The following is a 49,528-nucleotide window of genomic DNA, read 5'->3' as shown; positions in this document are numbered from 1 at the left end:
TAAATATCTTTTGAAACTAGCAAATTATAAAAAAACATTAGACATTTTTTAAGTGTAATGAAATTATTTGTTAATTTGAAAAGATATAAAATTATCTATTTAATTTTAAGTCTTAAAGAGTAATTTTTAAACCAAAAGTTGTATAAAAAAACGAAACACCGCAGTTCTATCAAAACGTCCAGGGCGAAGCAAAGCAGGTTCTAGAGTATCAGATCTATTAGTTGCAGCTACTACAATTACTCCTCTATTTTGGTTAAAATCGTCCATTTCAGTAAGTAATTGGTTAAGTGTTTGGTCTTTTTCGGAATTTCCTCCTTCTCCTGAATTACTTCTTTTTCCTCCTAAAGCATCTATTTCATCGATAAAAACGATACAAGGAGCATTATTTTGTGCTTCTTTAAATAATTTTCTTACACGTGCAGCTCCAAGTCCAACATACATTTCAACAAATTCGGATCCAGATGCTGAATAAAATGGCACTCCTGCTTCTCCTGCAAGAGCTTTTGCAAGTAAGGTTTTTCCTGTTCCCGGAGGACCTTCTAATAAAACTCCTTTAGGAATTCTTGCTCCTAAAGTGATATATTTTTTAGGATTTTTTAAGAAATCAACTAATTCTTTCATTTCTTCTTTAGGTTCTTGGTTTCCTGCAACGTCTTGGAAAGTTAATTTTCTTTTTTGTTTCATAGAGGAAGTTTTGTTGTTTTTAGAATCAGCTCTTTTTTGTGATAAGAAATTATTAAAAATATAAAACATCCATAAAGCTGATGAAAAAATACTTAAAATACCAAAAGTATTAGATAAACCATTGATTAAATATTCTTGGGAATTAGTCATTAAATGATTTTTAGGTTTTTTATTTTCAAAAACTTCTTCGCCGTGTTCTTTATAGATTTTTTTACTTTCTTCTAGTAATTTATCTTGCAAAGTGCGATACATAATATCATCCATATAAGCATAAGCAACATCTTTATTTTTATAATAGACTTCTATTTTATGAATAGTACTTTGTTTAAAGGAACTATGTTCTAAATTAATAATTTTAATTTTTTCGATATCTTCGTAATTATCTTTAGTCACTTTGTCAATTAAAACAAATGGCATATATTCTTTTTTATTGTCGTTATTAAACCATTGGTGATTAATTTCTTTAATTGATAAAAATAAAACTAATGCTAAAATGACAGTAATACAACTCCATTTAATGATTTTATTTATTATTTTATTCATAAAAAGCCTCGTAATCTTTTGTTTTTCAAGTATTTTTTAAAATAATATATTAAAACAAACATAACTATTGTAAATGCTACCAAAGCACATGACACTTTGATTAATAAACTTAAATTAAATGCAGGATTAGTTTTGGTTGGTAAAAGTTGATTTTTATTGGCATCTTGTAAAACTCTTTGAAAACCTTGTTCTAGATTATCAGCAGTTAAATAGGAATGATTTTGTCTCATAGCTGCTAAAGCACTTTCAGAAACTAAAGCTTTTAATTGAGCAGGGCTGAATTTATTATCATAACATTTTTGACTTAAATCTTTTAAAATTTGGGGTTTTAGTTTGCCATTTTGATCTTTTATATCATTGTGTAATTCTTGATCTTTGACAAAAAAGTCTAAAAATTCTTCTATCTCTTCAGTTTTAGGCAAATCTAATTTAAGTTTCCTTTCTAATCTTTCAGGTCTTAACAAAGCTTTATCTAGTATATCAGGGCGGTTAGTTGCTCCAATAACTACAATTGGTTTAGAAGGGTCTCTATCTTTGGAATTAAAACCAACTAGTTCTGTTAATAATTGATTAAGGGTTTTATTATAAACCTCATCGTTATTTGACCTTTTGGCTCCTACTGCATCTATTTCATCAATAAAAATAATACATGGTTGGTTAGATTCTTTTGCTTCTTGGAATAATTCCATTACTTCATTTACACCTGTTCCTACATATTGGTCTTTTTGGAATTCAGAACCACTCCTATATAAGAATTTTACTCCTGCTTCTTTAGATAATTCTTTAGTTAAAAAAGTTTTTCCGGTTCCAGGTGGACCGTAGAATAAATAACCTTTAGGAACTTTAATTCCCATATCTTGGTATTGTCTAGGATTTTTAAAAAAATGGAATAATTCTTTAAGTTCTTTTTTAGTTTCTTTAGCTCCTTTAACATTGGATAAAAATTCTTTAGTGTCATCTTGTAAAGAAATAAAATCTTTAAAATAAAGTGGAATAGAATCTGTGATAATGGAATTCAATTCGTTATTTAAATTTTTCATTTCTTTGTGTAGTGTAGCTAAATTATCTTTTAGAAATACTTGTTCTAATAATTTTATTTTATTTTCATCTGTTTGAGATAAGGTAGTATTTGTGGTTTGTATTTGTTCGTTGTATTTTTTTTTAATTTGTATTTTATTATCAAATTTAAATAAATGTTTTAATAAAGCTTTAAAATCAAGTTCTTTATTAATTGTTTCTAGATTCCAGCGGTTTTGTAAATTATTCTTATCTTCTTGTGATAATTGAGAATATTTATTTTGATAATTAGTTTGGATTTCTTCTTGTTTTATAAATATGCGCTGTACTAACTTATCTAATGATCCTATTTTTTCCTTATTTAGATTAGTAATTTTAGTTTCTAAAAGATAAAAATTTTGTTCTAAAAAAACAGTTATATCTTGTTTTAAATTTGAGTATTGGTTATATAATGATAAATTAGTATCTTTGTTTTGAACATTTAGGACAAATTGTTCGCTAATTTGTTCAAAGCGTTTTTGTAGATCATAAGAATGTCTATTAAAATCTAATAATTTTAAATTAAGGCTATCTAGATCTTTTAATATTTGATCTAATTTTTTTACTTCATTTTGGAGAGGAAATAAATTGCTTTTTGTAGTATTGTTGTCATTAGGATTTGTGTTTGTGTTTTGGTCAATTATAGGGTTTTTCTCCGAATGTATTTTTTTATTTAAGCTATCTATGAATCTGTTTTGTAATGCTTTTTTTAAATCATTTTTATCCCAAGTATAACGATGTTGCCAATCAACTACTTTATTATCTTGCTTACTTTCTAATTTGTAATGTCTTTTTGCTATTTGATTTCCGTTGGTATCATAAGTTATATCATAAGTATCATTATGGTGCCAATTAATGTTGGGGTTTTTTTCTGTATGTCCTTGTAAAAACTTTCTTTTAGATAATACGTTACCCTTATTATCATAAGTTATATCATAAGTATCAGTATGTTTCCAATTAATTATTCCATTTGTGTTAAGTGCTCTTGAAAGAAGTTTTTTATTATTATCAACCATTAAAGCTTGCTTTTTAATTTTTAAAATAATGTTGTTTTCTTTTTTGATGGCTTCGATCATATTACTATTTTTTTTGTTGTAGATTTCTTGCCATTCACCTAAAATTGCTTCTAATTGTTCTTTGTCAGCTTTGGCTGTATTATAATTTGATCCCAAAACTAAAAACCCTAAAAAAATTAAAAAACAAATTTTAGATAATTTAGATAATTTGAAATAGTTCTCGAAGTTTTTGTCTAAATTATTCATTTGGGTACTATATGCCTTTCTATTGTTATTATTGTTGTGATTTAAAAAATAATTAAAATTTAAAAATTATTCTTTTTTTAAAAAAATAAAAAATAATGATTGATGTGTAAAAATTAATTTTGTTATGATGCTATTTAATGATTCTAATGATTCTCGAAAGTTCTTAAAGAAGAATCATTTTTAAAGCATCTTAGAAATATATTTTAAAAAAACAAAAAAGTTAAATATTGAAATGAAAAATAATTGTTATTTGGAATGCATTTTTTCTACATCATTTTATTCCCTTTTTTAAATTTTGCAACATTATTTTAAAAAAATAAAATATTGCTATTAATATCATTTTATCACAAAAAAAAAAAAAACAAGTTTTTTGCTCACTAATCTGTAGATCATGAGTGTTTTCCTTGCAATTTTGTATATAAAAAAAAGACCAACTTTTTAGAGTTGATCTTATTTAATGTAGCAAATATTTGATTTTTTGAAAGTTTTAGAACAATTATGGGCGTTTATTATGGCAATTTATTTGTTGTTATAAATAGATAAAGTTTTTCTTACAGGATTAAAGTATAAATTAAACTTTTCTTTGCAGTTAAATTGGTTTTGGCAAATGTTTAATATTAAATTACCTAAAAAATTCTCTTTGTCTTGAATTAATAATTTTTGAGGACCGTTATATTCCATAATTATAATCTTATTTATTTTATCTAAGGTAATTACCATATTTTGGTTAAAAATAGTATTGTTATCTTGTCTTATTTGGGTTTGATCAAAAATATCTATCTTATTTAAAGTTTGGCTTTGCCATTTATTAAAAGGATTTTGCAATAATTTAATCCAGTGCGAATCTAAAGGTTCTTGAAAATGGTTATTTCTTTTTTGAAGCAAATCAAGTTCTTTTTGGATTTGAGTAAAGTTTTGGAACACCTCATAAATTTGTAATAGTTGGTTTTTTGAGCTCTTGGGTTAAAATATTTTGCATACGTAATAATTCTTTTGATAATATCTAAATCCGTTAATGCCATCAAAAATGTATTTGTTGTGAGTCATTAAAGTAGGTTTGTGGATTATAGATACAAATTCTATTTCCTTATTTAAAGTTTTATCCCACGTTTTTTCCTTGATTTTGTTTGGGTGAGTTTTTTTATAGTTTTTGAGAGTTTGGATTTGAGGTGTGCTAATAGCTACTGTTTTGCTTGCAATTTTATGATTTAGTCTTTGATTTCTAAATTGCAAATAAACTAACCCAATTAATAATGTTATTGATGTTATAGAAATGCAAAAAATACAAAATAATTTGAATTGGGGGTTTTTGTGGTAAAATAGTAGTTTTTTTTGATTTTGAAAATGATTAATGAAGTTTGGCTCCTTTGTGATTAAAAATATTTAAATATATCCAAAATAGGAATAATTTAAATGATAGGAATAATGAAATGATGAAATATATTAAAAAATAATGACAATAATGACAAAATACAAAAAAGTTATTTTAAAAGTTGTATAATATCTTTATAAAGGTAAAAAAGAAAACCAAATATGGTAAAGATAAAATCAAGCCAAAATTTATGTCTAAAAGATTAAAATAAAAGCTGAAATGCAAAAACGGCATTAAAAACTAACTTATATTATTTTATTTGATGAACTAAAAATAATTTATTAATAAAAATAAAACGAAAAGGCGATATTCATGTTAAAAAGACAAGCTAAAGAACAAAAAATTAGAAGAATGTTGAAAAAAGTTAATATTGATAAATTAAAAATTGTGATTTTGAAAAATTGTAGTAAAAAAACTCATTTTGAAGTTAAAAATCAGATTCTTTTTGTCAATCCTCAAGTGAAAGTTATTGTAGAACAAGTTTTGGAAGAATTGAGGAAAAAAATGGATTTGAAAAATAATTAGTCATTTACCAAATTATATATTTAATTTATCAGATTCATTTATAATTTCTAATATAGTTGTTTTTATAAGATTTTCTAATTCTTGCATATCTTTTTGAAATATGGTAGTTATATTACCATTTTGAGCTATTTTTTGAATTATTTTTTGGAGAGTTTGGAATTTGTTTCTTAACTCCATTAAATTAAAAGATTGTTTTCTTAATTGTTTTATTAAAATATTTTGTTCTGGATTAGATTCAAGTTTGGCATTTGCATTAGCCATCAAATTTTGTTTTATAAAATCTTTAATGTCTGTGATTTTGAGTTTGCCTGCATTCATATCAATTATAATTTTATTTTTTTCAAGCAAGCTTAGTTGATTTTTTAATATTTGATCTATATCATTATTAATATAGGTTTGTATTTTATCCCAAATATTTGTTGCTGTTTGTTGCCATTTATTTGTGTTATGCAATAATTGGTCTTTTAAAACTAATATAAGTTCGGTATTTGGTTTTTCTTTTTTCCAAAAAATATGCATTTTATTGTTTTGATTTTGATTTAAGGCATCTAAAAGATTATTTTGGGTTTGGTATGATTTCATTTTTTCATCATTAAAGTTTAAAAAAATAGCAAAAATTTTGTGTTGGATAGCATCAGTAATTTTTTGATTTGCATTACTTTTAGAAAGCATATGATAATTATAAGCAAAAACTTCTTGGTTCCAATCAGGGTTTATTTTTCTAAATTCGGTTTTTAAATTTTCTAAATTAGGATTGAGACCTAAATAATGTTCAATAATGTTTGTCTTGGTATCGGGTTTGATTTCAGGAAGGATGTGGGTTAATTTTGCATTAGGAACAGATTTATTTTTTTATTTAATAAAAATAATTGCAGATAACAAAATTATTAGTGCGATAATAAATGTGATAATTATTAAATACTTGTAGTATTTAGTTTGAATAGATTTCATGAAAAATAACAAAATCCTTTCTATGGAAAACTAGTTTCCTTAAATATTATACTATTATTGACTGACTATACATTATTATATTTGGAAATGTTGAAAAATTCATATTTTATCTTTTGTCAATTTACAAATTTAGTTTAGCAACTACTTTTATGTGGTAAAATATATAAGAATTAGTTTTTATTACAACTTAATCTAATTTATAAATTATTTAATAAAGTTAATTATTATTTTTAAATGTTTCCTTATTTTCCTTATAACTTATTTAATTTCTAAACTTTTTATAATCTCAGTAATTGCTACATATTCCAAGCAAGAAGGGAGTTTTATTGTGAAATGGGCTACTAAACCAAGTGATAAACAAACTTTGGGCGAAGAAATTGCCAATGCCATTTCCCATGGTTTAATGATTCCTTTAGGAGTTTTTATTCTTGTTTGTTTTTGTCTTAAAGCCTCTGTAATGTCAAATCCTAACGGTTATATTGTACTTGTTTTTAGCATATCGATGATTATTCTTTATTTGATGAGTACTTTGTATCATTCTTTATCCTTTACCAAAGCTCATAATTTTTTTCAAAAGACCGATCACATTAGTATTTATTTATTAATTTGGGGAACTTTTGCCCCTATTTTGTTACTTTTGCCAGAATTGCAAAAACCTTTATTTCCTCAATCAAATGTGCCAATTTCCAAAGGACAATGCTTTTTCGTTTGCCAATGTATTTTGGCTTTTTCAGGTATTATATGTAAAGTTTTTTGGATGAATAAAGGAAAAATCATTCATTTAATCTTTTATGCTTTGCTTGGATGGAGTGGGCTTTTGTTAGTGCCTGCAATGTGGAAAGCCAATATTTTTCATTTTGTTTTACTGGGCGGTGTTTTTTACAGTTTAGGCATCTATTTTTATGTTAAAGATAATAAAAAATATTTTCATTTTATTTGGCATCTTTTTGTTATGGCAGGAACTTGTTTTCATGCTTGGGGCATATATCGTTTGCTTGAAATTTTGCCAAACAATCAATAACAAATTGAAAAATTTCCAACAATACAAAGAAATCAAACTTGCAAACAAATAATTACAAACCCAAAAATAATTCCACTCATTAAAAGAAATTATTAATTAAAAATAAAAATAAATCAAATAACAAATAATTAAAATCCCAATCCCAAACTCAACCCAAAAAAATTAAGTCAAACAACAATTAAAATTAATATACAAACAACAAATAAATTATTACACATCAAAAAACGGAGAAAAATATATGAAAATTATGTCGGTAAATTCTGGTAGTTCTTCTTTAAAATTTCAATTATTAGAAATGCCACAACAAGAAGTAATTGTTTCAGGTTTAGTTGAAAGAATCGGTAGCAATCAGGCTGTTTTTACAATGAAGACCAAAGAAACAAAAGCCAAACAAGTATTAGAAGTGCTAAATCATCAAACAGCAGTAGAGTTATTGCTAGATGCTTTGATTCAAAAAAAAGTTATTAATACTTTGGAAGAAATCGAAGGAATAGGGCACCGCGTAGTTCAAGGTGGAGAAATATTTAGCGATTCTGCTGTTTTAACTGAAAAAACTCTTGCTCAAATTGAAAGTTTATGCGACCTAGCTCCCTTACATAATCCTGCAAACATCATAAGTATTAAAGCTTTTCAAAAAGTACTTCCCCAAGTTTTTCAAGTAGCTGTTTTTGATACTACTTTTCATCAAAGTATGCCTGCAGTTAATTTTTTATACGCCACTCCTTATTACTGGTACCAAAAATACCAAATTAGAAAATACGGAGCTCATGGTACATCTTATAAATACATAACTGAGCAAATGCAACAAATTTTGGGTAAAAAAAACGCCAAAATCATTATTTGTCATGCTGGCAACGGCGTTTCTTTATGTGCAGTTGATTCTGGTAAATCAGTTGATACTTCTATGGGTTTTACTCCGTTAGAAGGGGTTCCTATGGGAACTCGTAGTGGCAATATTGATCCTGCAGTAGTGAAATTTATAGCTGAAAAAGAAAACAAAACTGTTGCTTGTGTTATCGATGATTTGAATAAAAAATCAGGTTATTTAGGAGTATCAGGTATTTCTAATGACACTCGTGATATTTTGGCAAGCATTAAAGAAGGCAACCAGCAAGCCATTTTGTCACACGACATCCAAGTTAAGCGTATAGTTGATTATATTGCTAGTTATTACGTATTATTAAAAGGAGTTGATGCTTTAGTATTTACAGCTGGTATTGGCGAAAATTCTTCTTTTTTCCGTTCTGAAATTATTAAACGTTTATCAGTTTTAGGAATTAAGTTAGACGAAGAAAAAAACAAAGTTCAAGGCAAACAAGAACTTATTACAACTTTTGATTCTGCAATCAAAGCTTTTGTTGTTCCTACCAATGAAGAACTTGCTATTGCTCAAGATGTTTTGCGTTTACAACAAAATCAAACTAATCAAGATAAAGACGATCAGCAAGAATGTTTTTGCTGTTGCGGCTAATAATTAAATCACAAACCCAATCACTTTTATAGTTTTTGGGCTTTTTGGAGGAATACTCAAGTGGCCGAAGAGGCACGCTTGGAAAGCGTGTAGATCCAAAAGATGCGAGGGTTCGAATCCCTCTTCCTCCGCCAACTAAAATTAGCTATTTTTTGTTAGTTTGCAAAGTCAGTTTCATTTTGATAAAAATAATTTCCATAATTTCGTCGCTCATATTATTTTTTTAAGAACTTGTTTTTTAAGAATTTGTTTTTTAAGGGCTTGTTGTTGGGAAATGTTTTGGTAATTTGTTTTTTTTGCATTTGTTTTTTGCGTTTTTTTTGCATTTGTTTTTGGAACTTTTTATACTTATCTTTTTTTCTTTTGAGGTTTTTGGAATGCACATTTTTTATCTCAATTTATTCCCTCAAATCTTTTTTAAACATCGACACCAAAAATATTGACTGCAAAAAACTTATAAAAACACTCAATTATCATTCAAAAAACAACCCACCTAACTTTTTTACTTTACAAATTAACAAAATCAAGGTATAATATTCTATGTTATGGAATTTTAATTATTAAAATTATTTGGCGGTTATGGCGAAGTGGTTAACGCGGCGGCTTGTGGCGCCGATATGCGTGGGTTCGATTCCCACTAGCCGCCCCAGAATATATTTTACAAAATATAAAAATACAAAAATTATTATAAACATTATTTAATAATAAAATATCCAGATTATAAAGTTATATTGAGGCCCATAGCCAAGTGGTAAGGCAACGGACTTTGACTCCGTGATTCGTTGGTTCAAATCCAGCTGGGTCTGCCATTTTATAAGTGTTTATGAGTGATTAACGAACGAAAATAACAAAGTTAAACGCGGGTGTGGCGGAATGGAAGACGCACTAGACTTAGGATCTAGCGCTTAGGCGTGCAGGTTCAAATCCTGTCACCCGTACCATGCAACCTACTTGTAAATGAAGGGATATGATGTCAATGGTAGCATAACGGTCTCCAAAACCGCTCGTTCGGGTTCGAATCCTGATATCCCTGCCAAAAAAATTACCCCAATAAAAATATTTTAATAAAATAAAAAAACAATTAATTTTTTTGACAATCATTTTTTTGCTTTATTAAGATATTTTAAAACGCATTTTTTAATCATTTTTGCTCTTAAAATCTAAAAAAACCTTATTTATCTTTTTCAAACTACCCAAAAAAATAACTTTATCTCAAAAAACCACCAAAATCCATTGACAATTGTTTCTTTTTTTGATTAAATAAATGTGTAGATATAAAGTTTTATGATAAAATAAATATAAGCTATATTTAAGTTTTTTATAAAGCTAACAAATAAAGTATAAAACTTTTACAAACGCTTTTATTAGGAGGTTGGTTTTTTGAGATTTGAAGAATTGGTAACTTGGGTTTCCAATAATCCTTGGATTTTGGTTGTTGGCGCTGTTTTGTTCCCTGTATTGATATTTCTTTTAGTAAAATTAGTGATTAAAACGCTAATTTTCATTTATGTTGTTAATTTTCGTATTGCAGCTTTTTTTAGTCCTTCCAAACCGTCTAAAGAGAGCAAAAACAACGACAATAAAAACGAACAACCTCAAATTCCCAATGTTTTGATTAATAACAAAGACTTTGATTCTAATTGTTTAATTAATTTCAAATTAATGGAGATGATGGACAAAAAAGATAACAACCGTTCGCAAACCGATCTTTTAGAATTAAAGCATAAAATGCTTGAAACTTATTTTAATCAAAAGATCTTTGAATTAGAAATGAAACAAAAAATTAAAGAATTAGAAGAAAAACAACAGCAATCCAAAGCTGATACCATTCCTAATAATGCCCAAACTTTTAACTCACAAAAGAATTTTTGGGATGAAATCCCAGAAACTTTAAAACAAGTTTTAGAAAAATTAAATAACATCGAAGAAATGCAGTTCGAAATTTTACAAGATTACACTAAAAAAACTTATTACAGTTCTGATGATAGAGTTTTGTACGTTCATCCAGAAGACTTTTTGCACATCAATAAAGTTTTAGGACATAAAAAACAACAACAATTAAAAAATTAAATAAAAATATTAGGATGAAAGCATGTAAAAGCCCCTTTTTGCATGCTTTTTCTTTTTATCATTATGAAAAAACTACCTTTTTTAAACTAGTTTTGATTTTGCCTGCAAACAGATTACCTGATTTTTCCTTGCAACATCTTTTCAAACAATTCTAATTACCATTATTTTTTATGACATCACCACTATTAGGATCATAATTACAAACCTCTTTATCATCATTTTTGCTTTGATATTTGTATTTTACACGCCAAATTCTTATTTCTGTTTTGGGGTCATATTTATTTATATAATCAATATTTCCATTAGGGAAATATTTTGTATGTTTGATTTTATTTTGGGTTTGAGGATCATATTCTAAAACATATTCTACTTTGCCATTTTTACTATTATGGTGAGTTTCTTTTATAACATTTCCGCTTTTAGCATCATATTCATACATATATAAAATATTTGATTTGTCTTCTGCAAAACTTATTTCTTTAATTAATTTTTGCGTATGCGGATCGTATTCTTTAATATCTAAGATATTTCTGTCATTTTCAAAGACAGTATGTTTCATTTTATTGGCAGTTTGCAAATCATATTCTATGATATACCAAACACACTTTTCATCACCATTAAACGCTGTGAGTTTAATTTTTTTATTTGTTTTGCTATCATAATCCAAAATATGGTCAATGTTTCCATCCATGTTATAGATTTTTTCTTGAATAACATCCACATTATGATTAGGTTTGTTTTTTGTTGGGCTTATATTATCAATACTAATTATATTATCAATATTGTCAAAAGATTTAAAAATTAGCACCACTAACAACAATAATGTAAAAGTAGTTGTAATAGTTGCGAACCTAGTTCTTAATTTTATAATTTTCATATTTTTTAATTTATTATTGGGGAATTCTTAGATGTAATTTAATTTATCTTTCATTTAATTTATTTATTGTGAGATTAAGCATTTTTATAATACTTTAGATTATATGGTATTTTCAATAATATTATAACATTTATTTTATAATAATAATATTTTTTTAGCACTTATAATTGATTCATCAAAAAAAAATCTTGTTCTATGCTATAATTAATTTGTATAGTTGAAAATAATTCATAGTTAATAAATAAAAAAGGAAACAATGATTATTATAGTAATTATTTATGTTCAAAAATAAAACAAAAACTCCGCCACAAAGTCAAAAAACCAAATCTATCTTTTTAATTTTAAAAAAAAGTATGATTATTATTTTAGATTTTTTTCTAATCTATCTCTTTATTGCTTCTTTGGGTAATGCTTTTTTTCCTAAATATTCATCCAAATATCTAGGCATTGCTGCTTTTCCTGTGGCTTCTGGTAGTATGAAACCTTTTTTACAAGGTCCTAAAAATGAGGATTCAGGACAAATAGGGGATTTAGTTTTTATTAGAGGTGTTTGGGATGCTTCCAAACTTATGCCTGTCGGTGCTGTTGATGGGAAACAAATCACCAAAAATCCTACAACCAAACCTTATAAAGTAGGCACAACTCATCCAAAAAACGGCGATGTTGTAATTTTTGAAAACCCTAATTATAATAATCCTAATGTTTCTGAACAAGAAAGACAAGCAGCCCAAAAACATCGTTTTATTATTCATAGAGTCGTTTATAATGATTCAAAAAACGAATTAATTGGCACTTGGGGTGATGCAAATGATACCCAACACAAATACGAACAAAAAATTCCTTATAACAAAATTGTAGGCAAATATGTTTGTAAAGACCGTTATATTTTTCCATCCATCAAAAATTTCTTTTCTGATCTGTTTGCTTATATTGGTTCTTTCTTTGCTTTTTTATTCGAAAATCCCTTATATTTGTTTTTAATAATCGTTTATTTAATGATTATGGCGTATCTCTTATATTCCTTAATTAAAGAATTAAAAGCAGCCAAATAATTACAAAAATGCAATCAAATAACACCAAATTACAAAATAATACAACAATTTTACAATAACAAACCAAAAGGTAAACAATTAATGTGGCAACAAATCATTAATAATCAAAAAACTAAACCTTATTTTAAAAAAATATTTACTTTTTTGCAAGAAGAAAAAACCAATCACAAAATTATTTATCCCAATCAAGAAGATATTTTTGCAGCTTTTAATTTAACTCCTTTTGAAAAAGTAAAAGTAGTTATTTTGGGGCAAGATCCTTATCATGGCAAAAATCAAGCTCACGGGTTGTCTTTTAGTGTAAAAACCTTCCAAAAACCACCTAGTTTATCCAATATTTTTAAAGAATTACAAAATGATTTACAAATTACTGCTCGCACCAATAATTTAACTAAATGGGCGCTAGAAGGCGTTTTGATGATTAATGCTATTTTGACTGTTGAAAAAGATAAACCTTTAAGTCACCATCAAATTGGTTGGCAAGAATTTACCAAAACTATTTTTCAAGCTTTGCAAGCTAAACCAAATATAGTCTATATTTTGTGGGGAAAATTTGCTCAAACCTACGAACAATATATTTGTCAATCCCAAAATTGCATAATTAAAAGCCCCCATCCTTCCCCTTTTTCCGCTCATAGAGGTTTTTTTGGATCTAAACCTTTTTCTCGTGCTAATACTTATTTACAAACTTGTGGAATTAAAGTTGTTGATTGGAATCTTTAACTTTTTTATAATATTTTTAATTTTATAATATTTAAACCTATTTTGTTGAAAATTTTTATTTTTGCCACCTTTTGAATTATTTTTTGTCTCTCGTTTTGTATTATTTTTATTTTGTGATTTTCATTTATTAATTTAAAAGTAAAATTACTAACTACCCCAAAAGAAAGCCAAGGTTTCATTTTTATGAATAAAACAAACCGTTTTTTTGAAAAAGTAAGCAGTTATCAAAATCAAGGAATCAACCTTCCCCAACGTCAAACCAAATTCAGCGCTGGTTATGATTTTGAAGCAGCCCAAAGCATGGAAATCCCACCGCAAACAGTCATTTTGGTTCCCACAGGAATTAAAGCATCTTTTCCTTGGAACGAAGTTTTATTAATTTATGTAAGGTCTTCTTTGCCCTTGAAAAAACAACTAACCCTTGCCAACGGCGTGGGAGTAGTCGATAGTGATTATTATAATAATTTGCAAAATGAAGGTCATATTTTTATTGCCTTGTATAATTTTTCTAAAAACCCAGTTCAAGTTTGTAAAGGCGAAAGAATTGCACAAGGAATTTTTCAACCCTTTTTTCAAATTACCCAAGAAAAAGAAAATAATTTTGCCAGAAAAGGCGGTTTTGGTAGCACAAAGTAACAAAATTGTATCCAAATCAACAAAAACATTGTTAAATGGTTTTAAATATGGTAAAATATGTTAGGAAAAAAGTTATTTATTTTTATTTTTATTATTTCAAAAACATTTCAAAAACATTTCAAAAACATTTCAAAAACATTTTAAAAACATTTTATTGTTTGTTTTTTGTTCTTGGTTTTTAATGCATTTGTTTGTTTGTTGCCGTTTTTGCTACTAGGAAAACCATTTTGCCCGTCAATTTTGATTATTTAATTATTTTTTTAATTGTTATATTTGTGATTTATAAATTTATAATTATCAAATAATTATTAAAACGCCATTTTCCTTCCCCAAACAAATTTGCAAAAAAGCTTTTATGTAATTATAAGGGATGTATAAATGCATTGCTCAAACATTTTTGACACAATTAAAAAATTTAGCAATTTAGCACAATATTTGCAAATAGAAATAAAAACTTGATGATGCATCATCATTTTGGATCAATTTTGATACACAATTCACAATTAAAAAATGTATTAAATAGTTAAAATGCAAAAGCCCAAACACAAACAAAATTATCATTTATTTATTTTTTATCATAATTTAAAACAATATTTCAAAAAATATCAATTAAAATAAAAAGGAGTTTTTAATAACAATGGCAGTAGTTACAATAAAACAATTATTAGAATCAGGAGTATATTTTGGTCATGCCACTCGCAAATGGAATCCCAAAATGAAACCCTACATTTTTACTTCTAGAAATGGCATTCACATCATCAACTTGAAAAAAACCTCAGAAGAAATTGAAAAAGCTTATCAAGAATTGCTAAACATCATTACTTCAGGCGGCAAAGCTTTATTTTTAGGCACTAAAAAACAAATTCAATCAGCGATTAGAGAAGAAGCGCAACGTTCACAACAATACTACGTGGATCATCGTTGGTTAGGTGGCACATTAACTAATTTCAAAACTATTTTAAAAAGAATCGAATTACTTCATTTGCTCCACAAACAAGAAGAAGAAGGACTTTGGAAAAAACTTCCTAAAAAAGAAGTAGTGCAATTAAAGCGTAAAAGAGACAAATTAGAAAAATTCTTAGGCGGCATCAAAGACATGAAAGACTTGCCTCAAGCTATTTTTGTTGTTGACCCAGAAAAAGAAAGCATCGCAGTTGCCGAAGCGCGCAAATTAGGAATCAAAGTTTTTGGAATTGTAGACACTAACTGCGACCCTGATTTAGTAGACTACATTATTCCTGCTAATGACGACGCTATTAGAGGAGTGAAATTAATTATTTGGTTAATGGCTAATGCTTGTGTTGAAGGCACTGGTGGCGTTGCTGAAAAAGCAGAAACTTTTGATGCTAAAAACCCATTAAAACCTCGAAATTACAATACCCCTAACAAACGTCCTTACCAAGATTCGCCAAGAAAACCATCTTACCAAAATCAAAATCAAAACCAAATATAATTAAACTTTTTTTGGTCCTTAACTAACCAATACGCAATTTTTATTTTTACAATTTATAATTAAAAGTAATTAAATCATTAAAATTTAGAATGGAGCAACAAATGAAAATTACAGCCGAAATGATTAAGGATTTACGTCAAAAAACGCATGCTGGAATGAAGGAATGTCACAAAGCTTTACAACAAACTGAAGGCAACATCGAAAAAGCCATCGTGTTTTTAAGAGAAAAAGGCATCATTAAAGCAGCTCAAAAACAAGGACGTGCAACTTCTGAAGGCATAACTAATATTGTTTTTGCTGGCAATAACGCTTTTTTATATGAAATCAATTCTGAGACTGATTTTGTTTCCAAAAACGAACATTTTCAACAATTAGTAAAAGTACTTGGAGAAATTATTTTAAAAAACCAATTATCTAACGCCAAAGACCTTTTAGCCTTTAATTACCAAAATAAAACTGTTCAAGAATTATTGTTAGAAAAAACCTCAGTTTTGGGCGAAAACATTACTCTTAAACGTGTTTTAAAAGTTACTAAAAAGCCTCAAGAATCTTTTGGAACTTACAAACACCAAGGCGGACGTATTTCTGTTTTGGTAGTTTTAAAAAACGACTGCCCTTCTGTATCAGAAGACATAGCGATGCATATAGCTGCTTCCAAACCGCAATTTTTAACTCCTGACAAAGTAGATCCTACATTTTTAGCAGAAGAAAAAAAGATTTTACATAAACAAACTGCCAAAGAATTATCCGACAAACCCGCACAAATGATAGAAAAAATTGTTGAAAATCGTTTAGGCAAAATGTTAAAAGACATGTGTTTATCAGAACAACCTTTTGTCAAAAATGCAGATCAAAAAGTAAAAGATTATCTTAAAGCCAACAACACTGATGTAGTTTCTTATGTGCGTTGGGAAATGGGCAACTAATAATTCAAAAATCTTTATTTCATACTTTATTTAACAAACTCAAATTTAGACTCTTTTAAAGATGTTGCAGATGTTTATGAAGAAAGGTTTTGTGGATGCATAAAAAAATTCTTTTAAAATTAAGTGGTGAATCCCTTAAAGGCGAATCTTCATACGGAATTGACCCTCGCACCATTAAAAAAATTGCTTGGGAAATCAAAGAAATCAAAGATTTAGGAGTCAAAATTGCCATCATTGTAGGAGCAGGTAACCTTTGGCGCGGACGCACTGGTGAAGAACTGGGTATGGATCGTTCTCAGGCAGATTATATGGGAATGCTTGGAACTATCATGAATTCTTTAGCTTTGCAAGATGCCTTAGAACAAACAAATACCATCACACGCGTGATGACTGCCTTTCCTGTTTCTTCGGTAGCCGAACCCTATATTCGCCGTAAAGCTATTCGTCATTTGGAAAAAGATAGAGTAGTTATTTTAGGTGCAGGGGCTGGTTCTCCTTACTTTTCCACCGACACTGCTGCTGCCCTAAGAGCTGCTGAACTAAACATTGATGTTATTTTAATGGCTAAAAATAATATTGAAGGTGTTTACAATAAAGATCCCAAAAAACATCAAGATGCCGTTTTAATCAAACACATGAAACACCAACAAATCTTATCTCAAAGACTGGCAGTTATGGATATTACAGCCGCTTCTCTTTGTTTAGAAAATAACATCGATATTTTAATTTTTAATATGTTAAAAAAAGGTAATATCAAAAAAGTTGTACTCAAAGAAGGCAACATAGGTACTGTTATTAGTTCAAAAGGAGAATAAATATGCAACAACTTGCCAAAGATATTCTTGCGTCGTTAGAAACTAAAATGACTCAAGCCCAAGAAGTAATGTTAAAAAACTTTTGCGATATTCGCACTGGAACTGCTAATCCTAATATTTTAGATAAAATTACTGTTAATTATTATGGAGCACCCACTTTTTTAAAAACGTTAGCCTCTATTAGCGTTTCTGAAGGCAACCAACTCAACATCAAACCTTACGATAGCACTTTAATTCCTAATATTAAAAAAGTTTTTTTGTCATCTAATCTAGGAATCACTCCTCAAACTGATGGTGTAGTTGTAAGACTTGTTTTCCCCAAACCAACCGAAGAGAGAAGAAAAGCTTTAATGAAAGAAGTAGAGCAACTAGCAGAAAAGACCAAAGTAGCTATTAGAAACGTGCGTCGCGAAGGCAATGACAAAATCAAAAAAGTGGAACTTACTAAAGATTTAGAAACTTTTTATTTAAATCAAATTCAAACATTAACTGATAAAAACATTAAACTTATTGAAAAACACACCACCACTAAAAACACTGAATTATTAAAAGCTTAAAATGATTTCGTTTTCCAAATACAACAATTTTACCCAATTTTTACCTTTCGCTTTAAAAAAATGGAGGTTTATATGATAAAAAAGAGAATAATAACAGGGGCCACCTTAGTTTTATTTTCTTTTTTCTTTTATTATTATGCCCCTTTAGAAATCAAATTTGTAGTTTTTGCCCTTTTAGCAATAAAAGCAGTGCAAGAAATATTTTTTATACTCAAACATCCCAAAGATACCCAAAAACAGACCTTTATTAAATTTGGGTTAGTTGCCACTTCTACTTTATTATTTTTTACAGTTGTTTGTTTGATTTTGTATCCAAATATTTGTCAAAATCAAAACTTAATAAAAGACGCAAAACAATTAAACTTTTTATTCCTTAATAAAGACACATTTGTATCCCTAACAAAATCAACTCCCTCGAACCTAAATTTTTTCCTTCTTTTATTCTTGCCTTTTGTGTTAGTTTTAATAATGCTAGTTTTTTTACCTTTTTTGCAAACTAAAGATGTAAGCAAAACCTTTCTTATCACTTTTTATATTGGTTTTTTGATGGCTTGTCTTTTTTCTTTGTTTTTCCTGCATTGGCATTATTTGCTTTTGTTTTTTTTAGCAGTTATGCTCACTGATTCTTCTGCTTTTTTAGCACGTTTCCCGCGTTTTTGCCCCTTTTTAGGGACAAGACCCCTAGCTTTTCACCTAAGTCCTAAAAAAACTCAAAAAGGTGCTATTTTAGGCACTTTTGGTTCTACTATAACAGTTTTGATGGTCTTTTTATTTGTTGATTGCAACTCTTGCATTAGTTCCCCCATCTATGCTTTTTTAATTTCTATTATTTCTCAAATTAGCGATTTGTTAGCTTCCAAATTTAAAAGAGATTATGGCATCAAAGACTTTGGAAGTTTCCTTCCAGGTCATGGTGGTTTTTTAGATAGGTTTGATTCTTGGCTTTTGAGTTCTTTTTTTGCTCTCATACTCTTTAATTTACCTTTTTAAACAAATCCAAACTACCATATTTATTTATATTTTTTCAACATTTAATCTTTTTGCCCTTGCCTTGTTATGATATAATTTTATTTGTAAATGTTAATATAAAATAATAACTCTTTTCGCGTTTTTCCTTTCTCTTTATCACAAATTTAAATTCAATATTTTAAAACTTTTTAACAATTTCCATTTCAAAAATATTGATTTAAAAAATTAGTTCAAATTTGTCCACCATCTATTTTTTGTAAAAAAAATATTAAAGGAGTAATTTATGAATTACAAACCAAGAACAAAAGTGATTGCAGGTAATTGGAAAATGTACAAATGCAAAGACGAAGCCCTGGAATTCATCCAAAAAGTAAGCTTGCAAGTTCCTGACCAAACCCAAGTCCAAACTTTAATTTTCCCCCAACTTACCTTATTGGATTCCTTAGCACAACTCCAAGGCACTAATTTACAAGTAGGGGCCCAAAATATGTTTTATGAATCCGAAGGCGCTTTTACTGGCGAAGTTTCACCACAAAATTTGCTTTCATTAGGTGTCAAGAACGTTTTATTAGGACACAGCGAAAGAAGAACTTTTTTTGGAGAAACCGATCAAACAGTTAATCTAAAACTTTTATCAGCTCTCAAACACAAATTAGTTCCTACTGTTTGTGTGGGCGAATCGCTTCTTACCAAGGAAAATAACCAAACCCAAGTGTTTTTAGACCAACAATTAACCAACATTTTTGCAGGTGTTCCAGAAGAAGCATTACAAAACATCATCATCGCTTATGAACCGGTTTGGGCAATTGGTACAGGCAAAAGTGCAACTCCCCAAGATGCTAACAAAGTCATTGAAAAAATCAGAGACAAAGTCACTGCAATTTATTCTTCCCAAGCATCTTGTGCCATGAGAATTATTTATGGCGGTTCAGTGTCTGTTACCAACATTAAAACCATTTTAGAACAACCCGCTATTGATGGCATTTTAGCAGGAAAATCTTCCCTCCAAACTGAGGATTTTTTATTTTTTGCTCAAATAGCAAGCAAACAAGCCTTAGCTTCCACTAAAGATATTTTTCAAAAAAATGATTGTCCTTTTTGCTGTTAATTCCAATTTACAATTAGGAAAATAAGACAAACATTTAGCAAAGGTTTTTATTTTAATTTGCTACAATTAATTAATTCATCCCCTTTTTTTCTAATTTCATTTTTGCATTTTTTCTTTCATTTTTGCATTTCATCATTTTTTGTGTTTCTCAAATACGATAGGATAATAGGAGTTTCAAATGAAACAAAAAAAAGAATCTTTATTTATTTTTGATATTGATGGCACCCTTTTAAGTTCTAAATATAAAAAAATCTTTCCCCAAACAATCAAAACCATCCAAACTTTAGCCCAAAACCCTGATAATGTTTTAGCAGTTGCCACAGGAAGAAACATTAAAAGAATAGATGTTTTAGGCAATTTGCTACCTTATTTCAAACATTTTGTCTTTTTTAACGGCGGTCTTACTAAATATTTTGATAAAGTAATTGATGATAGACCTTTTAAAAAAGAAGTAGTCAAAGAACTAATCGCAAAAGCCCATCAAGCCAAAATTCACATAGGTCTTACAGGAATGACACAAGAAATTGTACCAAGCCCACAAGACTTAATTCCGCCTTCATTAGGAGAACTTTACTGCACTAATAAAAAATCTGTAGTGGACCCTGAATTTCATCTTCACAACAATGTTTATCAAGTGTGGTTATTCGAACCCAACAAAGAAAAATTGCAAAATTTTCTTAAAGATTTGAAAGATTTGCAAGCGTATTATTGGAGAACTAATGGTGGTGTTGATTTGGTGCCTCAAAGTGTGAATAAAACTTGTGGTATTAAAAAATTAAAAGAATTTTACCCCCATCATCAATTAGTTTGTGTAGGGGACGGCTATAATGATGTTGAAATGCTTAAATTAGCTGATGTAGGCATCGGATTGGAAAACACCAATTGCCAAGAAATAAAAGATAATTGCAATCTTTTAGCTCCTCATATCGACGATGATAAATTCTATGATTTTTTAAAACTACATCATTTAGTTTAATTTTTTCTTTTGGATTTTGATTTTAAAACAGCATGCATTTTTACTTACTTTTATAATTTTTATATTTTTTTCTCTGTTTTGTGATTTTAAAACTGTTAATTTGCATTCCTTTTGACCAACAATAATATATTTTGTTTTTTGCACTTATACTTGCAAAACTACCCAGAATCCTAAATTATTTTTTAGTCCAAAAGCCAATTAACAAACCTCATTAATTACAATTTAGATGCAAATCTAAAACCAAAGAAAGGATTAAGTTAAATGTTAACTTCCGATAAAAATGTTCTTTTAAAAGCGCATCAACAAGAATACGCTATAGCTCAAGTAAATATTAATAATTTAGAATGGACCAAAGCTGCTTTACAAACTGCCGAAGAACTAAAATCACCTGTTATTTTAGGAGTATCCGAAGGAGCTGCGAAATATATGGGAGGGCTTAAAACAGTCGTTGCAATGGTAAGAGAACTAGACGCCTTTTATAAGGTTTCTGTCCCTGTTATTTTGCATTTAGATCACGGTTCTTATGAAGGTGCCAAACAAGCAATGGAGGCAGGATTCACTTCTGTTATGTTTGATGGCAGTCATTATGATTTTGCCCAAAATTTAAGTAAAACCAAAGAAATCACCGAGATATGTCACCAAAAAGGACTTTTAATAGAAGCAGAAGTTGGGGGCATCGGCGGCGAAGAAGACGGCATTATTGGTCAAGGAGAAATTGCAGATCCTCAAGAATGCAAACAAATTGCTGATTTAGGTGTTGATATGCTTGCTGCTGGAATTGGTAATGTGCACGGTAAATATCCTGATAATTGGACAGGACTTGATTTTAGTGTTTTTGCCAAAATTAGAGAACTTACCAACAAACAAACGCCCCTAGTGCTGCACGGAGGCACTGGTATTCCTGAAGACATGATTAAAAAAGCTATTTCTTTGGGAGTAGTAAAAATCAACGTCAACACTGAATTTCAATTAGTTTTTGCCCAAGCTACTAGACAATACATTGAAGAAAAAAAAGATTTAACAGACAAAGGCTTTGATCCGCGTAAGTTATTAAATCCCGGCTTTTTAGCTATTAAAGAATTAATGATACATAAATTAGCTCTTTTTGGCTCAATCAACAAAGCTTAATTATTGAATATCAATATTTCCCAATTTTAAATCTTTCCCTTAAGAAAATATAGCTACAATTATAAAAAATTTCTTTTTTACATTTTAGAGAAGAAAGGTCCAAAATATGGCAAGTTCTAATACAAATATGAACACCAACAATACCATAGTTATTGTGTTATTAGCAATTAAAACACTTGTACCTATTGTTGTGGGTATTTTAACCTTGCGCAGTTATTTTAAAGGCAAAAAAATTGAAACTAAACGTTGTTTTATTAAGTGGTTAATTAAAGATATTAAAATTAGGTTAATTGAATGCGATAATTTTAAACTAAAAGAACAGTTTTCTTTAAAAATTCAATTTATTGTGGAAAGAATTGATGATTTTGAAAAGCAACGGTTAATGGGAGGCGAAATGTTTTTAACTTTTGTAATAGGAGCTTTTACCAATCGCAAATACAACCTTATAGAAGGCGAACTTGACCAATACTTAGAAGAACTAAATGCCATTAAAGACGAATTGCCAGAATCAACAATTGAAAAAATTAAAAAACATAAACGATAAAATAATACCAATATTTAAAAATCATTATTCCTCTAAACGATGGATAAAATAAATAAAATAAAACAACAAAAAAATAAAATTAACCATTCAAACAAACTATTTACTAATTTAGATTAAAAATAACTTAAAAATAATTAATATTTCCTAAGTGAAAGGCATAAATGCATGACAAAATCCTTAACTAATATGAATATTACAAATAAAAAAGTTTTATTGCGAGCAGACCTAAATGTTCCTTTAGAAAACAGCGTTATCACAGATGACAACAGAATTAAGGCTATTTTACCTACTTTAAAATATTTAGTTCAGCAAAAAGCTAAAGTTATTATTTTTTCTCATTTGGGACGCGTTAAAACTGAAGCTGATAAAGCCCATTTTAGCTTGCAAGTGGTAGCTGAAAAAATTGCTTTTTATTTGCAACAAAAAGTAAAGTTTGTTCCAGAAACTCAAGGCAACACCTTAAATCAAGCTGTTGGCCAGATGCTTCCAGGGGATGTTTTAGTAGTCCAAAATACTCGTTTTGAAGATGTTCCTTTCAAAAAAGAAAGTAAAAACGACCCCGAATTAGGCAAATATTGGGCATCTTTAGGTGATGTTTTTGTCAATGATGCTTTTGGTACATGCCATCGCACCCACGCTTCTAATGTAGGTATTGCAACATATATCAAAGAAAAATGCTTTGGTTTTTTGGTCGAAAAAGAAATATCTTTTCTCAAAAAAATTGTCCAAACTCCTCAAAGACCTTTGGTTGCTGTTTTGGGTGGCTCCAAAGTATCTGACAAAATTGGAGTTATTCGTAGTCTTTTGCAAAAAGTTGATGTTCTTTTGATAGGTGGAGGAATGAGCTATACTTGTCTTAAAGCCAAATGTTTTAACATAGGAACTAGTTTGTTAGAAGCAGACAAAATCCCTTTAGTAAAAGAATTATTAGCTTCTCCAGAAGTCAAAAAAATCGTTTTACCTAAAGATTTTGTTTGTGGCAAAGAATTTTCGCCAACAACACAAGCAGCTGTTTATAGTTATGATAATATTTCTGATGATGTAATGGGACTTGATATCGGACCTCAAACAATTGAACTTTTCAAAACGTATTTACAAACGGCTCAAACAGTTGTTTGGAATGGTCCTGTAGGAGTGTTTGAATTTGAACAATTTTCTAAAGGAACCAAAGCTTTAGCCCAAACAATAAGCAATCTTTCGCCCAATACAACTACCATTATTGGTGGTGGCGATAGCGCTGCTGCAGTCTTTAAATTCGGTCTAGATCAAAATTTCAGCCATATTTCTACGGGTGGAGGCGCTTTTTTAGAATTTTTAGAAGGAAAACCAATGCCAGGGCTTGCATGTATGGAGAAACTGTAATCACAACTCCCCTATTTTTATTTTATTTTTTGATCATTATTATTCTTCAAATTACCAAATATTACAAACATCACAAAATAAAACAATCCACACAACCAACAAATAGATCCATCATTTACATTAAAAAAGGATAAAAAAAGAAAAAGAGGTTTAATTAATTATGAAAGTTAAAGTAGCAATTAATGGTTTTGGGCGTATCGGTAAATTAGCCTTTCGTCTTGTTTTTGGAAATCCTAAATTTGAAGTAGTAGCTATCAATGATTTAGCAACTTTAGAAACTATTTCTTATTTATTAAAATACGACAGCATTCAAAAACCTTACAAATTAGACGCTGTTAGTTTTGAAGACAACTATTTAGTAGTTGAAGGACAAAAAATTCCTGTGTTTCAAGAAAAAAATCCTCAAGTTTTACCTTGGAAAAAACTAGGAGTAGATATTGTTTTAGAATGTACAGGTTTTTTTACTAGCAAAGAAAAAGCAGCTCTTCATTTAGAAGCTGGAGCTAAAAAAGTGTTAATTAGTGCTCCTGCTACTGGGGATGTAAAAACAGTTGTTTACAATGTTAATGACCAAATACTTACTAAAGAAGATGCCATTGTAAGCGGGGCTTCTTGCACTACTAACTGTTTGGCGCCCGTTGTTAAAGTCTTAAATGACAACTTCGGCATCAACCAAGCTTTTATGACTACCGTTCATAGTTATACCAGTGACCAAAGTTTAATTGATCAAAACCATCCCAAAGGCATTTGGACACGTCGCGGTAGAGCTGCAGCCTTTAATATGGTGCCAAGTTCTACTGGAGCTGCCAAAGCTATTAGTTTAGTTATTCCTGAATTAAAAGGAAAACTAGATGGTACAGCAATTAGAGTTCCTACAATTGCAGGATCTTTAGTTGACCTTACCGCAGAACTGACTCAAGAAGCTACTCCAGAAGCCATCAATGAAGCTTTCAAAAAAGCTGCTAATGAAACCCTAGCCTACGTTACAGATCCTATTGTTTCCTCAGATGTTATTGGAACAAGTTATGGTTCTTTATATGATTCTCACACTTTGCAAGTCCTCAAAGAAAAACCTAAATTTATTAAATTAATGTCTTGGTATGACAATGAAATGAGTTATGTTAGTCAATTAGTAAGATTGCTTCACAAAGTAGCAACTTTAGTTTAATCCTTTTTGAACCTATCTTTATTACAAATAAAACTCCTTAGATCATTTTTTTGAAAGTGGTCTATTTTCTTTATTCTCTCCTTTGCAACTCTTCAAAAATATTGTTATCACTTTATTATTAATTAAATTTATTATCAATATCTTTTATTAATGATTTTCTATTGGCGATCATCCCACTATTTTTTCTCCACTTTTTTCCCTTAGTTTATATTTTTATTTGCAACATTATATTATTATAAAATATTATCAAAACCAATAATTATTCCCTTGCTAAAAATACCCTCCCTTCACCTTTATTTTATTTTTTTACCCCAATTATTACTTTGCCTGATGAAAAGTAATTTTGATATTTCTTTAGAAAGAAATTAATCTCATATGCTAAAAACCAACAACAAAGAAACAAAAGTTTTTTTCTCCCCCTTGCAAAAACACATTATTGCTTCTATTTTGTTAGGATTCACAATTGTGTTAGAATTTGCTTATGATAAGTTAGGGATTGCCAAAATGGGAGCAAATATTGGCTCTTTTATTAAAGTTTCTCTCCTTCCCTTAATTTTAATTGGTTTTTTATTAGGCAAAAAACATAGCTTTCTTTTTTGTACTCTTTATGCCTTATTTCATCTATTTAAAGCTATTTTTTTAAGTGAATCCAACAATATTTTAGCTTATATGCAAGCCCAAAAAATGCGCTCCTTACAACAAATTGCAGTTTTACTTTTGGATTATCTTTTAGTTGATTTATCTTATAGTCTTTCTTTTGTTTTTTATACCCCTAATTTAAAATATTTTGATAATTATAAAAGCATTTTACTTAATTTATTAATAGTTTTTGCCTCTGTTTTTGCTTTTAAATGTTTGGCTTCTTATTTTATTTGGTTGCCCCTTATTGCAAATAAACAAAATTATTTCCCCTTTTTAGCTCCCCTAATCAACTACCCTATTATTTGGTGTTTTTGTTATAATTTAATCCCCGTTTTTGCTACTTTTATCTTTATTTTTATTTTTTTATTTTTCTTAAATCCTAGAATTAAAACTTACCTTAACTATTATAGATAATTTTTGCCCCCCCTCCTCTTTTTTCCTCAATGTTGTCAAAGAACATTTTATTAATTCAATATAAATAATAAAATTACATACACAAAGAAAAGAGAAAAACTATGAATAATAATTTTAATCGCAATCCAAAACTTTTAAGACAAATTATCCTAACTTCTTTTTTAACTTCCTTATCTATTGTTTTATCTAAAATACTACAAATTATATTCCCAGATAAAACAACATCCTTTCCAGGGTTTCATTTTATTCATATAGATGTAAATATTCTTGTCTATGTGCGTTTTTTACCTTTAATTGTAATGTCTTTTTATGTTCCTTGGCATCTTTCTTGCCTGGGTGCTTGTTTGGCTGAAACAATTGGATATTTTGTAGGATATGGTTATGAATTTGGTTATCAGTTTGAACTGATTGCTAATTTAGCTTGTGTTTTATCGTTTGGATTATTACCTGGTTTGTTGTTAAGACCCCAAGATAATTTTTTAAAAATGTATTTAGTTGTTGTCATGTTATCAGCTTTATATCAAACATTATATTGGTATGTAATTTTAAAATGGTGGTGGACAGCCGAAATAAATATTTTTTCCCAAGATATTACCATCCAACAAATTGCAACAACTATGGTAAATAAAGGGCTCTTTATTGCTTTGCCCCTTGTCTTTGTGACTTCCCTTTTTGTAGTTATCCTTTTAAAAGAGCTGTTTAAAAGATTGCAATTTTTAGCAGATACTTACGAATTTTATAAGAAATAATCAAATTTATTAGTTTATAATTAAAATGTAGTTATTCGACAATAAAATATTTTTTCAAACTAACATAAATAAAATTAAACTTGCCACGCCGTTGCTATTTAGATATTTTTCATAAAAATTAAAAAGATAGGATTAAACCAAAGTGAAATTTCAAGATTTTGAATATCAAAGAGTGGATATTGTTAAAAACAAACAAACTATTTTGCCTATGATAGAGGCTTTTTTGGATGCTTCCTTACCAGAACAAATTAAAATTATTAACCGTCTTAATTCATTAATGGATGAAATCAATTCCATGTTTACTTTGGCAGAAATTAGGCATAGCCTAGATGTAAAAGATACTTTTTATCAACAAGAAAAACATTTTTGTGACCAAAATGTCCCTTTGCTAACCGAATTACAACATCAATTTAGCCAAACTATGGTAAAAAGTAAACATTATGACGCCTTAGTACAAGAATTTGGGCCCCTGTTATTTGACCAAACCAAACTATTTTTAAAAACATTTGACCCTAAAATTATTCCTTATTTACAAGAAGAAAATACTTTAACAACCAAATATCAAAAATTAATTTCTGATCCTTCTGTTGCTTTTGAAGGCAAACTTTATAATTTAAGCCAAATGGCTCCTTTTTTGGAATCGTCCCAAAGGCAAACTAGAAAAAATGCCCAATTAGCTGTTTCGCAATTTTTTGCTAAAAATGAGCAAGAATATGACCTTATTTATGACCAATTAGTCCAAACACGAACCAAGATGGCTCAAATATTGGGATATTCCAATTTCGTTGCCTTAGGTTATGATCTTTTAGGACGCACTGATTACGATGCTAACCAAATTGCAGATTATCGCGCCAACATTTTAAAATATGTTTTGCCGTTTTATACCATGACTCAAAAACGTAAATCCAAACGTTTAGGTATTGCTAAATTGGAAAGTTATGACAAAAATTTTAATTTTTCAAGTGGCAATCCCAAACCTCAAAGAGGAGTTGATTTTCAGTTAACCCAAGCAAAAAAAATGTATCATGCAATGTCTCTCCAAACCAAATTATTTTTTGATTTTCTCTTAGAAAAAAATCTATTAGACCTAGATAGCAAACCCAACAAAATAGGCGGTGGATACTGTACTTACCTTCCTAAATATAGCGCTCCTTTTGTTTTTGCTAATTTTAATGGCACAAGTTATGATGTAGATGTTTTGACTCACGAAATAGGACACGCCTTCCAAGTTTATCAAAGTCGTCATTTAATTCCTGAGTATCGTTGGCCTACTTTTGAAGCAGCTGAAATTAGTTCTATGGGAATGGAATTTTTAGCTTATCCGTGGGTAAAAGATTTTTTTGCCCAAGATGTAGACAAATATCAATTTCTACATTTATCTCAATCCCTTAATTTCTTACTTTATGGTGCTTTAGTGGATCATTTTCAACATGAAGTTTATCAAAATCCTCAAATGACTCCTGCTCAAAGAAAAGAGTGTTGGCGTAATTTGGAAAAAAAATATTTGTTGTTAGAAACTTATGAAGACGATCCTTTTTTAGAAAAAGGTACTTTTTGGTTCCGTCAAAGCCACATTTTTTCTACTCCTTTTTACTACATTGACTATACTTTAGCCCAAGTTTGTGCTTTAGAAATTTGGCTTTTAAGCAAGCAAGATTATTCCAATACTTGGCAAAAGTACTTAAAATTATGTCAATTAGGCGGTTCACAAACTTTTTTAAACCTTTTAAAAACTACAGGACTTACTAATCCTTTTGAACCTAATCGCTTAAAAAACATTGTTTCTTTTGTAACTTGTTATTTGCAAAAAATTGATGATACTAAATTTTAATTACACCATTTTATAACAATTTTTCACTCTTTCCACAAAAACTCAATCTTATTTTATATCTTATATTACGATTTGCGATTCGTTGCAAAAGTGGTTTTGCCTTTTTCAAACTAACCTCCCCTCGAAATAAATCAACTACCTCAAAAATGCCCCATCAAAACTACCAAACAAACAAACAAAGAAAGAAAGAAAGAAAAATTTAAAGTTATGATATCTATTCAAAATTTAACTTTTTATTACGGTTTTAATCCTATTCTCAAAGATCTTAATTTAACCATTCAAAATAATTCTTGGGTTTCTATTGTTGGTCATAATGGCTCGGGAAAATCTACTTTAGCCAAAATTTTAGCAGGGCTGCTTTCTTGTACCAAAGGACAAATTTTAATTGACAATATCGTTTTAAATGAAAAAAATTTGCCCCTTTTGCGACCTAAAATAGGTATGGTTTTCCAAAATCCTGATTATCAGTTTACAGGACTTACTGTAAGAGAAGATATTGCGTTTGGATTGGAAAATTATAATGTTTGTAGAGAAGAAATTATAGCCAAAGTTTGGCAATATGCCAAAATGGTAAAAATAGATGATTTATTGGACACAAACGTGAATCAACTTTCAGGGGGACAAAAACAACGTGTAGCAATTGCCTCCATTTTAGCGATGGAGCCCGAAATTATTATCTTTGATGAAGTAACTTCTTTTTTAGATCCTCAAGGCGCTTTGGAAGTGCAAAAAATTATTCAAACCATTAAAAATAAAATTTTGATTACCATTACTCATGATTTAGAGTTTGCTGCCAAAAGTGATGAAATTATTGTTCTTGATCAAGGAAAATTAATTACCCAAACCCCACCCCAAAACCTTTTTCAAGACCCTTTATTTTTGCAACAATATAAATTAAAACCTCCTTTATCATTAGAGCTTTACTATGAAATTTTAAAAGACAGCACCACTAAAAATATTAAAAATAATCAAATGTTAGAAAATTTAAAGGATATTTTATGGCAATACAATTTGAAAAAGTAAACTTTTATTATAAAAAACCACCCCACCCCCCCCAAAAAACTACTGCCACTTTATCTGACATTAATTTAAAAATCAATTCTCAAAATGAATTTATTGCTTTAGTGGGGAAAACCGGTTCAGGCAAATCGACCTTAGTGCAATTAATGAATGCTTTGCTTACCACAAATATAGGAAAAGTAACAGTTTGTGGCACTACCATAACTTCTAAAACAAAAAAAGAACTCTTAGTGCCCTTGCGCCAAAAAGTAGGTTTAGTTTTCCAATTCCCTGAATATCAATTATTTGAAATAACTGTTTTAAAAGATGTAATGTTTGGTGCTGAAGTTTTTTTAAATAACAAACAACAAGCCCAAAAGCAAGCTTTCAAAACTTTAGAACAAATCAACATTCCTCCCGCTTTACATCAAAAATCTCCCTTTCAAATTAGTGACGGACAACAAAGAAAAGTCGCTATTGCAGGTATTTTAGCCATACAGCCTGATATTTTAATCCTTGATGAACCTACACGCGGTCTGGATTTGGAAAGTAGCTCTGATATTATGGATTTTTTACAAATTTTGCATCAAACATTTCACAAAACTATTATCATTATTACTCATGATATGAATTTGGTTGCCCAATATGCAAAACGTGTTTTGGTTTTGTCTCAAGGAAAATTGCTTTTTGATGGCACAAAAGAAACTTTTTTTGAACACCCCCGATTTGAGCAATTTAACTTAGATATTCCTGATACTTTTAAAATTTTAAAACATTTAAATCAAACTTTAGGAATCCCCTTTCAAGCACACTATTGTTTTAGCACCCTTGCCCAATATTTAAAAGAATTTTATTGTTAAAAGGTATTATTGATGAAAAATAATGATTTTACAAATAATAATTTATCCCACCCCTCTTTATCGCGTTGTTTTTTGTACCAACTCCATCCTTCTATCAAAATTCTTGCTTTTGTGTTGCTGTTAGTTTTTATTTTAAAATTGCCCATTAATGTTGAAAATATTGCTCCAAATCAAGTTTTTATTTTTGCAAACCCCAAACGCATAACTTTATTTTATCTTTTTTGTGTGGTAGCTTTAATGAGTCTTTGTTTCTTTTTTGGAGTAACTTGGAGTTATTTTTGGCAAAGAATTAAACATTTAAGATTTGTTTTTATTATTTCTTTGGTAATAAATTTAGTTCCTTCGGAAGATACTTCTTTTAATGCTTTTATGCGAGCTCAAATTCCTATTTTAAGTTATGATGCCATCCATTCTTTTTGGTTGTTTTTAATATGTATTTTATTGTATAATTTCACTAAAAAATATATTCCCTTTAAATTATCTTATTTGTTATTTTTGCTTTTGTGCGTCTTTGTTATTCCTTCGTATTTTCCTTCCAATATACAAGAAATTTTGGGTTGCAAACCTAAAAATTATATATTGCAAACGACTTCTTTTCTAAGAATTTGTTTTATTATGACAAGATTGTTTTTAATTGTGATGTTGTTTTTTTTATTCAATAAAATAACTTCTTTTATCGAAATTCAAGATGGTCTAGATATTATTTTGTCTCCTTTAAAAAAACTCAAAATTTCTACTGAAACTTTTACTTTGATGCTTTCTTTAATTTTTATGGCTAATTCTTTTTTATTGCAAGAAACCAATAAAATTTTAAAAGCTCAGACAGCAAGAGGCATGGATTTGCACAAAAAAAATATTTTTAAAAGAATTAATCATCTTTTAGCCTTATTGGTTCCTATTTTTGTGTTGGTTTTTAAAAGGTCTTTGGTAATTTCTAATGCTATGGAAGTAAGAGGTTATGTTTTGGGAGCTCCTCGCACCAAAATGATTACTTATCGTTGGAAAATGCTTGATTTTATAACCATAACTACCATTTTTGCTCTATTGTTTATCAAATAAATTCGTATTTGTAAATGCTTTTATAAAACATTTTGTTTTTCCAATAATTACATTGAATGCCCAAAAATAAAAAAAGAAAAAGGTTGTGCCAAATGAATCAAAAGTTAGGATTAAAAGACCAAGATCAAGAAATCTTTGATCTTATTGAACAAGAAAAAATTAGACAAAAAGAAAATATCTTATTAATTGCTTCGGAAAATTTTGTTTCTCAAGCAGTATTAGATGCCCAAGGAAGCATTTTGACTAACAAATATGCAGAAGGTTATCCTCAAGCTAGATATTATAATGGTTGTAAAAATGTAGATCAAATAGAAAAAATTGCCATTCAAAGAGCAACCAAGCTGTTTGGTGCTAAATATGCAAACGTCCAACCTCATTCAGGTTCACAAGCCAATATGGGAGCATTTCAAGCCTTATTAAAACCTGGTGACAAAATTTTAGGATTATCTTTAATGGATGGAGGACATCTTACTCACGGTCATAAATTAAGTTTTTCTGGTGGTTTTTATGAAGCTCATTTTTATAATGTCAATCCCCAAACTGAAATGCTTGATTATGATGAAATTCGTAAAGTTGCCTTAAAAGTTAAACCTAAATTAATTATTGCAGGATATTCGGCTTATTCTAAAACTATTAATTTTAAAAAGTTTCGTCAAATTGCTGATGAAGTTAATGCCTATTTAATGGCAGATATTGCCCATATTGCAGGTTTAGTTGCTTGTGGGCTTCATCCTTGTCCCTTTGAAGCTAACGCCGATGTTGTTACTTCTACTATGCACAAAACGCTGAGAGGACCGCGTGGAGGTTTGATTTTAACCAATAAAGAAGAAGTATTTAAAAAAATAAATCGTGGTATTTTTCCAGGTATTCAAGGAGGACCTTGTATTCATACTATTGCAGCTAAAGCTGTTGCTTTTCAAGAAGCGATGATGCCTTCCTTTAAAGAATATCAAAAGCAAGTTATCAAAAATGCAAACACTTTTGCTAAAGCCTTCCAACAAAAAAGTTATCGCATTGTAAGTGGAGGCACTGATAATCATTTATTTTTAATTGATATTAAACATAAAAATCCTGAGTTTACAGGATCCAAAATTGCAAACATGTTAGAAAAAATAAATATTGTTGTCAACAAAAATACCATTCCTTTTGATCAAGAAAAACCTTTTGTGACAAGCGGTATTAGAATTGGCACACCTGCTATGACAACAGTAGGCTTTAGAGAAAATGATTTTATTTTAGTTGCAGATTTGATGGACAAAGCTATCAATCACTTGGACGACGAATCTTATTTAGCCCAAATTAAACAACAAGTTTTGGCTTTATTAAGTAAATTTAATAAGTAAAAAACAACATCCCTATTTTCAAACATAAAAATAATTATTTTGTAATCCTACATTTTTTCTTGCCTAATTCCATTAACAAAATATTAATAAAACATTAACAAAAGACTCCTTTTTATTAAGGGGTCCTTCCTTTTTTATGTAACAATTTTTGCCACCCCCCAAAACTTTTTTATTTTGCAACAAACATCCCATTTGTCAAAGCCACACCCATAAAAACATTAGCAAATAAACTCTGCTTTTGCTTATTTAAACCCCATTTATCTTTATATGTAATTATTGTTTTTTTATATGTTATAATAAAAATAATTAAGGTTTTTTTTAATTAATTATAAAAAAGTTACTCAAATTAGAATAAATTAGTATCTAGCATTTTTTATCGCACACACACAGACAATTTAAAAATTTTTAAAAAGTAATTTAGACAAAATAAGAAAAAAATAATTAAAAAAGATTTCAAAATATAAAAAGGAGTTATTATTTGGAAAAAGCTTTAGTATTAAGATTTTTGGCTGGAGTTTATTATATTAAAGATTTAAAAACTCAAATTATTTTGGAAGCTAAAAAAAGAGGCAAATTAAAAACCCTTGATATCAAAACTACCCAAAAAGAAAATAGTTCTGCCTCTGACTTTATTATTAAAGTAGGCGATATTGTGTTTTATGAACTTTCTTGTGATACTTATTTAATTCAATCAATTTTGCCTCGTAAAAATGAATTAAAAAGACCTAATGTTGCAAATATTGACCAGGTATTGCTAGTTTTTTCCTTAGTAAAGCCCAATTTTCAATTTTTTTTATTAGATAAGTTTTTATTAATTTTAGAACAACAAAAATTAGATGTAGTTTTGGTTTTTTCTAAAATAGATTTGTTAGAACCCGAAAACCTTACAACAATGCAACAACAATTATCTTATTACCAAAAATTTCAACCCTTTTATTATATTAACTCCAAGCAAAAAATAGGAATAGATGCCCTTAAACACATTTTTGCTAATCAAATTACAGTTTTGGCAGGACAAACCGGAGTAGGAAAATCGACCTTACTCAAAGCCTTAATTCCAGATGCCAAACTCAAAACACAAGAAATTTCTGAAAGTCTTGGCAGAGGCAAACATACCACCAAAAACGCCCAATTATACGAGTTTAATGGTGGATTTATTGTTGATACTCCTGGTTTTTCCAAACTAGACTTAACTACTTTTTGCCCTAGGACTTTAAAGAATTTTTATCCTGATTTTGTAGAACATGTTTGTGATTGTTTTTTTGGTGAAAGTTGTCTTCATTTGCAAGAAGAAAAATGTGGCGTTAAAAAAGCCTTAGAAAACGGCAAAATACTTCCCTTTCGATATCAAAATTATGTGAGCTTTTACGAAGAAATCAAAAACCAACTCAAATATTAGTTATTTTTTATTTTTTTGCACATTTTTTATAGCATCATTTTAGAACTTAATTTAAGAATTGCTACAAGATTGCATTTTATCTATTTTTTATACAATTGTAAAATCGCATTTTACCCCCAACCAAAAAACCACCCCCTTTTTTTACCAATCAATTATTTTTTACAAAATAAAATACCATAAGGAAACTCAAAAATGAAAGTCGGAATTATTGGTTTGCCAAATGTGGGAAAATCTACCTTATTTAATGCTTTAACTAAAATGCAAGTTTTAGAAGCTAATTATCCTTTTGCCACTATCGAACCTAATGTTGGCATTGTAGAAGTTTCAGATTCGCGTCTCCAAACTTTATCTCAAATTTTTCAATCTCAAAAAACTATTTCTGCTTTGATAGAATTCAAAGATATTGCAGGTTTAGTGGCGGGAGCTTCCAAAGGCGAAGGGCTTGGCAATCAATTTTTAAGTCATATTCGCAATGTAGATGCTATTTGTCATGTGGTTAAATGTTTTGAAGACCCCAATATTGCTCATGTGACAGAAACGAATAATCCTGTAGAAGAAATTGATATTATTCAAACAGAACTAGCTTTAGCAGATTTAGAACAAATTGAAAAACGCTTACTTAAACTGGGTAAACAAAAAAATAAACTTGACAAAGAATTATTGCAAGAAAAAGCGTTATTAACCAAAATTAAAACCCATTTAACTACCCAAGATTTAAAAAATTTGGTTTTTTCGGATGAAGAATTAAAGCTTGTCAAAACCTTTAATTTGTTGTTTTTAAAACCTTCCCTTTATTTAACCAACATTAAAGAACATGATTTATTATCTTTGGATTCCAACGTTTTTTATCAACAAGTTTTAGCGTATGCTACTAAAGAATCCAAAAAAGTAATTCCTTTGTGTGTGCAATTAGAAAAAGAAATATCGTCTTTAGACTTTTCAGAAAAGCAACTTTTTTTAAAGGACTATGGTCTTGTAGAATCAGGGCTTACTAAATTAATTCAAGAAAGTTATGCTCTTTTAGGTCTCCAAACTTATTTTACTGCAGGACCTAAAGAAGTTCGCGCTTGGTCTTTTAAAAAAGGTCTTAAAGCTCCCGAATGCGCCCGCATTATTCACACCGATTTACAAAAAGGTTTTATTAAAGCCGAAGTTGTTTCTTACCTTGATTTATTAGAAGCCCAAACTTTTCAAAAAAGCAAAGAAAAAGGCAAAGTTCGCATTGAGGGCAAAGAATACATAGTTAAAGATGGTGATATTATTACTTTTAGATTTAATGTTTAGTTTAATATTCAAACTTTTAATTTTGAAATTCGATTTTTTCTATTTTCAACTTTAACCCCCCCAAATAACAAATTATCAATTTAACAACCTAAAAATAAGGAGATAAAAAAGATATGACAACAAATTATAAAACAACTCTTTTGATGCCAAAAACTGATTTTCCTATGAAAGGAAATTTAGGCAAAAACGAAATTAACATTCAAAAACATTGGCAAACACTTGACTTATATCAAAAAAAATTACAACAAAATCAAGACAACAACCCTTTTATTTTGCACGATGGACCTCCTTATGCTAACGGCAATATTCATATGGGGCACGCCTTAAACAAAATTTTAAAAGATTTTATTGTTCGTTTTCGTAGTATGCAAGGTTTTTACACTCCTTTAATTCCTGGTTGGGATACTCATGGTTTGCCAATTGAGGCAGCAGTTCTTAAAAAAACTTCTAAAAATGCTTTTACTAGAAAGTCTTTCCTAGATAAATGTCAAGAATTTGCCTTGGAAAATGTTAATAATCAAAAACAGCAATTTCAAAGATTAGGTATTTTAGGAGATTGGCAAAATCCTTATTTAACGTTGAATAAAACTTTTGTTGCTGATCAGGTAAGAATTTTTGGACAAATGGTTGACAAAGGCTTAATTTTTAAAGCCCTCAAACCCATTCATTGGTCACCTACTTTAGAATCTGCTTTAGCAGAAGCAGAATTAGAGTACCACAATCACCAATCTCCTTCTGTTTATGTTGCTTTTAGCATGAAAAAACTAGATATTTTTGACAATGTGGCTTTGGTAATTTGGACAACTACTCCTTGGACTTTGCCTGCCAATGTAGCAATTGCGGTGCATCCCGAAAAAGAATATCAATTAATTGAAGTTTTACAAAAACGCTATTTGGTAGGAACCAAAAACATTCCTTTTCTTCAAAAAGTTTTTGCTTGGAACAAAGAAAACATCAAAGTTGTTGCCATTTTTGAAGGAAAAACCTTAGAACATTTAACTTACCAAAATCACCTTGTTTCCAAATTCGGAAAAATAATTTTATCACAACACGTTTTGGATGAAGAAGGAACAGGACTAGTCCATATCGCTCCAGGACACGGTTTGGACGATTTTTTAGTAGGTCAAAAATATAATTTAGATGTTGTTTGTAGTATTGATAAAAAAGGTATGATGACAGATGTTTCCAAATATCAAGGTCTATTTTACACCAAAGCCAACGAAGCTATCATCTCTGATTTAGAAAAAGACCATTCTTTGCTTAAAGCAGATGTAATTTTGCACTCCTATCCTCATGATTGGCGCACTAAAAAACCAGTTATTTCTCTTGCACTTCCTCAATGGTTTGCCTCTATTAAAAAAATTAAATCTCTTTTGCTAGAAGAAACCCAAAAAGTTAAGTGGATTCCACGTTGGGGAGAATTAAAAATGACTAATATGATTACTAATCGTGAGGATTGGAATATTAGTCGTCAAAGAACTTGGGGCGTTCCCATTCCTATTTTTTACACCGAAACTCATCAACCCATTCTAGATTTAAAATTAATTAATCATGTAGCTGATTTATTCGAACAGCATGGAATGGATATTTGGTATGAATGGGATGTTAAAAAACTACTTCCTGAAAACTACACTCATCCCCAAAGTCCTAACAATTTGTTTACCAAAGAACTAGATATTATGGATGTTTGGTTTGACTCAGGAACTTCTTATAGTGTTTTTAAAAAACGTAATCAAGTTTTACAAAGTGATGTTTATTTGGAAGGCTCTGATCAATATCGTGGTTGGTTTAATTCTTCTTTAATTACTTCTGTAGCCACTCAAAATCAAGCTCCTTATAAAACTGTTATTACTCATGGTTTTGTTTTTGATGGTGAAGGCAAAAAAATGTCTAAATCTTTGGGCAATGTCATCGATCCATTAACTGTTGCTGAACAAAAAGGAGCAGATATTATTCGTTTATGGGTTGCAAACACTAATTATAATCTTGATGTGCGCATTAATCCTTCCATTTTAAAACAAGTAGAAGATCTTTATCGCAAAATTAGAAATACCTTCCGTTTTATGTTAGGTAATTTAGATAATTTTAAAAAAGATACTAATTATATTGCCTTTGAACAAAGAACTTTTATCCATCAAGCAATGATGCTAGATTTTGAAGAAGTGTTAAAAAACGTACTACATTCTTATGATACTTATAATTTTGAAGGTGTTTTAAGGCATCTATTCCCCTTCATTACTAATAAAATCAGTGCTTTTTATCTTGATTTTGCCAAAGATATTTTATACATCGAAAAAGAAGATCACAAAGAAAGAAAGATGATTCAATCAACTATCTATGATTTGTTATTATCGCTTTTACAAGTTTTAACTCCAATTATTCCTCACACTACTTCAGAAGTTTACGGCTTTTTTCCTTTTGCTGTGGAAAAAGATATTTATTTAGAAAAAATGCCACAACTCAAAGCACGTCCAACTTCTCATCTTTTATTAGAATATCATAAATTTTTAACATTAAGAAAAAACGTTTTACAATATTTGGAAAAAGCAAGACAAAGTGGGCTTATTAATTCTTCTTTGCAAGCCCATATTACGTTATCATTAACCCAAGAAGAAATGCATGCTTTGGATGTTTTACAAATTAAAGATCAATTGCATCAACTTTTTATAGTCTCTAAAGTAACACTTCAATTAAAAGATACTTTTGATGTTAAAGTTGCCAAAGCTTCTGGGTATGCTTGTCAAAGATGTTGGAATGTAGTAATCACCAAACCCCTTACTCCTTTGTGCACGCGTTGCCAAAATATATTAAAATAAAAGAAATAGGTTTATTATGAAAAATGGTATGGACAATATTGAAAAATTTTCTCCAATAAAGAAAAAAATTCAATATGTTCAAGAATTTAAAAAAATATTAATTTTATCCTTATCCTTAATAGCATATGTTTTAGTTTCTGTTTGGGCTTTTGATTGCACCCGAGATGGCGGATATAAAACTGATCTTTTTCCTACTGGGATTATTGGTTTAGGCAATGTAATAGGTAAATTATTACATAAAGCAGGAAAGATTGAAACCAATAATATTATAGTTATTGCTGGTACTTTTTACTTTGTTGTTAATGTTTTCTTATTGTTTTTTATCTCTCGTCGTTATTTGGGTAAATATTTTACCATTACTACTGCATTTGCAACTGTCCTTCTTTTTGTTTCAGTGTTTTTTATTGAAAACCAAGTTAAACAAGGTTTTTTATATCATACTGAACGATTTTTTGGAATATTCAAAACTGAAAGTGATTTTTTAAGCGATCTTACCAGAGTTTTTTTTGCAGGTATTTTAATAGGTATTTTTAATGGTATTCCTGTAAGAATTGGTGCTTCTACTGGAGGACTTGATATTGTTGCTAAATATTTATCTGTTTATAAGAAAAAAGATATCTCTTTTGTAGTAGAAATGTTTGGCTATACTCTTATGATTTTTGGTGCTGTGGGTGTTTTTATTATTGAATATTTTTATAAAGAAACAGGTCTCAAAGAACTTACTACACAAATATCTTTATCACTTTTTTATACTGTTTTACGTATTAAATTATCTGCCTTATTTATGGGATTGATAACTTCTGTTCCCCAAAAAGAAACGAAACTAAACTGCTAAAACAGTTTAGTTTTTTTATTTTATTTGCACGCTTCACTTATTTTTATTAGTTGTAAAACTCAATTTCATAATACATTCAAAACAAATTGAAATTTTTACTTTTTGCTTTGCACAAAATATTTTTTGTATTTATATTAAATTAAAGGAATTTTAATGAAACATTCATTTAGTCAAAAAAACCCTGAACAATCGCAAACATTGTTACAAACCAAAATCACAAAAGGGCTTACCTCCCAAGAAGCCTTGCAAAGACTTCAAATTAACGGTAAAAATCAAATTCAATCCCTTACCAAACCCACTTTTTGGCATCTATTCCAACAACAATTTAAAGATTTTTTAGTTATTGTCCTTCTATTAGCAGCTACAATTAATTTCGTGATTGGTATTTTACAAGGCAACAAAGAAGAACTTTTGGAAGGCTGTTTTATTTTGATTATTGTCCTTCTTAACGCCTTTTTAAGTATTTATTACGAAACTAAAACCCAAAAAGTTTTAGCTAATGTATCAAAAAAAGCTTCCCTTAATGCCAAAGTAATAAGAGATAGCAAACCGCTTTTAATTCCTATGCAAAATTTAGTGATAGGAGATATTGTCATTTTAGAAACTGGTGATATTATTCCAGCTGATATGATACTTTTAGAAACATTTAATTTATATGTAGATGAATCTTTGTTTACAGGAGAATCACAAGCTGTTTTAAAAAGTGCTTGTGTTTGTCTCCAAAATGCAGCTCTTACTAATCAAAACATGGCTTTTATGAATACTGTTATTTTAAAAGGAAGAGCTAAAGGAGTGGTTTTTGCTTCAGGAATGCAAACTGAAATTGGAAAAATTACCCAGTTTATTTCTCAACCCCAACAAGAAAAAACACCATTAGAACAAAATATTGCCAAATTAACTAAAAAGTTAACTTTGATAATTGGTATTATTATTTTCCTTAATGGCTTGTGGACGATTTTTAAAAACATTTACATCTCAACTTTTAGCTCTCACATTTTGAAACATACTTTTTTGGATGCCATTGCTCTTGCAGTTGCTGCTATTCCTGAAAGTTTATTAATTATTATGACTTTAATTTTGGCTTTGGGAATGAAAAAACTTGCTCTTAAAAAAGCTATTGTCAAAAATTTAAAAACCTTAGAAACTTTGGGGGCTGTTAATGTTATTTGTACTGATAAAACAGGAACTTTAACCCAAAATAATATGACTGTTAAAAAAATTATAGTTTGTAATTCTTTGGAAAAAATAAGTCCCTTTTGTGTGAAAAATATTAATGAACCCAAACCCTTTAATTTAGAAAAGTTGCTTTTATTTGGTATTTTATGTAATGATGCTTTGATTAGTGTTGCAAAAACAACCAACGATAAAACTTCAAACAACTTAGAAATTATTGCTGATCCTACTGAAAAAGCCTTTATTAATTTAGCTTTGTTTTATCAATATGATGCGTTTTTACTCCAAAAGCAATATCCTCGATTTGCAGAAATTGCCTTTGATTCCCAAAGGAAATTGATGACTACTTTTCATCATAAAGACAGATTTATTTATGCTATTACTAAAGGTGCTCCAGAAGTTTTGTTGCAAAAATGTAGTCAAGTTCAATATCAAGAACAAACCATTGCAAAAGATACTAAAATAATAAAAATATTAGAAAAACAAATTAGTCAATTAAGTAAGCAATCTTTGCGAGTTTTGGGAGTTGCTTATCGTGTATTTTCTCTTGATTTAGAGACGAATCTTAAAAACAATCCTGATATTTTTGAACAAGATCTTATTTTTTTAGGGGCAGTGGCGATGGAAGATCCCATTCGAAAAGAAGTTATGCAAGCCATTTTTAAATGCAATCAAGCACGCGTCACTCCGATTATGATTACAGGGGATCATTTAAAAACTGCTTTTGTGATTGCCAAAAAATTAAATATTTTATCCCAACCTCAAGATTTAGCCATTACAGGAGATGAATTAGCTCAAATGCCAGAGGAAGAATTTTTGAAAAAATTATTGCAAATTAAAGTTTATGCAAGAACTAATCCTCATCATAAATTAAAAATTGTGAAAGCTTGGCAAAAAAAAGGTTTTGTGGTGGCAATGACAGGAGATGGCATAAATGATTCTTTAAGCATTAAACAAGCCAATGTGGGAATTGCTATGGGAATTGCAGGTACTGATGTTTGTAAAATGGCATCAGATATGATTTTAACAGATGATAATTTTGCTACTATTACGAATGCTTTAGAAGAAGGGCGAAATATTTTTAATAATATTAAAAAAAGTTTAGTTTTTCTTTTGAGTTGTAATGTTGGTGAAATTATTTTGATTTTGCTTGGTAATTTTTTAGGAATTTTCTTTTTTGGGTGTGATTTTAAAATTTTGACTGCTTTACAAATTCTTTGGATTAATTTAGTTACTGATTCATTGCCAGCAATGGCTTTGGGAATCGAACCACAAGAAACAAATTCTATGTCGCCAAAAACTTATAATCCTAAAGGAAGTTTGCTAAATAAAAAAACTTATCAAAAAATTATTTTGGAAGGATTTTTAATTGGTCTTTTGGCTTTTGTGGCTTCTTTAATAGGATATTATAATCATGATAGTGATAAAATAAGATATGCTCAAACTTTTGCTTTTATGGTTTTGGCGTTTTCACAATTGATTCATGTATGGAATTTGCGAAGTTTTTGCACTTCTGTTTTTAAGTTAAAAATAAATTCCTTTTTGATTAAATCGTTTGCCATTAGTGTATTTTTGCAATTAATCATAATTTTTGTCCCTTTTTTAAGAGATCTATTTCAATTAATTTCTTTAACAACAAAAGATTTTGTAATCATTTTATTACTATCTTTGTTGCCTTTGTTGTTTGTAGAAATTAAAAAAAGATTTTGTCATTATAAACGCCATAAATGTAGATGATATTAAAAAACAAAAAAGACTCTTCTTGAAAGAGTCTTTTTTTATATTCTTAAATTAATTATTCAAATATTTATTTTCTAAATATTGTAAAAAGGTTTCAGGGTTAATTTGGGGCATGCCTGTTGCTTTGAACACAAATTCTTGGTTGGTATAAAAAGAACCCCAGTTTCTTATTTTTTGATCTAAATATTGATTTAAAGTTTCAAATTTTCCTGTTTTAAAGTCCTCTTTAATATTAGGATTTGCTTTTTGAATGTTTTTCATTATCATGGATGCTAAAATAGCTCCATTTAAATAGCTAGGGAAATAACCAAAACTTCCTTGAGGCCAGTGAATATCTTGCAAGCATCCAAGACCTACGTTGGGTGGGGTAATTCCTAGATATTCTTTCATTTTGCAATTCCAAAAGTGAGGTAAATCATCCAAAGACAACTGATCAGAAATTAATAATTCTTCAATTTCAAAACGCAAAATAACATGGAAAGGATAAGTTACTTCATCAGCATAAATACGAACAAAATCAGGTTTTACTTGGTTGGCTTGTTTAAATAAATTTTGTGGAGTTAATGAAGGATTGTAAAAATTTAATTCTGTTTTTAAAATATCTACTAAGTAAGTTAAAAATTCTTGAGATTTAGCAACTTGTTTTTCCATTAATAAAGATTGGCTTTCATCAAAAGAAAAGCTTCGTGGAGCGCCTACTGGTTGATTTTTGTATTGTTGGGGTAAATTTTGGGCGTATAAACCGTGTCCTACTTCGTGTATAGTGGCTAAAAAACTATCTAAAAAATTGTTTGTATTATAATTGGAAGTAAGGCGAACATCATAAGGAGTGCCTCCACAAAAAGGGTGGATGGATTCATCTAGGCGACCATAATTGCAATCAAATCCTATTTTGGGCATAATGATTTGATTTAATTTTTTTTGGTTTTCTAAAGTCATTGCAATATCTTTGTAAAGGTGTTCTTGTTGTTCTTGTTTTTGCAAAATAGCTTTCATTAAAGATGGTAATTTTTCTTTGATGACGTTAAATATTTGTTTGATTTTGGTAGCAGTCATTCCAGGGTCATATTGATCGATGAGAGCATCATACAAAGATACGCCTAATTTTTGGGATCTGAGATTTGCTACTGCTTTGGTGTAATTGAGTACTTTTTGAAAATAAGGTTTGAAGCTGTTATAATCATTATTTTTTGTGGCTTGTCTCCACATTAGCTCTGATTTGGTAGTTGCTAAAATTAAATTATTTTGTAGTTCTTCAGGGATTATTTCTTCGGATTGTATTTTGGATGTTATTTCTCGTAGATTAGCTTGTTGCCAAGAATTGAGAGTTTCTTGTTCTTGTTGTGCTTGTGAAAACCAATTTTTGGTTTCTTGGGAAGTTAATAGTTTTTTGATAATTTGGGTTAAATCAATGATTTCTAAAGTACGGCTTTCTTGGGAGCCTTTTTTAATATTGCACGCCATATCCCAGTTTAATATATTGATAATATTTTCCAAACGACCAATTTTTTCAAATCTTTGTTCTAATTTTTGATAATTAATTGACACATAAGAGCCCCTTTTTTAATTTTTAATGTTTTTCTTTTGGATTGAAAAGTTGTATTAAACCTTTCCCTAACAAATTAAAAGACAAACTCGTTAATAAAATAACAATAAAAGGTCCATAAAATAAATGAGGATGTGATCTAAATTGACTTTTGCTTTCAAACAAAATTCTACCCCATTCGGGTCTAGTTGCTTCAAGTCCCATACCAATCATTCCCAATGAAGATATAGATAAAATAATGCTGCCCATACTGATAACTATTCTAGTTATAAAGGGAGCCAATAAATGAGATAAAATATGTCTTTGTATTATTTTTGTGTCACTTGCACCCAAAGCCCTAGATGCTTTAATAAAATTATTTTCTTTAATTTGCATAGTATTTGTTCTAATGGAACGAATAAAAGCAGGAATATGAGAAATACTTAAAACAATAACTAAAGAAAAAATATTTTTTTGGGGCCAAAAGCACATAATTAAAATGGCTAAAATCACGTCAGGGAATACTATTAAAATATCACATATAAAATTAATAATACTATCCAAAAAACTACGGTAATAACCAGCTATAATTCCTAAAAAAGCTCCTAAAAAAGCACTAATCATCACAGAACAAAAACCTATTTGTAAAGTAACATAACCCCCTGCTATAATTTGACTAAATAGATCGTATCCAGTAGAATCTGTGCCCATCCAATGAAATTTGTTAACTTTTTGTAAAGGTTCATAAATGGAACGATAAGGATTATAATCATAAGGCAGATAAGGGACTGCTAAAATAGTTAAAATTAAAAAAATTAAAAATAAAGCCCCAATTAAAATATTTTTATTTTTTAGTATTTTGATTATTGGTTTTTTGATAGAAAAAAATAATAGATATTTTTTTTTCATGATTTAATTCTATTACCTCTTTTTTCTATTGGTTTTTTGTATTCTTATTTAATTTAGGGTTTAACCAAAAATAAATCAAATCTAGACATAAATTAAAGACAGCTACAAATAAAGCTAATAAAATAATACAACAACGAAGTACAGGGAAGTTTCTTTCTTCAAAAGAATCTAGCATTACACTGCCTACTCCTCTTATATTAAAGATTTTTTCTGTTACGATAGAACCACCAATTAAAAAACTAAAAATTAAACCAATATGAGAAATAATAGGAATTAAAGCGTTTTTTAAAGCGTGTTTAAAAATGATTGTTTTTTTGGATAGTCCTTTAGCATAAGCTGTTTTGATATATGGTTGTTCTAAACATTCTTTCATATTAGTTTGGGTAGTTTTTAATACAGATCCACTAATGATTAAAGATAAAGTTAAAATAGGTAAAACTTTACATCTTAAATTATCCCACCCAGAAATTTCAAAAATGGGAATTCCTCGATTAGTGGCTAAATAAATTTGTAATAAATAACCTACAATAAAAGTTGGTGTAGAAATCATTAAAATAGCATAAAATTCTAAAAAAGTGCTTTTTTTATTGTCATTAAATAATGTGGATAGTGTTCCTAAAAAAATTCCCATTAATGAACCTATTAAACAACTAAAAAAAGCTAATTGGAAAGTTATTACAAAACTTTCAGTAAAAACACTTAAAGCTTTAGGGTTTTCACCTCTATAAGAGTTTCCAAAATCAAATTTTAAAAAAATTTTTTTTAAATATTGTTGGAATTGAACTCCTATGCTTTTATCTAAACCTAACTCTTTTTCTATTATTGCTCTTTGCATTTGGGAAGAACCCCTTTGGCCAAACATAGCAGAAACAGGGTCTCCAGGAATAAAATTAACAGCAAAAAAACTAATTATTATAACTGTAATAAAAATAGCTAAAGCATAAAAAAATTTTTTAAAAATATATTGAATCAAAATAAAGCTCACAATCTTTAATATTAATAAAACTAATTTTATTCATGGATTATTACACAAATTTATTAATATTTATAATTTTATTGGATTTTAATATAAAAACTCATTATTTATTTTAAAAATAAAAGTCATAATTGGGTATACATAAAATATTATAATGATATTACTAACAAGTTTTAATGGATTAAAACTTGTTAGTAAAAAAGTTTAAATAATTATTCTTTTTTAACTTTAGTAATATCAAAATTGTTAAATGAATCAGCTTCAAATCCTTGTTTGATTTTATTTGTTGTAAGGTTGTAAGATTTTGGTTGAGTCAAAGGAATAATGTAAAATTTATCGTGAATGTGTTGATTTATTTTTTTAACAATTTCTTCATATTTATCTAAATTAGTTTCTTCTTTGGCTTCTTTTATCATTTTTTCTAATTCATGATCATTAATTTTAAAATCATTTATATGACAACAATGAATTTTGCTATCTGAAAGATAATAATCTACAAAATAGTTGTTACCAAATAATGATTCAAAATTTTCCCCCAAGAATAATATATTTGTGTCATTTTCATTTTTATTTTTAACTTTGTCTAAAAGAGTATTAAATTCAATTTCTTCTAATTGGGTTTCAAAACCTACAGCTTTTAAAGCTTCTGTTATTTTTTTAGGCATTTCTTTATTGCCACCATTACTCATATATAATTTTAATTTTTTTTCTTCCAAACTTAATTTTTTAACTATATTTTTTGCATCTTCAATATTGGTTGGATGATGTTTCAATTTTTCATCATAACCTATTAATCCTGGTGGCAAACTACTTTCTAATGGATTAACTGGTAATTTCAGCTCTTGGATATATTTAGGAACATCTACCGCTTTTATTATAGCTTTTCTAGTTTCTTCATCTGTATTTTTGGCATTGATATAACAATAAGCAGCAGTAAAAGTACCTTGTTCAATGATTTTTATATTTGGTAGCCTACGAGCCTTTAAATCATTAATTTTAGCTGATGGATATCCAATAATAGCATCAATTTTCCCTTGTTCTAATTGTGTTAAAGCAGTATTTGGGTCTTCTATAATTTTGATTAATATTTTTTTTAAACCGTTTGAACAGAAATCCTTGTCATAGTATTTATCAAAAAGTTCTAATGAAATCGATTCTTTTTCTTTTCGTTTTTTTAATTTGTATGGACCTGTACCAATTTTGATGCCTTCATTATAATTTTTTTCTACAGCTTTTTTATTTAAAATTCTAATATAATTAGTAAAAGGATGGGACCAATTCAAATAATCTTTTTTTAATATAACTTCAAATTTGTTATTATCTAATTTGTTTACTTTTTCAATGTTTTGAAAATTTTTATTTCCGTTTTGTATACCCTTTTGTATGCTATATTCAACATCTTCAAATGATAATTTTTCTCCGTTATGAAAATATAAATTTTCTCTTAATTCAAAAGTAATTTTGGTGCCCTCTTTTTTAAAATCTTTTGCTAATTTTTTTTTAAAATTTGTACCATCCATTTCTAATAAAGTATCATGTGTATGACGGAAGAAATTATTTCCAACAGTAGTTATTGTGTTTTCTTCTTTGGTTGGATCCAATCCTTTGATGTCTGCATTAAATGCTTCTATAAGATCGTAATTTTCTTTTTGAAATGATTGATATACTATATAACTCAAAAATACAGTAATTAAAACTAATACAAACCCTACTATAAAATATTTAGTATTTTGTTTTTTTAAATAATTTTTCATTTTTTCTTCCTTTATTATTTTATTGCTTTAAAAAATATGTTAAATTACAGATTATTTGATTTTGATACTTTAAGATTTCATATTAGTAAAATGTTTGATAATAAATTCAAATTAAACATTGTGATAATCAAACCCAGTTTTTAAAAAATTATTAAGTAAACTTTTAGTGTAGGGGTGTTGGGGATTTTTTAATATTTGTGATGTTTTGCCGCTTTCTATAATTTGTCCTTGATACATGACAATAATATCATCGGCTACTTGAGAAACTACTCCTAAATCATGAGTGATAAATAAAACGGCAGTGTTTTGTTCTTGTTGTAGACAAGCAATTAAATTAAGAATTTCTTTTTGGACAATTACATCTAGAGCAGTAGTTGCTTCGTCAGCAATTAAAAGTTTAGGTTTACAAACTAATGCCATAGCAATCATTATTCTTTGACACATTCCGCCTGAAAGTTGATGAGGATATGAATTCATTACTCTTTGAGCGTTAGGAATTTGCACTTTTTCCAAAATATCAAGAGTTTTTTGATAAGCTTGGGTGTAATCAAGTTTTTGATGGAGCATTAGAACTTCTATAATTTGATTTTTGATTTTAAAAACAGGGTTAAGGCTAGAAATGGCATCTTGGAAAATCATAGCAATTTCGTTTCCTCTGATTTTTTGCATTTCTTTTTCACTAAATTGAGAAATAATACGATTTTCAAAAGTAATTTCGCCTTGGTAAATTTTTTGGTTTTTTTCAAATAATTTGAGAATAGAAATTGCAGTTTGGCTTTTACCGCTACCAGATTCTCCAACTATTCCTAAAGTTTTGCCTTTTTGGACTTCAAAAGAAACACCACGAACTGCTTTGATTAGACCTTTTTGGGTTTCAAAATAAGTATGTAGATTGCTAACCTTTAATAAACTCATATTTTACTCCTTTATATTTTAGTAGCTTTATTTTTTAAAGTGCAAGAAATAAAATGATTAGGGGCTACTTGATACCAATCTAGGTCTTGTTTTTGAGTGTGAAATAAAAATCTAAATTTGTTAGTTTCGTAGGTGATTGGCATTTCTTCTAAAGCTTTATTTTGAGTTTTTAATTTAGGAATAGCATTTAGAAGTTGTTTGGTGTAGGGATGATAAGGCTTTTTAAAAAGGCTTTCTGAAGGTGCTATTTCAATTACTTTTCCTAAATGCATTACACAAATGCGGTCACTTAAAAAACGAGCAACTCCTAAATCATGAGTAATAAACAAGAAAGTTAGTTGGTAATCTTTTTTTAAATCATTTAAAAGGTTTAAAATTTGGGCTTGAATTGATACATCTAATGCTGATACTATTTCATCACAAACAACAAATTTAGGTTTAATAATTAAAGCTCTTGCAATTGCAATTCTTTGTCTTTGTCCTCCTGAAAGTTGATGAGGATAACGGTCATAAAGAGAAGTATCAATGCCACATTTTTTCATGATAGCTAGAACCATTGTTTTATATTTGGGGTCTTTTTTGCCTTTTGTCATTTTGTGGATTAAAAGTCCTTCGCCAATGATATCTGATATTTTGAGATGAGTGTTAAGAGAAGAAAAAGGATCTTGGAAAATAATTTGTAAATCTTTTCTTAAAAAGCGCTTTTCTTTATTACTTAAAGTAGTTAAATCAATTTCTTCAATGTCTTTTGTCTGTGTTTCCTTAGTTTTGGGGATTGTTTCTTTGTGATAAAAAACATTGCCTGAAGTAGGTTTTACAAGTTGTAGAAGAACTTGTCCTAAAGTTGATTTTCCTGAACCAGAGCCTCCAACTACGGCTAATGTTTCGCCTTTGAAAATGGATAAATTAATATTTTGGTTGGCTTTTATTAAGGTATCTGGTTTTAAAAAGTTTTTTTTGATAGAAAAGTTTTTGGATAAGTTTTTAATTTCAATCAAAACTTGATTTGAGGATGTCATTTTTGCTTCCTTTCTTAGTTTTTTGCTTCATTTTTTG

42 protein-coding genes, 5 tRNA genes and 1 pseudogene are annotated in these 49,528 nt (G+C 28.8%); 36 read left to right on the top strand and 12 right to left on the bottom strand.

The genetic code is table 11. The features are described 5' to 3' along the window. Positions 1-156: 156 nt before the first annotated feature. From KE631_RS02530 to KE631_RS00590, 4 genes and pseudogenes are all read right to left on the bottom strand, one after another. A pseudogene (locus tag KE631_RS02530) lies at positions 157-678 on the bottom strand (AAA family ATPase); the annotation flags it as partial. A 545-nt stretch (positions 679-1,223) separates the two neighbouring features. Next, positions 1,224-3,545 carry an AAA family ATPase gene (locus tag KE631_RS00600; protein ID WP_212508950.1) on the bottom strand — a complete coding sequence of 774 codons (2,322 nt, stop codon included), beginning with the start codon at positions 3,543-3,545 and terminating at the stop codon, positions 1,224-1,226. Between the two features lie 519 nt (positions 3,546-4,064). Continuing rightward, positions 4,065-4,469: a hypothetical protein gene (locus KE631_RS00595; protein WP_212508949.1), complete on the bottom strand. Its 405-nt coding sequence runs from the start codon at positions 4,467-4,469 to the stop codon at positions 4,065-4,067. A 39-nt stretch (positions 4,470-4,508) separates the two neighbouring features. Then, positions 4,509-4,778, bottom strand: coding sequence for a hypothetical protein (locus tag KE631_RS00590; RefSeq protein WP_212508948.1), 270 nt, complete (start codon positions 4,776-4,778; stop codon positions 4,509-4,511). A gap of 451 nt (positions 4,779-5,229) precedes the next feature. Between KE631_RS00590 and KE631_RS00585 the strand changes: the two genes are divergently transcribed. After that, positions 5,230-5,442 carry a hypothetical protein gene (locus KE631_RS00585; RefSeq protein ID WP_212508947.1) on the top strand — a complete coding sequence of 71 codons (213 nt, stop codon included), beginning with the start codon at positions 5,230-5,232 and terminating at the stop codon, positions 5,440-5,442. A 12-nt stretch (positions 5,443-5,454) separates the two neighbouring features. Here KE631_RS00585 and KE631_RS00580 read toward each other — a convergent pair whose 3' ends face one another. Then, complete coding sequence (locus tag KE631_RS00580) at positions 5,455-6,114, bottom strand: hypothetical protein (RefSeq protein WP_249291047.1); 660 nt, start codon at positions 6,112-6,114, stop codon at positions 5,455-5,457. Between the two features lie 607 nt (positions 6,115-6,721). On the opposite strand from KE631_RS00580, the gene trhA reads away from it, so the two are divergent. The 9 genes from trhA to KE631_RS00535 all read left to right on the top strand — a co-directional run bounded on the left by trhA (position 6,722) and on the right by KE631_RS00535 (position 11,110). After that, positions 6,722-7,414 (top strand): PAQR family membrane homeostasis protein TrhA, encoded by a 693-nt coding sequence (trhA, locus tag KE631_RS00575; protein ID WP_212508946.1) that lies wholly within the window; start codon positions 6,722-6,724, stop codon positions 7,412-7,414. Positions 7,415-7,652: 238 nt separating this feature from the next. Then, positions 7,653-8,885 (top strand): acetate kinase, encoded by a 1,233-nt coding sequence (locus tag KE631_RS00570; protein WP_212508945.1) that lies wholly within the window; start codon positions 7,653-7,655, stop codon positions 8,883-8,885. A 46-nt stretch (positions 8,886-8,931) separates the two neighbouring features. After that, positions 8,932-9,019 (top strand) — tRNA-Ser (locus KE631_RS00565). A 439-nt stretch (positions 9,020-9,458) separates the two neighbouring features. Further along, a tRNA-His gene (locus KE631_RS00560) sits at positions 9,459-9,534 on the top strand. An 85-nt stretch (positions 9,535-9,619) separates the two neighbouring features. After that, positions 9,620-9,694, top strand: a tRNA-Gln gene (locus KE631_RS00555). A 50-nt stretch (positions 9,695-9,744) separates the two neighbouring features. Beyond that, positions 9,745-9,826 (top strand) — tRNA-Leu (locus tag KE631_RS00550). Between the two features lie 20 nt (positions 9,827-9,846). Continuing rightward, positions 9,847-9,921: transfer RNA gene (locus KE631_RS00545), tRNA-Trp, on the top strand. A 344-nt stretch (positions 9,922-10,265) separates the two neighbouring features. Beyond that, complete coding sequence (locus KE631_RS00540) at positions 10,266-10,955, top strand: hypothetical protein (RefSeq protein WP_249291045.1); 690 nt, start codon at positions 10,266-10,268, stop codon at positions 10,953-10,955. Between the two features lie 14 nt (positions 10,956-10,969). Further along, the gene (locus tag KE631_RS00535; RefSeq protein ID WP_212508944.1) at positions 10,970-11,110 is read left to right on the top strand and encodes a hypothetical protein; all 141 of its coding nucleotides are present in this window, start codon (positions 10,970-10,972) and stop codon (positions 11,108-11,110) included. On the opposite strand, the gene KE631_RS00530 is transcribed toward KE631_RS00535, so the two are convergent. Further along, on the bottom strand, positions 11,107-11,832 hold the full coding sequence (locus KE631_RS00530; RefSeq protein WP_212508943.1) for a DUF2963 domain-containing protein: 726 nt from the start codon (positions 11,830-11,832) through the stop codon (positions 11,107-11,109). The genes KE631_RS00535 and KE631_RS00530 overlap by 4 nt on opposite strands. Positions 11,833-12,110: 278 nt before the next feature. Here KE631_RS00530 and KE631_RS00525 point away from each other — a divergent pair, with 278 nt between their 5' ends. From KE631_RS00525 to KE631_RS00400, 26 genes are all read left to right on the top strand, one after another. Continuing rightward, positions 12,111-12,884, top strand: a complete 774-nt coding sequence (locus KE631_RS00525; protein WP_212508942.1) for a S26 family signal peptidase — start codon at positions 12,111-12,113, stop codon at positions 12,882-12,884. 81 nt (positions 12,885-12,965) lie between these two features. Continuing rightward, positions 12,966-13,607 (top strand): uracil-DNA glycosylase, encoded by a 642-nt coding sequence (locus tag KE631_RS00520; RefSeq protein WP_212508941.1) that lies wholly within the window; start codon positions 12,966-12,968, stop codon positions 13,605-13,607. A gap of 183 nt (positions 13,608-13,790) precedes the next feature. Next, positions 13,791-14,243: a dUTP diphosphatase gene (gene dut / locus KE631_RS00515; protein WP_069028337.1), complete on the top strand. Its 453-nt coding sequence runs from the start codon at positions 13,791-13,793 to the stop codon at positions 14,241-14,243. A gap of 637 nt (positions 14,244-14,880) precedes the next feature. Further along, the gene (gene rpsB / locus KE631_RS00510; RefSeq protein WP_212508940.1) at positions 14,881-15,696 is read left to right on the top strand and encodes a 30S ribosomal protein S2; all 816 of its coding nucleotides are present in this window, start codon (positions 14,881-14,883) and stop codon (positions 15,694-15,696) included. A 101-nt stretch (positions 15,697-15,797) separates the two neighbouring features. Continuing rightward, a complete protein-coding gene (gene tsf, locus KE631_RS00505) occupies positions 15,798-16,622 on the top strand; it encodes a translation elongation factor Ts (RefSeq protein WP_212508939.1) in 825 nt (274 codons plus the stop codon). 89 nt (positions 16,623-16,711) lie between these two features. Continuing rightward, positions 16,712-17,437, top strand: a complete 726-nt coding sequence (pyrH, locus tag KE631_RS00500; protein ID WP_212508938.1) for a UMP kinase — start codon at positions 16,712-16,714, stop codon at positions 17,435-17,437. Between the two features lie 2 nt (positions 17,438-17,439). Further along, positions 17,440-17,994 carry a ribosome recycling factor gene (gene frr / locus KE631_RS00495; RefSeq protein WP_212508937.1) on the top strand — a complete coding sequence of 185 codons (555 nt, stop codon included), beginning with the start codon at positions 17,440-17,442 and terminating at the stop codon, positions 17,992-17,994. Between the two features lie 72 nt (positions 17,995-18,066). Then, entirely contained in the window at positions 18,067-18,984 is a 918-nt protein-coding gene (locus KE631_RS00490; protein WP_212508936.1) for a phosphatidate cytidylyltransferase, read from the top strand. A 262-nt stretch (positions 18,985-19,246) separates the two neighbouring features. Then, positions 19,247-20,071, top strand: a complete 825-nt coding sequence (tpiA, locus tag KE631_RS00485) for a triose-phosphate isomerase (RefSeq protein WP_212508935.1) — start codon at positions 19,247-19,249, stop codon at positions 20,069-20,071. 178 nt (positions 20,072-20,249) lie between these two features. Beyond that, positions 20,250-21,047, top strand: coding sequence for an HAD-IIB family hydrolase (locus KE631_RS00480; protein ID WP_212508934.1), 798 nt, complete (start codon positions 20,250-20,252; stop codon positions 21,045-21,047). Positions 21,048-21,308: 261 nt separating this feature from the next. Then, positions 21,309-22,175, top strand: a complete 867-nt coding sequence (gene fba, locus KE631_RS00475) for a class II fructose-1,6-bisphosphate aldolase (protein ID WP_212508933.1) — start codon at positions 21,309-21,311, stop codon at positions 22,173-22,175. Between the two features lie 106 nt (positions 22,176-22,281). Next, positions 22,282-22,719, top strand: coding sequence for a hypothetical protein (locus tag KE631_RS00470; RefSeq protein ID WP_212508932.1), 438 nt, complete (start codon positions 22,282-22,284; stop codon positions 22,717-22,719). A gap of 165 nt (positions 22,720-22,884) precedes the next feature. Continuing rightward, positions 22,885-24,081, top strand: a complete 1,197-nt coding sequence (locus KE631_RS00465; protein WP_212508931.1) for a phosphoglycerate kinase — start codon at positions 22,885-22,887, stop codon at positions 24,079-24,081. A gap of 160 nt (positions 24,082-24,241) precedes the next feature. Beyond that, positions 24,242-25,249 carry a type I glyceraldehyde-3-phosphate dehydrogenase gene (gene gap, locus KE631_RS00460; protein WP_212508930.1) on the top strand — a complete coding sequence of 336 codons (1,008 nt, stop codon included), beginning with the start codon at positions 24,242-24,244 and terminating at the stop codon, positions 25,247-25,249. A 375-nt stretch (positions 25,250-25,624) separates the two neighbouring features. After that, positions 25,625-26,305 (top strand): hypothetical protein, encoded by a 681-nt coding sequence (locus KE631_RS00455; protein ID WP_212508929.1) that lies wholly within the window; start codon positions 25,625-25,627, stop codon positions 26,303-26,305. Between the two features lie 101 nt (positions 26,306-26,406). After that, positions 26,407-27,054 (top strand): hypothetical protein, encoded by a 648-nt coding sequence (locus KE631_RS00450; protein WP_212508928.1) that lies wholly within the window; start codon positions 26,407-26,409, stop codon positions 27,052-27,054. Positions 27,055-27,196: 142 nt separating this feature from the next. Further along, a complete protein-coding gene (locus KE631_RS00445; protein ID WP_212508927.1) occupies positions 27,197-28,885 on the top strand; it encodes a M3 family oligoendopeptidase in 1,689 nt (562 codons plus the stop codon). Positions 28,886-29,092: 207 nt separating this feature from the next. Further along, entirely contained in the window at positions 29,093-29,908 is an 816-nt protein-coding gene (locus tag KE631_RS00440; protein ID WP_212508926.1) for an ATP-binding cassette domain-containing protein, read from the top strand. Next, positions 29,884-30,744 carry an ATP-binding cassette domain-containing protein gene (locus KE631_RS00435; protein ID WP_212508925.1) on the top strand — a complete coding sequence of 287 codons (861 nt, stop codon included), beginning with the start codon at positions 29,884-29,886 and terminating at the stop codon, positions 30,742-30,744. Before KE631_RS00440 ends, KE631_RS00435 begins: the two co-directional genes overlap by 25 nt. A 12-nt stretch (positions 30,745-30,756) precedes the next feature. Then, positions 30,757-31,803 (top strand): energy-coupling factor transporter transmembrane component T, encoded by a 1,047-nt coding sequence (locus KE631_RS00430; RefSeq protein ID WP_249291042.1) that lies wholly within the window; start codon positions 30,757-30,759, stop codon positions 31,801-31,803. A gap of 92 nt (positions 31,804-31,895) precedes the next feature. Next, complete coding sequence (gene glyA, locus KE631_RS00425; RefSeq protein WP_212508923.1) at positions 31,896-33,146, top strand: serine hydroxymethyltransferase; 1,251 nt, start codon at positions 31,896-31,898, stop codon at positions 33,144-33,146. 478 nt (positions 33,147-33,624) lie between these two features. Further along, positions 33,625-34,545 carry a ribosome small subunit-dependent GTPase A gene (gene rsgA, locus KE631_RS00420; protein WP_212508922.1) on the top strand — a complete coding sequence of 307 codons (921 nt, stop codon included), beginning with the start codon at positions 33,625-33,627 and terminating at the stop codon, positions 34,543-34,545. A gap of 192 nt (positions 34,546-34,737) precedes the next feature. Then, the gene (gene ychF, locus KE631_RS00415) at positions 34,738-35,829 is read left to right on the top strand and encodes a redox-regulated ATPase YchF (RefSeq protein WP_212508921.1); all 1,092 of its coding nucleotides are present in this window, start codon (positions 34,738-34,740) and stop codon (positions 35,827-35,829) included. A gap of 113 nt (positions 35,830-35,942) precedes the next feature. Beyond that, complete coding sequence (gene ileS, locus KE631_RS00410) at positions 35,943-38,645, top strand: isoleucine--tRNA ligase (protein WP_212508920.1); 2,703 nt, start codon at positions 35,943-35,945, stop codon at positions 38,643-38,645. Positions 38,646-38,661: 16 nt separating this feature from the next. Continuing rightward, on the top strand, positions 38,662-39,480 hold the full coding sequence (locus tag KE631_RS00405; RefSeq protein WP_212508919.1) for a YitT family protein: 819 nt from the start codon (positions 38,662-38,664) through the stop codon (positions 39,478-39,480). A 153-nt stretch (positions 39,481-39,633) separates the two neighbouring features. Next, on the top strand, positions 39,634-42,390 hold the full coding sequence (locus KE631_RS00400) for a cation-translocating P-type ATPase (protein WP_212508918.1): 2,757 nt from the start codon (positions 39,634-39,636) through the stop codon (positions 42,388-42,390). A gap of 54 nt (positions 42,391-42,444) precedes the next feature. On the opposite strand, the gene KE631_RS00395 is transcribed toward KE631_RS00400, so the two are convergent. The 6 genes from KE631_RS00395 to KE631_RS00370 form a co-directional block, all read right to left on the bottom strand. Beyond that, a complete protein-coding gene (locus KE631_RS00395) occupies positions 42,445-43,941 on the bottom strand; it encodes a carboxypeptidase M32 (RefSeq protein ID WP_212508917.1) in 1,497 nt (498 codons plus the stop codon). A 22-nt stretch (positions 43,942-43,963) separates the two neighbouring features. Continuing rightward, positions 43,964-44,827 carry an ABC transporter permease gene (locus tag KE631_RS00390; RefSeq protein WP_212508916.1) on the bottom strand — a complete coding sequence of 288 codons (864 nt, stop codon included), beginning with the start codon at positions 44,825-44,827 and terminating at the stop codon, positions 43,964-43,966. Between the two features lie 25 nt (positions 44,828-44,852). Then, positions 44,853-45,800: an ABC transporter permease gene (locus KE631_RS00385; RefSeq protein ID WP_212508915.1), complete on the bottom strand. Its 948-nt coding sequence runs from the start codon at positions 45,798-45,800 to the stop codon at positions 44,853-44,855. Between the two features lie 215 nt (positions 45,801-46,015). Next, positions 46,016-47,557, bottom strand: coding sequence for an ABC transporter substrate-binding protein (locus KE631_RS00380; RefSeq protein WP_212508914.1), 1,542 nt, complete (start codon positions 47,555-47,557; stop codon positions 46,016-46,018). A gap of 111 nt (positions 47,558-47,668) precedes the next feature. Next, positions 47,669-48,472 (bottom strand): ABC transporter ATP-binding protein, encoded by an 804-nt coding sequence (locus KE631_RS00375; protein ID WP_212508913.1) that lies wholly within the window; start codon positions 48,470-48,472, stop codon positions 47,669-47,671. An 11-nt stretch (positions 48,473-48,483) separates the two neighbouring features. Beyond that, positions 48,484-49,491, bottom strand: a complete 1,008-nt coding sequence (locus tag KE631_RS00370) for an ATP-binding cassette domain-containing protein (protein ID WP_212508912.1) — start codon at positions 49,489-49,491, stop codon at positions 48,484-48,486. Positions 49,492-49,528: the final 37 nt, after the last annotated feature.

The sequence above is a fragment of the 'Santalum album' aster yellows phytoplasma genome (assembly GCF_018283495.1).
In the GTDB taxonomy this organism is placed as follows: Bacteria; Bacillota_I; Bacilli_A; order Acholeplasmatales; family Acholeplasmataceae; genus Phytoplasma; species Phytoplasma asteris.
The sequence above is the reverse complement of the archived record's forward strand: the minus strand, read 5'-3'. Positions and strand labels throughout refer to the sequence as shown.

Excerpts from the sequence above, each read along its gene's own strand:
- frr (WP_212508937.1), top strand. The coding sequence starts at position 17,440 with ATGCAACAACTTGCCAAAGATATTCTTGCGTCGTTAGAAACTAAAATG.
- KE631_RS00450 (WP_212508928.1), top strand. The coding sequence starts at position 26,407 with ATGAATAATAATTTTAATCGCAATCCAAAACTTTTAAGACAAATTATC.
- KE631_RS00530 (WP_212508943.1), bottom strand. The coding sequence starts at position 11,832 with ATGAAAATTATAAAATTAAGAACTAGGTTCGCAACTATTACAACTACT.
- tpiA (WP_212508935.1), top strand. The coding sequence starts at position 19,247 with ATGAATTACAAACCAAGAACAAAAGTGATTGCAGGTAATTGGAAAATG.
- KE631_RS00400 (WP_212508918.1), top strand. The coding sequence starts at position 39,634 with ATGAAACATTCATTTAGTCAAAAAAACCCTGAACAATCGCAAACATTG.
- KE631_RS00435 (WP_212508925.1), top strand. The coding sequence starts at position 29,884 with ATGGCAATACAATTTGAAAAAGTAAACTTTTATTATAAAAAACCACCC.
- KE631_RS00580 (WP_249291047.1), bottom strand. The coding sequence starts at position 6,114 with ATGCTTTCTAAAAGTAATGCAAATCAAAAAATTACTGATGCTATCCAA.
- KE631_RS00520 (WP_212508941.1), top strand. The coding sequence starts at position 12,966 with ATGTGGCAACAAATCATTAATAATCAAAAAACTAAACCTTATTTTAAA.
- KE631_RS00380 (WP_212508914.1), bottom strand. The coding sequence starts at position 47,557 with ATGAAAAATTATTTAAAAAAACAAAATACTAAATATTTTATAGTAGGG.
- ileS (WP_212508920.1), top strand. The coding sequence starts at position 35,943 with ATGACAACAAATTATAAAACAACTCTTTTGATGCCAAAAACTGATTTT.
- KE631_RS00430 (WP_249291042.1), top strand. The coding sequence starts at position 30,757 with ATGAAAAATAATGATTTTACAAATAATAATTTATCCCACCCCTCTTTA.
- KE631_RS00405 (WP_212508919.1), top strand. The coding sequence starts at position 38,662 with ATGAAAAATGGTATGGACAATATTGAAAAATTTTCTCCAATAAAGAAA.
- gap (WP_212508930.1), top strand. The coding sequence starts at position 24,242 with ATGAAAGTTAAAGTAGCAATTAATGGTTTTGGGCGTATCGGTAAATTA.
- KE631_RS00370 (WP_212508912.1), bottom strand. The coding sequence starts at position 49,491 with ATGACATCCTCAAATCAAGTTTTGATTGAAATTAAAAACTTATCCAAA.
- fba (WP_212508933.1), top strand. The coding sequence starts at position 21,309 with ATGTTAACTTCCGATAAAAATGTTCTTTTAAAAGCGCATCAACAAGAA.
- KE631_RS00490 (WP_212508936.1), top strand. The coding sequence starts at position 18,067 with ATGATAAAAAAGAGAATAATAACAGGGGCCACCTTAGTTTTATTTTCT.
- dut (WP_069028337.1), top strand. The coding sequence starts at position 13,791 with ATGAATAAAACAAACCGTTTTTTTGAAAAAGTAAGCAGTTATCAAAAT.
- KE631_RS00585 (WP_212508947.1), top strand. The coding sequence starts at position 5,230 with ATGTTAAAAAGACAAGCTAAAGAACAAAAAATTAGAAGAATGTTGAAA.
- KE631_RS00570 (WP_212508945.1), top strand. The coding sequence starts at position 7,653 with ATGAAAATTATGTCGGTAAATTCTGGTAGTTCTTCTTTAAAATTTCAA.
- KE631_RS00465 (WP_212508931.1), top strand. The coding sequence starts at position 22,885 with ATGACAAAATCCTTAACTAATATGAATATTACAAATAAAAAAGTTTTA.
- tsf (WP_212508939.1), top strand. The coding sequence starts at position 15,798 with ATGAAAATTACAGCCGAAATGATTAAGGATTTACGTCAAAAAACGCAT.
- KE631_RS00600 (WP_212508950.1), bottom strand. The coding sequence starts at position 3,545 with ATGAATAATTTAGACAAAAACTTCGAGAACTATTTCAAATTATCTAAA.
- KE631_RS00535 (WP_212508944.1), top strand. The coding sequence starts at position 10,970 with ATGAAAGCATGTAAAAGCCCCTTTTTGCATGCTTTTTCTTTTTATCAT.
- KE631_RS00375 (WP_212508913.1), bottom strand. The coding sequence starts at position 48,472 with ATGAGTTTATTAAAGGTTAGCAATCTACATACTTATTTTGAAACCCAA.
- KE631_RS00480 (WP_212508934.1), top strand. The coding sequence starts at position 20,250 with ATGAAACAAAAAAAAGAATCTTTATTTATTTTTGATATTGATGGCACC.
- KE631_RS00525 (WP_212508942.1), top strand. The coding sequence starts at position 12,111 with ATGTTCAAAAATAAAACAAAAACTCCGCCACAAAGTCAAAAAACCAAA.
- KE631_RS00440 (WP_212508926.1), top strand. The coding sequence starts at position 29,093 with ATGATATCTATTCAAAATTTAACTTTTTATTACGGTTTTAATCCTATT.
- KE631_RS00390 (WP_212508916.1), bottom strand. The coding sequence starts at position 44,827 with ATGAAAAAAAAATATCTATTATTTTTTTCTATCAAAAAACCAATAATC.
- glyA (WP_212508923.1), top strand. The coding sequence starts at position 31,896 with ATGAATCAAAAGTTAGGATTAAAAGACCAAGATCAAGAAATCTTTGAT.
- KE631_RS00470 (WP_212508932.1), top strand. The coding sequence starts at position 22,282 with ATGGCAAGTTCTAATACAAATATGAACACCAACAATACCATAGTTATT.
- ychF (WP_212508921.1), top strand. The coding sequence starts at position 34,738 with ATGAAAGTCGGAATTATTGGTTTGCCAAATGTGGGAAAATCTACCTTA.
- KE631_RS00455 (WP_212508929.1), top strand. The coding sequence starts at position 25,625 with ATGCTAAAAACCAACAACAAAGAAACAAAAGTTTTTTTCTCCCCCTTG.
- rpsB (WP_212508940.1), top strand. The coding sequence starts at position 14,881 with ATGGCAGTAGTTACAATAAAACAATTATTAGAATCAGGAGTATATTTT.